Here is a 55,422-nt window from a genome sequence, read left to right as displayed (position 1 = left end):
ACCCGGTACGGCGCGTTCGACGACGCCGGTCGGCTCGTGGGCAAGGCAGTCGACCTGCACCACGACCAGTGGTGGTCGGGCCGGGCGGTGTCGGCCGCCGACGTGGCCGGGGTGGCGGTCGCCCCCGAGGCCCGTGGTCGGGGCGCGGCTCGGGCCCTGCTCACCGCCCTGCTGCGGGGCGCGCGCGAGCGTGGGGCGGCGGTCAGCGCGCTCTACCCGACCGTCGCCGCCCCGTACCGGGCCTGCGGGTGGGAGGCCGCCGGTGTGCTGCGTACCGTCGATCTGGCCACCGCCGCGTTGCCCCGGCACCGGCCCTGCCCGGATCTGGTGGTGCGGGCCGGCACGGTGGCCGACCTGCCCGCCGTCACCGACCTGTACGAGCGGGTCACCCGGCACCGCAACGGCATGCTGACCCGCCGGGGTGAGCTGTACGACTTCTTCGCCGCCGACCGCGGTCTGCCCGGCGACGGTCTCACCCTCGTCGAGCGCGACGGCGACCTGGTCGGCTACGCCACCTGGCAGCGGGGCCGGGGCTACGGCGCCGACTCCGTGCTCACCGTCGACGAGGCCCTGGCCGTCACCCCCGAGGCCGCCCGGGAGATCGTCGGGGTGCTCGGCAGTTGGGCAAGCGTCGCGCCCACAGTGCGGCTGTGCCCCCTCGACGGCGACGCCGTCAGCCCTCACCTGCCGTTGGAGTCGGCCCGCGACCACGAGCGGGACCTGTGGATGCACCGACCGGTCGACGTCGTCCGCGCGGTGAGCGCGCGGGGGTGGCCCGTCCACGCCCGGGGCGTCGTCGACTTCGGCCTCACCGACGCGCTCGCCGAGTGGAACACCGGTACCTGGCGGTTGACCGTCGCCGACGGCGCGGCCGAGCTGACCCGGGTCGACGGCGAGGCCGACCTGCGGTTGGACGTGCGCGGTTTCGCCCTGCTCTACGCCGGGGCGGCGCAGGCGCGCTCGGTCGCGCAGGCCGGCCTGTTGCATGGTGCCGGTGACGCCGACCCGGCCGCCCTGGACCTGCTGGGCGTCGGCGGCCCGGCGCAGCTACTCGACTACTTCTGACCGGCCGGACCCGGCACGTGGGCCGCTGACAGGTTGGCCGGATCCTGCACGTGGGCCACTGACAGGTTGGCCGGGTCCGGCCCGGTGCGCGGGGCAGGACCGGACCCGCGCACCGTCGCGCTCTTGCCCGTCAGGTCGGGGTCGCGGCCAGTTCGGCATTGGCGCGCTGGGTGACCAGGGACAGCGCGCGGGCGGCGGCGCTCGCCTCGTCGGCGGGGATGTCCGCGTAGAGGCGCGCGCTGATGTTCGCGACGGCGTCGGCGATGCGGGCCTGCACGGCGTGACCAGCGTCGGTGAGCCGTAGCCGTGGGGCGTCGGCGTCGTGGTCGGCCTGGGCGAGGTTCGCGTCGACGAGGGTGGTGAGCACCCGTTGCACCTCCTGCTCGTCGACCTTGAGGGTGCTGGTGATCCGGTGCGTGAGGTGAGCGCGTTCGGCCGGGCCGTTGGCGAGGACATTGAGGGCGAGCAACTGGTTGAACTCGACGCCGAGGGCAGCGGTGGCCCGTTCGAGCAGGGCCCGGGTGGCGTAGTGGGCGTGGCCGATGACCTGGCCGTTGAGGGTGGGGATGGTGGGCATGACGCCTCCTTCGACACGTTGGCAGAACCAACGTTGGTCCCACCAACGTAACATCCGATCGTGGGTCGCGCCAACGATACCTGGTAGACTGCGTCACATGGACAACGCGGCCCCGCAGTCACCCGCCGGGCTCAGCACCACCCCGAGCTGGCTGCTCAACCAGACCGCCGGTCACGCCGCCCGCCTGCTCAGCGAGGGCCTCGCCGCGCACGACCTGCGCGGCTACCACTACCGCCTGCTCGCCACCCTGGCCGAGGACGGGCCTGCGAGCCAGGCCGACCTCGGCCGGCGCTGCGGCATCGACCGCAGCGACGTGGTGGCCGCCATCAACGACCTGGCCGGCCGAGGGCTCGTGGTGCGTGCCCCCGACCCGGCCGATCGCCGCCGCAACGTCATCAGCGCCACCGACGCCGGCGCCGACGAGGCCCGCCGGATGGGCGCGACCCTCGAGCGCGTCCAAGCCGACCTGCTCGCCCCGCTGTCCGCCACCGAGCGCGAGCAGCTGACGCGACTGCTCACCCGACTGCTGCGCCACCACAGCCGGAACTGACCCGCCTCAGCGGGCCTCGCGCAGCTCCGCCAGCCGCGCCTCGATCTCGGCCAGCTCGGCGCGCAGCTTCTCGGCCTGCTGTTCCGCCTCGGCCCGCTCGGTGCCGAGGATCTGCTCCACCGCCTCCTGCACCCCCGGCACGTCGACCAGGGCCACCATCTTCAACGCCTCCGCCGGCTTCACCACGTACGGCTTCGCCAGGGCCTTGCTGCCCTGCTGCGCGGCGACGGTCCACTCACCGTCGGCGTACGCCAAGGTCACGGTGAGGCCCGCGGGGCCCTTCGGCTTGACGGCCTTGACCGCCCGCCGCGCCGGCGGCTTCTCCGTCTGCTCCACCTTCGGCTCCTCCTGTCGCTGCGCGGGCACCCGCGGCGTGTCCAAAACGAACTCCGGCGCGGCCACCGCTGGCGGCTCGGGCTCGGGCTCCGGCTTCGGCTCCACCACCCGACGGGTGACGCCCTTGGGCGCCACGGCCAGGTCGGCGGGGGAGAACGGCAACTCGTCGCGACCGAAGCGCACCACCACGAACTCGTCGGACACCTCCGGGTCGGTCAGCTCGATCACCTGACCGACCTGACCGGCGATCTGCCCCGCCGACGCGGTGAACACCACCCGTGGTTTACGCCCGGCCGCCAACGACTCCCGGATGCTCTGCACCTCGCTAGTGGACAAACCCTGGCCGGCATCCATCACAACCCTCTTCCGTACACCTGTTTGATTGCTGTCTTGATAGCAGCCGACTGCGACACCCGCCGCACCGGGCTCACACCTCGCTCAGCCGCCCAGCGCCCGCAGCGCCCGGTCCGCGTGCTCGTTCATGCTGACCTCGCTGTGGATCACCTCGATGACCCGCTGGTCAGCGCCGATGACGAACGTCATGCGCTTCATGCTCAACGGCCCCAACGGCACCCGCCGCTTGACGCCGAACTGCTGCGCCACCGCGCCGTCGGCGTCCGACAACAGCGGATAGTCGAAGCCGTGCAGCTTCGAGAACTCGGCCTGCTTCGCCACCGGGTCGCGGCTGATGCCCACCCGCGTCGCGCCCAACGCCGTGAACTCCGCCGCGAGGTCGCGGAAGTGGCAGCTCTCCGCCGTGCACCCCCGGGTCATCGCCGCCGGGTAGAAGAACAGCACCACCGGCCCGGCCGCCAACAACTCCGACAGCCGCCGCGGCGTGCCCGTCTCATCCGGCAGCTCGAAATCCTGCACCACGTCGCCGACACCCACATCCGCCACCGCACACCTCCATCGTCTGATCGACAGCGCGGTGAGCGTAAGCGATCACGCCCAGAGCCCCGCCACCTCGTCGGCCTGGGTCCGCCTGGGCCGCGTCGCGGCGCACCGGGCCGGGTCCAGCGCATTGCGGCCGATCGCCGTGCGCGCCGCCGCGTCCGGCGTCAGCACCACCACCCGCGACCCGCCCACCTGCGCCGACAGCCGTGGCATCGGCCCGAACGCCGTCGACGTCGGCGCGAGCACCAGCACCCTGCGCGCGTGCGCCGCCAGGTCCGCGTTCACAGTCGAGCACATCCGATCGTCGACGAAGCGGCGCGCGCCGATCGTCACCGGGTCCTCCCGACGACCGACCCGCGCCGGTCACGGTAGCGTCGGCACGACCATCGCGCAGCCGTCAGACTCCCCGGGAGGCAACAGTGGCACCCGTCACCGTCATCACCGGCGGCGGCCGGGGCATCGGCGCGGCCACCGCCCGCCGGCTCGCCGCCGCCGGTCACCACGTCGCCCTGTGCTACCGCCGCGACGAGGCCGCCGCCACCGCCGTCCTGGCCGACGTGCGGGCCGCCGGCGCACAGGCCGTCGCGGTACGCGCCGACACCACCGACCCCGAGCAGGTGCACGCCCTGTTCGACGCGGCCGCGCAGCTCGGCCCGCTCACCGGCCTGGTCAACAACGCCGGCGTCACCAGCCTGATCGGGCCGTTCACCGAGCTGCGCGTCGAGGATCTGCGCCGGGTCGTCGACGTCAACCTCGTCGGCTACGTCCTCTGCGCCCAACAGGCCGCCCGGCGGCTCACCGACGGCGGGGCGATCGTCAACGTCTCCTCGGCGGCCGCGACCCTCGGCAGCCCGGGGGAGTACGTGCACTACGCCGCCGTGAAGGCCGCCACCGACACCCTCACCGTCGGCCTGGCCAAGGAACTCGCCCCGAAGGGCATCCGGGTCAACGCCGTGGCCCCCGGCATCGTGCGCACCGACATCCACGCCGACTCCGGGGTGCCCGACCGTGCCGACTCCGCCGTCGGTCGCATCCCCCTGGGCCGTGCCGGCGAACCCGACGAGATCGCCGCCGCCATCGCCTGGCTGCTCGGCCCGGACGCCTCGTACGCCACCGGGACCGTGCTGCGCGTCTCCGGCGGCCTCTGACCACGCGTCCACCCGGCCGAAGACCGCCGGGCGTTCACGCGGTCGGAGACCGCCGGATCCGGCTCAGTGGGTGAACAGCTTCGCCGCGGTGACGACGGTCTGGGCGACTCCGTAGCCGAGCAGCGCCGCCACCACCAACCAGGAGATCCACAACCGGGCCTGCTGCCCGGGTCGGCTGTCCGCACTCATCGCGTACCACTCCTCTGCGCCGTCGTGTCCTCGTCCACGTCCCGATCCGCGTTCTCATCCGCGCCCTGTTGCGCGTTCTGCTCCGTCGACGGTTCGTGGTAGCGCTGCGGCACCGGCCGCACCAGCAGGTTCGCCACGAAGCCCACGGCCAGCACAGCCACCATCGTGAACAGCGCCGGCCGGTACGCCGCGGCCGTCAGTGAGCCCGGCTCGCCCTGCGCGTCGAGGAACCCGTTGACGATCAGCGGACCGGCGATCCCCGCCGCCGACCACGCGGTCAGCAGCCGACCGTGGATCGCGCCGACCTGGAAGGTGCCGAACAGGTCCCGCAGGTACGCCGGCACTGTCGCGAAGCCACCGCCGTAGAACGACAGGATCACGCAGGCCAACAGCACGAACAGGGCCGTCGAGGTCTGCCCGACGAGCGCCAGCAGCGCGTAGAGCACCATGCCGACGCCCAGGTACACCAGGTAGATCGGTTTGCGGCCGATGACGTCCGAAGTGGACGACCACACGAACCGGCCGGCCATGTTGAACAGCGACAGCAGACCCACGAACCCGCCGGCCGCCGCGACGGTCACCGCCGAGGTGCCGTTGTCGCGGAAGAAGTCCTGGATCATCGGGCTGGCCTGCTCGAGGATGCCGATGCCGGCGGTCACGTTGCAGAACAGCACCACCCACAGCAGCCAGAACGAGCGGGTCTTCACCGCGTTCGCCGCCGACACGTTCGCCGTGGTGACCAGCGGCTTCGCCGCCACGCTCGCCGGGTCGAAGCCGGCCGGCCGCCAGTCCGGCGCCGGCACCCGCACGTTCGCCACCCCGAACATCATGATCACGAAGTAGCCCAGGCCGAGGGTCACGAACAGCCACACCAGGGCGCTGCCCGACGCCGTCGACCCCGCGTTGGCCGGGTCGTAGCCGGCGTCGTAGAACGACAACAGTTGCCGCGACAGGGGAGAGGCGACCATCGCCCCACCACCGAAGCCCATGATCGCCAACCCGGTGGCCAGCCCCGGCCGGTCCGGGAACCACTTGATCAGCGTGGAGACGGGGGAGATGTAGCCGATGCCCAGCCCGATGCCGCCGAGCAGCCCGTAGCCCAGATACAGCAGCCACAGCTGCTTCGTGGCGATGCCCAGCGAGCCCACCAGGAAACCCGCCGCCCAGAAACAGGCCGAGACGAACATGGCCTTACGCGGCCCGTTCGCCTCCACCCAGGTCCCGGCGACCGCGGCGGACAACCCGAGCATCACGATCGCGATGCTGAAGATCACCCCGATCGCCGTCTGGCTGGTGTCGAAGTGGGCGATCAGGGAGTTCTTGTAGACGCTGGTCGCGTAGACCTGACCGATGCAGAGGTGGATGGCCAACGCCGCCGGGGGGATGAGCCACCGGCTGTAGCCGGGCGGCGCGACGGTGTGCCGACGATCGAGTGCGGAAAGCATGCGCTGCTTCCTCTCCGACGAGGACGAGAAACGTCGCACCCAACGTGCCCACAGCACTCGTAAGCGGCAAACCTCACCGTCGCCGGACGGTCGTCTCGCTGAGCTGAGCGGTCAGTCAGCGTCCGCGCGGCACGCTCCGTCAGGGAGCCGCCGGCCGCTCAGGCCGCGGCTACCGCAGGTCCGGAAGGTGCCAGCCGCCGGCCAGCGCCTCGGCGTCCGCCGGACCCCAGCTGCTCTTCTCGTACGACTGCACCGCCGTCGGCAGATCCAGGATCGGCTCGACGATGCGCCACTCCTGCTCGATCGTCTCGGCACGCGCGAAGCGCAGGTGCTGCCCGTCCATCGCGTCGTCGAGCAGCCGCTCGTACGCCTCCTGCCGGCGACCGAGGGCCGAGCCGAAGTCGACGGACAGATCCACCGGACGGCTCGCCACCTCGGCACCCGGGCTCTTCGCCTGGATCGACATGGTGATGCCGTCGCCACGCCCCAGGCGGAACCGCAGCAGGTTCGCGGCCCTCGCCGTGCCCCGCTCGGCGGGGATCAGCGAGCGCTGCGGCTGCTTGAACTCGACCACCACCTCCGTCGCCGTCCCCGGCAGCGACTTGCCGGTGCGCAGGTAGAACGGCACGCCCGCCCAGCGGGGGGAGTCGACGGTCAACCTGGTCGCCACGAACGTCTCCGTGTTCGAGTCCGCCGCCACGCCCGGCTCGTCGCGGTAGCCGGCGTACTGCCCCCGGACGGTGGACTCCGGCGACAGCGGTGCAATCTGCCGCAGCACCGCGGCCTCCGCCTCCCGGAACGCCGTGGTGTCATCGCTGGCCGGCGCCTCCATCGCGATGAGCGCCACGACCTGAAGGATGTGGTTCTGCAGCACGTCCCGGGTCGCGCCCACCGTGTCGTAGAACCCGGCCCGGCCCTGGGTGCCGAAACCCTCGGCGAGGGTCACCTGGATGTTGTCGATGTGCTCGTTGTTCCACAGCGGCTCGAACAGCCGGTTGGCGAACCGGAAGGCGTAGAGACCCTCGACGGCTTCCTTACCGAGGTAGTGGTCGATGCGGAACACCCGCTCCGGCGCGAAGGCCGCGCCCAGGGTGCGATCCAGCTCGCGGGAGGACTCCAGGTCACGCCCGAACGGCTTCTCCACGATCACCCGACCCCGGTCGGCCAGGCCCACGGCCGCCAGGCCCTCGACGACGGAGCCGAACACCGCCGGAGGGATCGCCAGGTAGAACACCGGCCGCTCGGCGTCGCGCAGCCGCTCAGCCAGCCGCTGGTACGTCGTCGGGTCCGCGTAGTTGCCGGAGATCATCGAGAGGTTGTCCGCCAGCCGATCGAAGGTCTCGTCGTCGATCTCGTCATCGGCCTCGGTGACCGACTTGCGGGCCATGGTGACCAACTGCTGATCATCCCAGGCGGAGCGGGCCACGCCGATCACCGGAACGTCGAGGCGGTCGCGCCGGGTCAACTCGTACAGCGCCGGAAACAGCTTCTTCGAGACGAGGTCTCCCGTGACGCCGAACAGCACTACCGCGTCTGAGCGCACGTGCATGGCACTTCCCATTCGATCATCCGAACCTGATCTTCCGAACGGACAACGGCACGACCCACTCCAGGAATTCCCCAGCGTGCGGCGTACGTGAGGTCGGCGACAACACTGTCTCGACGAACCCCTACGTTAAGGAAGGTTTACAGTACAGGTGAAACGCCGGTAGCCTGCGACTCTAATCGACGAAGGTCGATCATCACGAGGCCTGGAGGTACCGTGCGTCGCCGACACACCACCACACGGCTGCTGGCCATAGCCGCACTCGCACTACCAGTCATCCTGCCCGCAACGCCCGCCGCCGCCGCGACACCCACCGCACCAACCCGACACCTCAGCGACGTCATCCCCGCACCCGTCGAAACCCACCCCGACGCGCACAACACCTTCCGGATCACCCCCCTGACCGTCATCCGCACCACCCCAGGCTCAGCCGCCGCCCGGCGCATCGGTCACCAACTCGCCACCACACTGCGCCCCGCCACCGGCCACCCCCTGCCCGTCCTGCCCGTACGCTCCACCCCGCTACCCGAGATCGCCCTGCTCATCGGCGGCGCCGACGACCGCATCGGCCAACAGGGCTACCAACTCGACGTCACCCGCCGCAGCGTCACAATCCGCGCCAACACCCCCGCCGGGCTGTTCGCCGGCACCCAGACCCTGCGCCAACTGCTCCCCGCCGACATCGAGGCACCCGACCGGCAGCGGACCACCTGGACAGTCCCCGGCGGACGAATCATCGACTACCCACGCTTCGCCTACCGCGGCGCGATGCTCGACCTCGCACGCCACTTCCACACCGTCGACGACATCACCGCCTACGTGGACCTGCTCAGCCAGTACAAAATCAACTACCTGCACCTGCACCTCACCGACGACCAGGGCTGGCGCATCCAGATCGACTCCTGGCCACGCCTCACCACCGTCGGCGGCGGACCCGGCACCGGAGTCGACGGCGTCGGCCCCGGATACCTCACCAAGGCCGACTACAAGGCCGTCGTCGCCTACGCCGCCGCACGACACATCACGATCATCCCCGAGATCGACATGCCCGGGCACACCAACGCCGCCCAGTCGACGTACCCCGAACTCAACTGCGACGGCGTCGCACCGGCCCCGCGCACCGACATCGCGGTCGGCTACAGCTCCCTCTGCATCAACGACGAACTCACCTACCGCTTCGTCGAGGACGTCATCCGCGAACTCGCCGCCATCACCCCCGGACCATTCCTGCACATCGGCGGCGACGAAGCCCACGCCACCACCGACGAGGACTACCGCACCTTCATGAACCGCGTCCTGCCCCTGGTCGCGAAGTACGGCAAGCGCGCCTCCGGATGGAACGAGATCACCCAGGCCGACCTGTCCACCGACGTCGTCGCCCAGTTCTGGGGCACCGGCACCACCAACGCCAGCCTCGCCGCGGCCGCCGCCCGCGGCAACAAGATCATCATGTCGCCGGCGAACAAGGCATACCTGGACATGAAGTACGACGCCAACACCCGCCTCGGCCTGCGCTGGGCCGGCCTGATCGAGGTGTCCGACGCCTACGGCTGGGACCCGGCCACCCGGGTCACCGGCGTCGGCGAGAACGCCATCCTCGGCGTCGAGGCCCCACTGTGGTCCGAGACGCTGCGCACCCTGGACGACATCGAATACATGGCCTTCCCCCGCCTACCCGCGATCGCCGAACTCGGCTGGTCCACCACCGCCAGCCACGACTGGGAATCGTTCCGAACCCGACTGGGGAAGCAGGCACCCCGCTGGCGACTGCAACAGGTCGACTTCTACCCGTCCCCACAGGTGCCCTGGATCTGAGCCCTACCCCCGGCGCACGACGTTCGTGGGCACCGGCCGACCCGGCCGGTGCCCACAACGGTCAGCGACCGCAGGCGGTGTCCAACGCCTTCAGCGGCGGGTCGAGATCCGGCGCCTCGATCTCGGCGGCCTTCGGACCGGCCAGGTGCCTCTCCACCCCGGCAGCCAGGGTCTCCAACGCGGTCCGCACCTGCGGATCGGCAGCGCTCGGCGCCGCCGCCTTGAGGTCCTGCAACAGCGCCGTGTAGTGGCCGCGAACCTTCACGCCCGCCTCCTTCGCGCTGACCGGCTTGTCGATGGCGGCGATCGCGTCGTCGGCCATCGCGATGTAGTGCTTCTTGACAAAATTGAGACTGGCGTCGCAGACCTGCTTGCTGTTCGCCGCCACGTCGACGGTCGGGCTGGGCGCCACTGTCGGCGCCGGCGCGGCGGCCCCCGCGCTCTCCTTCTCGGCAGGCTGGCAGCCCACAACGAGGCCAACGGTCGCGACCAGGCCAACCACAATACGGACAGGCTTACTCGTCAAGGTGTTCCCCCGTGATGATGTGCGACCCCGCCGTTCGCGGCGAACGGCGGCGGCCAGAGCGCACCACTGTAGACAGCCCACGCCGATGTCGCACACCGCTTTCACGTCCGGCAACCCGCCCCGACCTCACCGGGCATGAGATGTTGGAGCACACAGCCATCCCCAGCGAGGACGCCTCCATGAACCTGGCGTACGACCACTCAGCGGACACCGGACCAGCCGTGGTGTGCCTACCCATGTTCAGCATGAGCCGCGCCGCCACAGCCGCCGCCCTCAGCCCCGCCCTCGCGGACGCCGGCCTACGAGAGATCTACCTGGACCTACCCGGCCACGGAGACACCCCCGCGAACTGCCCACCCACCTCCCAGTCGATGCTGGACACCGTCTGCGCCTGGCTCGACCACCACGTCGACGCACCGGTCCTGCTCACCGGCGGCTCCTACGGCGCGTACCTGGCCGCCGGCATCGCCCGCCAACGACCCGACCTCGTCGCCGGCCTGCTCCTACTCTGTCCCGGCGTCACCATCGCCCGCCCCAGCCGGGACCTGCCCGACCAACCACCACTCGACGCACCCACAGGCTGGCTCGACACCGCTCCCACCGAACTGCACGCACACCTCGACGCCGCCCTGGGCCACCGCACCCCAACCGTCGTCGCGACGGTGCTCGCGGCACTGACCTCCGGCGGCCCCGGCGACCCGACCTTCCAACAGCAGTTGCAGAGCGGCCCTGACTACGCGCTACCCGACGAAAACACCGAGGTCGTCTTCGACGGCCCGGTCAGCGTGATCACCGGCCGACAGGACCGGATCGTCGGGTACGCCGACCAGTTCCGCGCCATGCGCCGCTACCCGCGCGGCACCTACACCGTGATCGACGCGGCCGGACACTACCTACCGTACGAACAACCCACCCTGCTGCGATCGCTCACCCAGGACTGGCTACGCCGTACGCGCGGCTGACAGCCCGAACTGGGGGGAGCGGGCCTTGTCCAAGCGCATTCACAACTATTAATGTTTTCAGCGGTGCCAATCAATACGGGGTGCCGTACTGACCACCGGCATGACCCTCGTGCACGACTCCCGCGGCCCGTGGGACATTCACTGGCACGTCGAGATCGCTGACAACGGCGGTTACTCCACCAGAACTACGACGAGTACGACGGCTACTACTGGCCGGGCCACACCCAGCCCGGCCAGCACCTTCGCGATCGCGCCCACTGGCACACGGCACTGGCACCATGGTGAACGGCAGCAGGGGACAGCCCGTACCGACGAGGAGGCCGGGATGAAACGCGACCCGTCGCCCGGCCCGGACGAACGCTTCGTACAACAGACCGAACGCGTCCGCCGGGAACTACTGGACAGCGCGACACCGGTCGCTGCGCTCACCGGCCCCGACCGCCCGGCCGCCGAATGCTTCGCCGGCACCGAAACCGTCAACGGCACGATCACCGTCGTCCGGATCGTGCACGGCGACTCCACCGCCGGACCGTGGGCGAGCGTCGACACCGCCCGCTGGGCCGACCTCCCGGTCAACGCCGGCCCGTTACGCACGCACCTCGAACACGACATGCGACTCGCCGGAGACCGATTCTCCGACGTCGAATGGACCGAGAACGACACGACTGTCCTGGTCGACGAGCAGCCAGTTCCCGGCCGCACGGTACGAGCCGGCCACCGGTGGTGGACGACCCGCTGCGAACGCGACGGTGTCGAGATCACCGTGACGGCCCGCGACTGGCACCCCGCCACCGTCCACCTCCGCTCGGTCACCGACCTCACGCCACTGCTCGACGCACTGGGCACCCGACCCGCGGCGGAGACACCGCCCACGGAACCGGTCGCCCTGCCGCCCGGCCTGGCCCGGGAACCACACCGGGCGCTCATCGACGCCGCCCTGCGTACCCGTCGGGATCACAACGCCTGGATGGCCGACGGGGGAGCACCACCGCAGCTGCCCCCGTACTGGTCAACGCTCTGGCAGGCCGCCGTACGCCGACAGAGGCAACTCACCGATCAGGACAAACCCGACGCCGAGCGTGCGGTGAGCGACATCGTCGCCCACGTCACCAGCCTCGCCGACGACACCACCTGGTTCGATGATCACCCGACCCTGCGTGACCGCGCCATCAACGAGATCCTGCTGTACGCCACCGGGCTGGGCGAAGGTGTGTCCAGCCACCCGGCTCAACGCGCCTGGCGCGAACGGCAACACCTCATGCCCCGACAGGGTGCCCCCATCAGCGAGCGGGAGGTTGTCGACCGGCGCTGGCGCGACGCCTGGGCCCGGTGGGCCGACACCGCCGTCGAAGAGTTCTGACGGCTGCCCCCTTCACCCGCGACCCGAATACTGATTCGATAATGCACATTATGTAAAGTAACGGGTTCTGGGGGTCCCCTCGCCGTCGCCCGACAGGGGTCAGTCGCGCGTCAGGCCGGGCGGACACGCGTCCTCATCCGGCCCGACGAGGCGCGCGTTGACCAGCGGGTTGCGTCGCAGGGCCGCGAGTACCGCACCGCTGGCGCCGATGTCGGTCCAGGTGTCGTCCCACAGGGCGGAGACGAGCCAGGAGCGATCCGCCGGAAAGAACAGGTCGGGCAGCGCCCCGTCGCCGCGCATGTGACCGGCCCGCCAACTGAGGGCCTGTTCCGGCCCGGCCTCGACCAGCACGTACGACCAGTCCCAGTAGAGGGACACCCTCGGGACGTGCGGAAAGACCACGTCGTGGGCGCCGGTGTCGAGGAAGCCCAGCCACCAGGGCTGATCCGGCGTGCACGCCGCCAGCTCGTCGACCACCGCGCGTTCATGGGCGTTGACACCGACCCCTGCGGGCGGGTGGAAGGTGCCGTACGCCTCGAACACGGGCGGGATCGCCGTGGTGACCGACAGGCCCTGCGCGGTCCGCCCAGCGAGCCAACCGACGTCGCCGGCCGTGCCGATCCGCCAGGTCCGCCCGTCCCTGCTGACGTCGATGGGCTCCGTCCGGGTGGTGGGGCCTTGCCCGTCGCTGTCGACGGCGGCGGGCGACGCATGGGGAGCCCACCCGGCTCGGCCAGCGGCCCGCCACTGGTGCCCCTCGGAGCAGACCAGATCTGTCGGACCGTCGAGGTCCCGGTACACGATGGGCGTGCCCGGTCGACCACAGGTGGGACAGGTGGCGGCGGGCGACGTCATGCCGCGCACGATACGTGCTTCTCGATCAGCTCCGGCCGTACTCGTGGCGGTCCGGGCTGAGGCCCTCTCCCCCTTGCTCACCGCTTCCCGGATACGTGAAAATGCTGCATAATATCCCTTATGCATGACAAACAGGACGAATCGCTCGCCGTGCTGATCGAGGAGTTCCTGACCGCGCGGGCCACCCGCAAGCCCTCCCCGCACACCCTGGCCGCGTACCGCAGGGATCTGCGCACGGTCGCGGCTCTGGTCGCGGACGATGCCACCTCTCCCCTACCGCTGGACGCGCTGTCGATCACCGACCTCTCCCCCAGGGTGATGCGCGCGGCCTTCGCCCGGTTCGCCGCCCCCCGGGCGCCCGCGTCGGTGCACCGGGCCTGGTCCACCTGGAACACCTTCTTCACGTTCCTCGTCGCTGACGGGTTCGTGGCGGGCAACCCGATGCCGGCGGTCGGGCGGCCCCGGGCGCTACTCCCCCAGCCGAAGCCGCTGCGCGGCGCGGACACCCCCGAGGTGCTGCTCGCGTCCGCCGCGCGCGACGACGGTCGGCAACGCGACCCGTGGCCGGAGCGGGACGTGGCGGTGTTGGCGGTGGCGCTCTGCGCCGGGCTGCGCCTGTCGGAGCTGCTGGCGTTGCGCGTCGACTCGCTCGGCGGTCGGTCGGGTGAGCGGCGGGTCGAGGTGGCGGGCAAGGGTGGGCGGCCTCGGGTGGTGCCGATCGAGGCGGATCTGGACCGGGTGTTGCGGGACTACCTGGACAGTCGGGTGCGGCGCTTCGGTTCGCGGTCGGTACGCCCCGACTCGCCGTTTCTGGTGGACCGGCGTGGTGAGCCGTTGCGCCGTGGTGGCCTGCAGTATCTCGTCGAGTCGTGTTACCGGCGGGCCGGCATCGGTGACCGGGTGCCGCGTGGTGCGCGGCTGCACGCGCTGCGGCACACCTTCGCGACCCGGTTGGCGGAGGACGGTGCGAGCGCGGCGGAGATCATGCGGTTGTTGGGGCACGCGTCGTTGGCGTCGTCGCAGACGTACATCGAGGTGACGGCCGGGCAGCAGCGTGACGCGGTCCGCGCCAACCGGACCAACCGCGCGCTGGCGGGTCTGGTGCCGCCGGGGTGAGCGTGGTCAGTGTGCGCGGTGGCCGGTGCCGTCGGCGGTGACGGGCAGTGGGCCGAGGACGGCGTTGATGATGTGGATGCGGGCGTTGGTGGCCTGGTAGTCGGCGCAGACGGTGTCGGCGCGGTCACCGAGGCGGGCGGTGGGCCCGGTGCGGGTGACGGTGACGGTGACGCCGTCGATGGTGGTGGCGGTGCCGGCGGTGGTGAGGTCGGCGATCGGGTGGCTTCCGGTGATGAGGTGGGCTTTCAGCAGGGTGCGGAGCTGGTCGGTGTGGTGGGTCATGAGGTCGTCCCAGTTGTCCTCGGAGAACGTGGCGGCGAAGGCGTCGTCGGAGGGTGCCAGGACGGTGACGCCGTCGCCGGAGGGCAGGTCGGTGAGGACGCCGCTGGTGCGCAGGGCCGCCTCTAACGTGGTGAGGGTGGGGATCCAGCGCAGCGCCTGGTCGACGGGTTGCCCGGCGAGGAAGCTCGGGTTGCCGGGGTCGGTGCCGGTGGGCAGGGCGGCGCAGAGTGGCCCGGTGGGCTGGGGTGCGGTGCTCGCGGGCGCGGCGTTCGTGCGGGGAGCTGCGGGGTTGCCGGTGCAGGCGGCGAGCAGCAGGGTCGGCAGGAGCAGGCCGAGTGCCCGTCGGACGCGCCGAGCGCCGTGCCGTCCGCGGGATCGTCGGGGTTGTCGCTGTGGGGTGGCGGGGTGCGACACGGCGGCCTCCACGGGTGCGGGGGTTGCTGGTGAGGTGCCGGCGGCGCGGGGTTGGGCCCGCGCCGCCGGCGTGGTGGCTCGCTAGGTGTCGGTCACAGTGCCGCGCACTGGGTGGTGCGGGGGCCGTGGACGGTGTTGGCGATGCCGAGGTTGGTCGGGGTGGGATTGTTGCCGGTGCAGTTGAGTGGGCCGCGGATGGTGCTGCCGGCCAGCACTGGTGCGTCGGTGCCGGTGGTGTTGCCGGAGAGGTCGACGGGGCCGGCGATGGTGGCGTCGATGATGGAGATGGTGTCGGTGGTGGCGATGCGGACCGGGCCGTTGATGGTGCTGTCGGCGAGGAGGATGCCGGCGGCGCCGGTGGCGGTGAGTGGGCCGCTGATGGTCGTTGCGGTGGTGACGAGTGCCGCGCCGGCCCGGACGGTGACCGGGCCGTTGATGGTGGCGTCGTCGGCGCAGGTGAAGCCGGTGACGGTCAGGGGTCCGTTGCGGCGTCCGGTGACTGTGGGGTGGACGCGTTCGCCGTCGGTCAGTTTCTCCACGCCCTTGCCGTCGAGGAGCAGGGGGATGAGGCCGCGTTCGGGTTGGTTGAGGGGGACGTAGTGGTCGTCGCCGATGGTGATGACTTTCCAGCCGTGGGCGGCGATGCGCTGGGCGACTGTGGTGCCGATGCCGCCGGGTCCGTCGGTGCGGGCGCCGTTGTACTGCGCGTCGGTGAGTTTGTAGGCGCAGGGCGGGTTGTCGAGGATCAGGTCGGCGGGGGGCGCGTCGAGTGGTGGTGGGCTGTCGCCGGGGTGCGGTGCCGGGTGGGCGGGGATGGGGCGGGAGCCGCGGAAGACCAGCCGGCCGGTGTTGGCGGCTTGGGTTTCGATGGCTTCGCTGCGGGCCTTCAGGATGTCGGCGCGGTCGGCGCGGTGGTAGTCGAGGAACTGGTGGAAGGTCCACAGGGCGGAGTAGGTCTTGCGGCGTCGGTTGTTGGCGGTGTTGCCTTCGTCGGGGCGGGTCTGGCCGCCGGAGCTGCGTAGTTCCAGCAGGGAGTTGGTGACGTTCTTGAGTCCGAGGGTGTTGCGCAGGATGGTTTCCTCGCTGAGGCCGACGTTGCCGCCGCCGTCGCAGCCGTAGGGGCAGGCCCACCAGCCGGCTTCGGCGCCTTTGGCGTACATGTGGCCTTCGATCATGTCCTGGGACTGGTCGAAGATGGGTTGGGCGACGTTCTGGTGCCGTGGGGGCAGCATCGGCAGGTCGCCGGCGCGGGAGTTGCCGAACTCGTGGCCGTCGTAGCCGGCGACGGGTCGGTAGTCGCGGACCATTTTGATGTACGCGGTGGTCTCGGGTTGGCGGATCAGGGAGTAGTCGCGGTTGAGGTCCTGGCCGGTGGAGTTGCCGCGGGTGTTGTTGGCGCGGCCGTCTCCGTTGATGGTGGGGACGATCAGGACGGTGGTGTGGCTGAGCAGGTCGGTGATGCGGGGGTCGGTGCTGAAGGCGAGTTGGCGGGCCATGATGAGGCAGGCTTCGCGGTCGCCGGGTTCGTTGCCGTGCACGTTGCAGTTGATGGCCACGGGTGCGGTGGCGGCGACGGCTTGCGGGGTGGCCGCTGGGGTGGGGTGGCCGATGACGAGCATGTTGATGGGTCGGTTCTGGACGGTGCGGCCGAGTTCGACGACGCGTACGCGGTCGCTGAGGGCGTCGATGGCGGTGGTGTAGGCGTACTCGTCGGTGTCGTTTGTGTATTGCGCGGCGTGGGTGGTCTCCCAGCCGGTGCGCAGTTGGTCGCCGGGGGTGGTGGGGTTGCCCCAGGGTGCGGTGGTGGTGGCGGTGACCGGGTCGGAGTAGGGCTGTTCGGTGGTGCCGGTGCGGGCGCGTACGCGCCATTGGAAGGTGTCGCCGGGGTTGTAGCCGGCGTCGGCGAAGGTGGGCGCCTGTTGGTTGATCTGGCGGTTGGGTCGCCAGATGCCGACGATGGTGGGTGCGGCGGTGGGGGTGCCGTTGGCGTCGACGGGGGTGCGTTCGATCTGGTAGTCGGTGGCGCCGTCGACGGGGTGCCAGGCGAGGGTGGTGTATCCGTCGGCCTGGTGGGCGGTGAGGGCGGTGACCTGGTCGGGTGGTGCGGCGGTGGCGGGGGTGGGTGCTGCGGTGGTGAGGGTGATGGCGATGAGGGTGGACACGGCGATGAGGGTGGGTCGCTGGCGTCTCATGTGGCCTCCGACGAGTTGATCGTGGCGCGTGTCGACCAGCATGGTTGTCGAAGTTCGTCGATGCAATGATCTTGAGGGAATCTTGCGACTTGGCGGTCTGCTCCCCCGCCGTTGTCAGGCGTCGATGGTGGCGGGTTCGCCCGGTGGGAGCCAGTGGACGCTGTCGCGCACCGGAGGCGGTGCGGCGGTGAACACCCGCTCGATGGCCTCGCGGGGTTCCTGGAAGTGCTGCCAGCCCTCGTAGTGCACCGGGATCACGGTGTGGGGCCGAAGCTCGGCGCACAGTTTCGCGGCTCGCCGGGCCGTCATCGAGTAGCGCAACGGCCCGGTGATGGGGAATCGCACCCCACCTAGGTGCAGCAGCACCGTGCCGACCCCGATGCGGGTGGCGACTCGGCGTACCCGGCGGGTCAGAACGGTGTCGCCGGTGACCCAGAGCGCGCCGTGTTGTTGCCCGGCCCAGCGCAGGGCGAAGCCGATGACGGTGCCGACGATCGGGCCGCTCAGCGGCGGGCCGTGCCGGCACGGCGTGGCGGTCACCTCGATCGTGGGTCGTCGGGGGTGCGTGAGGCGGGTGCTCTGCCCGGCGCGCAGGCCCCGGGTGTGGGGGCCGAGCCGGCGTGCCCCGGGCACGGTGGTGAGGACTGCGCCCGCACCGCTGAGGAGTGCTCGACCGTTGTCGTCGAGGTTGTCGCCGTGGTGGTCGTGGCTGAGCAGGACCGCGTGGACCGGCCCGAGGTCGGCGGCGGGGATCGCCGGGCCGGTGAGCTTGCGCGAGGAGGTGCCCCAGCCGAAGGTGTAGCGCCGCCCGGGTGGGTCGAACGTGGGGTCGGTGAGCAGCCGCCACCCGCCGACCTCGATCAGCGTGGTGGGGCCGCCGATATGGGTGATCCGCACCTGGTGTGCGGTGCTCACCGGGCGTGCCGCAGGGCCCAGTCGAGGGCGGCGTCGGCGATGCGCTGCCAGCCCTGCTGCGCGGGCAGCAGGTGCGCGTACCCCTCGAAGAGCTCGACCTCGGTGATGGTGTCGCCCTGGTAGAGCGCGGCGTTCGCGCGCTGCACGCTGGGCGGCATGATGTGGTCTTCCGAGCCGGAGATGAACAGCAGCGGCGCGCGCTGGTCGTTGTGGTAGTCGACGGCGATGTCCTGGGGGCCGGGCAGCAGATTGGCCAGGACGCTGTCCCAGAGAATGCCGCCGGCGGCGGGGATGGCGTAGCGCTCGTACAGGGCGCGGGCGGTCTGCTCGTCGAAGGTGTTGGTGAACGCGTAGTTCCACTGCTCGAAGGTGAACCCGACGGCGCGGTGCCGGTTGGCGGGGTTGCGCAGCACCGGGAAGGTGGAGCGCAGTTGCGAGAAGGGGATGTTGCGGACCCCTTCGGTGGGTGCCGAGTTGAGCACGACGGCGCTGGCGCCGTACCCCCGGTCGAGCAGCACCTGGGTGAACGCCCCGCCGGCGGAGTGGCCCATCAGGATCGGCGGCGTGGGCAGCGCGGCGACCACCTCGGACAGGTGCGCGATGACCTGCGGCGCGGTCAGTGTCTCCAGCGGGCTGGGGTCGGCGTTGATCGCCTCGACCTCGCCTTCCAGACCGGGGTAGGTGGGGGTGAGCACCCGCAAGCCCTTGTCCTGGTAGTGGGTGACCCAGTTTTCCCAGCTGCGGGGGGTCACCCAGAATCCGTGGATGAGCACGATCGTGTCCGGCGTGTCGCTCATGGTCAGCTCCGTGATCGTCGGGGGTGGCGATGGCGCAACGGCGGTGGTGTCGGTGAGCCCACCCTAGACATTGGTGAGCCGCGATGTGGCCGGTTGGGCGATGATGCTCAGCCGAGGTCGACCAGCAGCGGGCGGTGGTCGGAGATGGTGGACGCCGGCGCGGTGACGGCGCGTACCGGCGGGAGGTCGGCGAGGGCGTGCCGGTCGGCGAGGATGTGGTCGAGTTGGACGCGGGGCTGCCCGGACGGGTAGGTGGGGCGTCGGCCCAGGGGGTGCCAACCGGAGATGAGCCGGGCCGCGCCGGCGGGCAGGTTGAGGTCGCCGAGCAGGACGCGGGGCCCCGGTAGCGCGCGCAGGGCGCGGACGGTCTGGCGTAGTTGGCGGGCGTTCCAGCCGGGCACGAAGGACAGGTGGGTCGCGGCGACGGTGAGGGGGCCGTGCGGGGTGTCCAGGACGGCGGCGAGGACCACGCGGGGTTCGTCGTGCAGCAGGATGAGGCCGCCGCGGGGGCCGGGCACGTAGACCGGTGAGCGCACCGGCGCCGGTTTGAGTCGGGTGACCTGCCAGCTGCGTACGGGGTGTCGGCTGATCAGCCCGATGCCGTAGCAGGGCTCGCCGTGGCCGTCGTCGTCGTGGCGCAGTGGCCGGAACTGTTCGCCGGGGGTGCCGACGACGGCGGCGGTGAAGCGGTGATGCGGTGCGCCGAGGGCGCGGGCGGCGATGGCGGTGAGGTCGAGGTTGCCGCTGCGGCGTTGGTCGCGGTCGACCTCCTGCAGGGCGAGCACGTCGGCGTCGAGGGCGCCGATGGCGGCGGCGAGTCGGTCGGAGTCGACGAGCCCGTCGGTGAGGGACCGCCCGTGCAGCAGGTTGAAGGTGGCCAGGCGCACTCCTGCACCTTACGTGCCCGTGGCATGGTTGCCGGGTGGTGAAGGTGTTGCTGTGTTCGGTGCTGGTGTTCGTGGCGGTCGGAGCGTTGGGGGTGTGGTTGCGGCGTACGCGGGGTCGGTGACCGGGTGAGGCTGGCCACTCGGGTGCCGCCGCGGCGCGTCGGGTGGGCAAGAATTGCCGCCCGTGGACGCCGTGACGCTGAGTACCCTGCTGGCCGCCGCCGCGATGGCCGGGTGGGTCGATGCCGTGGTCGGTGGTGGCGGGTTGTTGCTGCTGCCGGCGTTGTTGGTGGCTGCCCCGGGGTTGCCGGTGGCCACCGCGTTGGGCACGAACAAGTTGGCCGCGATCTTCGGTACGGCCACGGCGGCGGCGACGTACGCCCGCAGGACGAAAGTCGACTGGCGGGTGGCGGGCCCGGCGGCGGGGTTCGCGGTGCTCAGCGCGGGTGTGGGCGCGGCGTTGGCCGGGTCGGTGCCGGCGTCGGCGTACCGGCCGGTCGTGCTGGTGGTGCTGGTGTCGGTGGCGGTGTTCGTGCTGCTGCGTCCCCGGATGGGGGTGGTGGCGGTGCCGGCGAAGCGCACTCCGCTGCGGGTGGCGGTGGTGATCGCGGTGGCCGGGGTGGGGATCGCCCTGTACGACGGGTTGATCGGCCCGGGCACCGGCACGTTCCTGGTGTTGGCGTTCACCGCCCTGGTGGGCGCGGACTTCGTGCACGGCTCGGCGATGGCGAAGGTCGTCAACGCGGGGACGAACCTGGGCGCGCTGGTGGTGTTCGGGGTGACCGGGCACGTGTGGTGGCTGCTGGGCGCGGGCATGGCGGTGTGCAACATCGCCGGCGCGGTGCTGGGGGCGCGGATGGCGTTGCGCCGCGGCTCCGGGTTCGTGCGGGTGGTGTTGCTGGTGGTGGTGGTGGCGTTGGTCGCGAAACTGGGCCACGACCAGTGGGTGAGCTAGCCGCGGCGGCTGGGTGAGTCGAAGCGCCCGGCTCGGATTTCGCGCAGGGCCCGGCGGCGGGTGTCGCCGCGCAGGGTGTCGACGTAGAGCCGCCCGCCCAGGTGGTCGGTCTCGTGTTGCAGGGCGCGGGCCAGGAACCCGCTGCCGGCGATGGTCAGCGGCTCGCCGTGCTGGTCGACGCCGTGGGCGGTGGCGTGCAGGGCCCGCACGGTCGGAAAGTACAGCCCGGGGATGGACAGGCAGCCCTCCTCGTCGTCCTGGAGTTCGTCGGACAGCTCCAGGGTGGGGTTGATGAGGTGGCCACGGTGCCCGTCGGCGTCGTAGACGAACACCTGCGCGCTGACGCCGATCTGCGGTGCGGCGACACCGGCGCGGCCGGGGGCACCGAGCAGGGTGTCCATCAGGTCGGTGACGAGGGCGCGCAACTCGGCGTCGAAGGTGGTGACCGGTTCGCATCCGGTGCGCAGGACAGGGTCGCCGATGATCCGGATGGGCCGCATGGTCATGGGGTTCAGCGTATCGCCGTGCGGTGCCGCGGTCAGCGCCCGGCCAGGGTGGCGCGGATCGGGGTGGTCTTCGCGGCGGCCTCGGCGACCTCGGCGCGTGCGTCGCTGTCCCAGGTGATGCCGCCGCCGGCCCAGGTGTGCAGCCGCTGGCCGTCGGCGGCGGCGCTGCGGATGGTCAGGCCCAGGTCGACGTGGCCCGGGGCGACCCAGCCCAACGCGCCCATGCTGGCGCCCCGCCCGACCGGTTCAAGGGCGCTGATCTGGGTCAGGGCGGCGAGTTTCGGGGCGCCGGTGACCGAGGCGCCCGGGCAGGTGGCGCGCAGCAGGTCGGCGAGGCCGAGGCCGTCGGCGGCGGCTGCGCGCACTGTCGACTCGGCCTGCCACAGGTCGCACCAGCGGCGCACGGCGAACAGTTCGTCGACGGTGACGGTGCCGGTGCGGGCGATGCGGGCGAGGTCGTTGCGGGCCAGGTCGACGATCATGATGTGTTCGGCGCGTTCCTTCGCGCTGGCGAGCAGTTCGGCGCGGCCGGTGGCGGTGGCCGGGCGGGTTCCCTTGATCGGTCGGGTGATCACCTGCCCGTCGGTGACCTCGACGAGGGTTTCCGGGGAGGCGCAGCCGATGGCCCAGCCGTCGCCGGTGAGGACGCCGCCGTAGCGGGCGCCGGGGAGCGCGCCGAGGCGGCTCAGGGCGGGCAACGGGTCGCCGGTGTAGGGGGCGGCGGCGTGGCCGACGAGGTTGCTCTGGTAGACGTCGCCGCGGCCGATGGCGGCGCGGACCGCGTCGACGGCGGCGGCGTGCTGGCCGGGGGTCCAGCTCTCGGCCCACTCGCCGAGCCGCCACGACGACGGTGGGCCGGGCCGGGTGACCCGGGTGGGGCCGTGCTGGTAGACGACGACGGCGAGGTCGGGCAGGGCCGGCGCGGGTTCGGGTGCCCCGGTGGGGGCGCCGGCCAGCAGCGCCCCGGCGGCGGCGGACAGGTACAGCGCCGCGCCGCAGACCCCGGTGCCGTGCTGGCCGGTGGCCGGTCGGGTCAGGTCGTGCAGGGGTAGGCCGTGCGCGGCGAGGAACTCCTCGGCGAGGGCCGCGGGGTCACCGCCGTCGCCGCGAGACCAGTGCAGGCGGGCGCGTTCGGTCAGCGCATCCCGGCACGCGGCCGGCGCGGCGGGTACATCGATCGACGCGGCGCTGCGGTAGGCAGCCGACACAGCCGGGCCGCTGTCCGCGGCTGACGCAGCCGGGCCGCTGTCCGCGGCGTCCACGTATGGGAGCGTTTCCACGCCGTACGGTCCAACCTTCCTCATCCGTTCAGTGGATTTCCCGTGCACCAGGCGGGCACCTGCTCGATGCTGGACACTTTCGCTTGGTACTGTGCGTCACTGGTCATGTGAACCATGACACAGTGCCCCCACAGTCCGGAGAACCCGATGTGCCAGCACCAACCGACCTGCCCCTCCGCTGAAGCCACCGACCGGGAAGCCGCGCGGGTCCTCGCCTGCTTCCGTGAGCAGGGCTGGAGCCTGCTCTGCAACGGTGTCATCGTCTTCGAGGACACCGGCGAACTGCTTCCCGACGGCAGCAGCATCGCACCGCACCGCGGCCCCGCCCGCCACGCCCTCGTGGCCTGACCGACCACTCAGCGTCACCTTTAGCCGCCGTCGACCCAGGCTAGTCCCCCGGTAAGGGACGTCCCCGCCCAGGTCGCAGCGGCTGCCGGGGCAGGCCGTACCGCCCGCCCCGGCGCGCCGTCGTCAGTGCTCGACCGGCTGCGGCGTTGTCAGTCTTCGAACGCCTCCGGCGACGGGCACGAGCAGACCAGGTTCCGGTCGCCGTACGCGCCGTCGATGCGCCGCACCGGCGGCCAGTACTTGCCGGCCCGGTCCACCCCGGCCGGGTACGCGCCCACCGACCGCGGGTACGCGTGCGACCACTCGTCACCGCTGACCATCGCCGCGGTGTGCGGCGCGTTGGCCAGGGGGTTGTCCCCTACCGGCCACGCCCCGGAACCCACCTGCTCGATCTCCGCGCGGATCGCGATCATCGCGTCGCAGAACCGGTCCAGCTCGGCCAGGTCCTCGCTCTCGGTCGGCTCCACCATCAGCGTCCCCGCCACCGGGAACGACATCGTGGGCGCGTGGAAGCCGTAGTCGATCAGCCGCTTCGCCACGTCGTCGACGCTCACCCCGGTCGCCTTCGTCAACGGCCGCAGGTCGAGGATGCACTCGTGGGCCACCAGGCCCTTGTTGCCGGCGTACAGCACCGGGAAGTGCCCCCGCAGCCGCGCCGCCACGTAGTTCGCCGCGAGCACCGCCACACCGGTGGCCCGGGTCAGCCCCTCGGCGCCCATCATCCGCAGGTACGCCCACGGGATCGGCAGGATCCCCGCCGACCCGTACTTCGCCGCCGAGATCGCCGGCGTGGCGTCCACGTGCGCGCCCAGCGGGTCACCGGGCAGGAACGGCGTCAGGTGCGCGCGGACCGCCACCGGACCCACCCCGGGGCCACCGCCGCCGTGCGGGATGCAGAACGTCTTGTGCAGGTTCAGGTGCGACACGTCCGCGCCGAACTTGCCGGGCTTGGCGAACCCGACCAGGGCGTTGAGGTTCGCCCCGTCGACGTACACCTGCCCGCCGGCGTCGTGGACCTTCGCGCACAGCGACGCGATGCCCGTCTCGTACACACCGTGCGTGGACGGGTACGTCACCATGATCGCGGCGAGCGCGTCGCGGTGCTTGTCGATCTTCGCGTCCAGGTCGACGAGGTCGACGTTGCCGTCGTCGTCGCAGGCCACCACCACGACCCGCATGCCGGCCATCACCGCCGACGCCGCGTTCGTGCCGTGCGCCGACGACGGGATCAGGCACACGTCGCGGTGCGTCTCACCCCGCGACGCGTGGTACGAGCGGATCGCCAGCAACCCGGCCAGCTCACCCTGCGAACCGGCGTTGGGCTGCACGCTCACCGCGTCGTAGCCGGTCACCTCGGCCAGCCACGACTCCAGCTGACCGATCATCTCCCGGTACCCGACGGTCTGCGCGTCGGGCGCGAACGGGTGGATGTTCGCGAACTCCGCCCAGCTGACCGGCTCCATCTCGGTGGTCGCGTTCAGCTTCATCGTGCACGACCCGAGCGGGATCATGCCCCGGTCCAGGGCGTAGTCGAAGTCCGACAGCCGCCGCAGGTAGCGCAACATCGCCGTCTCGGAGTGGTGGCTGCGGAACACCGGGTGGGTGAGGAAGTCGCTGCCGCGCGTCAGGTCGACCGGCAGGGCGGCGTCCACGTCGGCGTCGAAGGCGGGCACCCCGAACGCCTCCCACACCTGCGCCAGGTGCGCGTCGGTAGTGGTCTCGTCGCAGGACACCCCCACCCGGTCGGCGTCGACCAGCCGCAGGTTGACACCACGGTCGGCGGCGGCGGCCACCACCTCGGCGGCCCGCCCCGGCACGGTCGCGGTGACGGTGTCGAAGAACGCGACGTCGGCGACGTCCACCCCACCGGCGCGCAACCCGGCCGCGAGCCGCGCCGCCATCGCATGGGTACGCGTCGCGATGTCGCGCAGCCCGTCCGGGCCGTGGTAGACGGCGTACATGCCGGCCATCACCGCGAGCAGAACCTGCGCGGTGCAGATGTTGCTGGTCGCCTTCTCCCGCCGGATGTGCTGCTCACGGGTCTGCAACGCCAACCGGTAGGCCGGGTTGCCGTCCGCGTCGCGCGACACCCCGACCAGGCGCCCGGGCAGCATCCGCTCCAGGCCCGAGCGCACCGCCAGGTAACCGGCGTGCGGCCCACCGAAGCCCATCGGTACGCCGAAACGCTGGGTGGTGCCGGCGGCGATGTCCGCGCCGATCTGCCCCGGTGCGCGCAGCAGCGTCAACGCCAGCAGGTCCGCCGCGACGGTCACCAGGGCGCCGACGGCGTGCGCCGCCGCCACGAGGCTGGCGTGGTCGCGCACCGCCCCGGACGCCCCCGGGTACTGCAGGTGCAGGCCGAAGAACTCCGCCGGCAACTCGTCGCGCTGCACGTCGAGGACCCGCACGTCGATGCCGAGCGGCTCGGCCCGGCTGGTGATCACCGCGATGGTCTGCGGCAACGCGTCGGCGTCAACGACGTACACGCCGCTCTTGCTCTTGGAGGCCCGCCGCGCCAGGGTCATCGCCTCCGCAGCCGCGGTGCCCTCGTCGAGCATGGAGGCGTTCGCGGTGGTCAGGCCGGTCAGGTCGGTGACCATGGTCTGGAAGTTCAGCAGCGCCTCCAGGCGGCCCTGGCTGATCTCCGGCTGGTACGGCGTGTACGCCGTGTACCAGGCCGGGTCCTCCAGCACGTTGCGGCGGATCACCGCCGGGGTGTGCGTGCCGTGGTACCCCAACCCGATCATGGAGACGGCGACGGTGTTACGCGCCGCAAGGGCCCGCAGCTCGGCGATCGTCTCGGCCTCGGTGGCCGGGTCGGGCAGGTCGAGGGTGCCGTGCCAGCGGATCACCTCGGGGATCGCGGCGTCCATCAGCTCGTCGATCGAGTCGTGCCCGACGACCTCCAGCATCCGACGCTCATCGTCGGGGCCGGGACCGATGTGACGGGTGGCGAACTGCTCTACGGTCATAGGGGGCACTCCCGGGGCGAGGTCGACGTGTCGGCCTCCCCCTCTGTCGCACCCACAGGGGCACTCCACAGTGCCTGCCCACGAGGTCCTTTTGCCTGAGAGGTTCCGGGGAGGATTTGCCCCTTCGGCGCCGCCCTGCGTGCTGTCGGGCGGTCTCTCCCACGTGGGTGTTACCGGCGTGGTCAACGCTACCAGCGTTGGTGTTTCCGGCGGATGTCCTACCCCCGGGCCTCGTGCTCACCCGCGCGGGTAGGTCCGTCACACCCCCAGCGGTGCCCCGGCGCCGACCCGCGCGGCCAGCTGCGGCAGCACCACGCCCAGCGGCGCGTCGACGCACACTGTGGCGTGGCCGTCACCCCGGGTCGGCCCCTGGTTGACGATCGCGACCGGGATGCCCCGTTTCGCGGCCCGAATCACGAACCGGCGCCCCGACATCACCGTCAACGACGACCCGAGCACCAGCAACGCGCGGGCCTGCTCCACGGCCGCGAAACACCGCGCCACCCGCTGCGGCGGCACCGTCTCACCGAAGAACACCACGTCCGGTTTCAGCATCCCGGTGCCGCAGATCCCGCAGTCCACCGGCCGAAACGCCGCCACCTGCTCATCAGGGAGATCAACATCACCGTCCGGGTTGACCGCGGCGACGCGGGCCACGAACTCCGGGTTGGCCTCGCGCAGCCGCCGGTGCAGCTCCTCCCGGGAGGTCAGGTTGCCGCAGTCCAGGCAGGTCACCTCGTCGAGGCGGCCGTGCAGCTCGATCACCGACGGGCTGCCGGCCGCACCGTGCAGACCGTCGACGTTCTGGGTGATCACCGTGTCGACCAGCCCGGCGTGTTGCAGCCCGGCCACCGCCCGGTGCCCGGCGTTGGGCGCCGCGCCCGCGATCAGCCGCCAGCCCAGGTGGCTGCGCGCCCAGTAGCGCCGCCGGGCCAGGGGATCGCGGGTGAACGCCTGGAAGGTCATCGGCGTGTGCCGCCGCGCCACCCCGCTGGGCCCCCGGTAGTCCGGAATTCCCGACTCGGTGGACAGGCCGGCGCCGCTGAGCACCACCACCCCACCACCGGCCACCAGCGAGGTCAACGCGTCGAAGCTCTCCATCACCTCTCCATGCTGCCTCAACCGGTTCACCAACGCCGAGCCCCGCGCCGGGCAGGCGGTCCCACCCGGCGCGGGTGACCTCGGCTATACCGCGACGACGTCGGCGACGACGCAGGCGACGTTGTCCGGCGCACCCTCGGCCCGCGCCAGACCGATCAGCGCCCGCACCGTGTCCCCGGGATCGTCCGTCGCTGCCAACGCCGACCCCAACTCGGCCCGGTCGACGACCGCGGACAGCCCGTCGGAGCACAACAGGTACCGGTCACCCGGCAACGCGGTACGCACCGCCAGATCCGCCTCGACCTGCCGGCCGCCACCGAGGGCACGCACCAGCACCGCGCGCTGCGGATGCGTCGCGGCCTGATCCCGGTCGAGCCGGCCCTGCTCAACCTGAGCCTGCACCCAGGTGTGATCCTGAGTGAGCAGCGACAGCTCACCGCCGCGCAGCAGGTAGGCCCGGGTGTCACCGACGTGCACCAGCGCCAGCCGGGAACCGCTGAGCAGCAGCGCGGTCAGCGTGGTGACCGGCTGGTCGGTGTCGGTGGCCAACGCGTGCACGGCGCGGTCGGCGTCGCTCACCGCGCCGGCCAGCATCGTCAGCAGGTCGGCCGCCGGCACGTCGGTGAGCGCCAACGGCCTCAGGGCGTCGACGGCGGCGGCGCTGGCGGCCGCGCCGCCGGGCCCCCGCATACCGTCGGCCACGGCGAGCAACCGCTCGCCGGCGTACGCGGTGTCCTCGTTGCTGTCGCGCACCAGCCCGGTGTCACAACCGGCGGCGCAGCGGACGGCAACTGTGGGATTCGGGTCAGACATGGTGGCGCCCCCTTCAGACAGGTGGTCCACGAGGAGGGTGGCGAGCCGGGCGCGGGCCGCGGTGTCGGCGCTGACCTGCCGCCAGTACGCGGTGACCGCCTCAGCCGCCGCCGCGGGCTCCAGGCCGCACACCACCCGGATCGTCGCCAGCGGCATACCGAGGCGACGCAACTGGGCGACCAGCCGAGCCACCGGCAGCTGAGCCGGGTCGTAGAGCCGGTAACCGGACTCCGGATCGACAGCGGCCGGCACCAGCAGCCCCACCTGGTCGTACAGGCGCAACGCCTTCCGTGTCAGCCTCGCCGCCCGGGCGAACGCCCCGATGGTCATCAGCCCCACGTCGACATCCTCCTCGCAGCCGGTCACGGCGACCGGCACCCACCAGGCTCAGGGTTCCCCGAAGGTCAAGGTCAAGCCGGTGACGCCGCCGGCACCCGCGGCGCCGGTAGGTTGGGCCCATGCGCGTCGTCATCGCCGGAGGCCACGGCAAGATCGCCCTCCTGTTGCAACGCCACCTCGTCGGGCGCGGCGACACCGCCGTCGGCCTCATCCGCAACCCCGAGCAGACCGCGACGCTGCGCGCCGCCGGCGCCACCCCCGTCGTCTGCGACCTGGAACACACCGAGGTCGCGCAGGTGGCCGAGCACCTGCACGGCGCCGACGCGGTGATCTTCGCCGCCGGCGCCGGCCCCGGCAGCGGCGCCGCCCGCAAGGACAGCGTCGACCGGGCCGCCGCCGCGCTGCTCGCCGACGCCGCCGCCCGCGCCGGCGTCCACCGCTACCTACTCGTCTCCTCCATGGGGGTGGACACACCACCCGCCCCCGGCACCGACGACGTGTGGACGGCGTACCTGCGCGCCAAACGCGCCGCCGAGGAAGACCTGCGCCGCCGCGACCTGGCCTGGACGGTGCTGCGACCCGGCCGGCTCACCGACGACCCACCCACCGGGCGGGTCACCCTCACCCCACACGCCGGACGTGGCGCGATCAGCCGCACCGACGTCGCCCACGTCCTCGCCGCACTGCTCGACGAACCACGCACCACCGGCGCGACACTGGAACTCGTCGACGGGCCCACCCCGATCGTCGAGGCCATCCGCGCCGCCGCCAGCTGACCGACCCGTCGCGCCCAGGAGAACCCATGGACCCGCAACCACTCGACTACCGCTTCACCGCGCCCATCGAGAAAGACGGCGCGTTCGCCACCTACGTGACAGTTCCCGACTCCGCGGACCTGCTCGGCACCCGACGCGCCGTCAAGGTCACCGGCACCATCGACGGGCACCCGTTCAACGCCACCCTGATGCCCTCCGGCGCCGGCCCCCACTGGCTGCCCATCCGCGCCGCCCTGTGCAAGACCATCGGCAAGAGCGCCGCCGGCACCGAGGTCACCTTCCACCTCGAACAACGGCTCAGCTGACCACCCGCAGCACCGACTGTCGCCCTCAGCCGCCCGGGCGGTGCGCGGCGACCAACACCGGCCCGCCCGGGACGGTCGGAAAACGCCGAACCTCACCCAACCCGGCCCCCGCCAGCACCTCCGCCATCCGGTCGGCGTCGAAGGCGTTGCCGCCGTTACGCACGGCGTTCCACCGGTCGACGGCCGCCCGCAACGGGTCCCCGGCCGGCGCATTGGTGCCCGCCACCAGCCAGCCACCGGGTCGCAGCGCCCGCACCAGCCGGGGCAGCGCGAGCGCCAACGTCTGCTGGGGAAGAAACGGCGCCGGCACCCAGACCAGGTCGTACCCGCCGGGCTCGGCCACCTCCGCGACGTCCTGCCGGCGCAAACTGATCCGATCCGCGACATCGCGCGCCTCGGCCAACTCCCCGCCGGCCAGGTCCAACGCCCGTTGCAGCACGTCGATACCCACCACCGACACCCGGGGCAACGCGCGGGCCAGGGCGACGGCCAACGCCGCCACACCGGTGCCCACATCCAACACCCGGGCGTCCGCCGAGTCCAAGCGCTGCGCCAGCCCCGGCAACTCGGGCACCACCCGGGTCGCCAACGCCCGGCCGGTCGCCGCCGACGCCCGACCCTGATGCAGCAACACCTCGTCGTCCACCTGCGCCCAGCCGGCCCCACCCCCGCCGGAAGGCTCCTGCGCCGCCGCGGCGACCGCCTGCCGCAGCGAACTCAACCGCGCCTGCACCGCGCTGCGCCCGGTCGGCCCGTCGGCAGGCACCAGCGACGGGTGCGCGACCGGCGTCCCGCCGTCTGAGGGCAGCAGACCCGCGGCCTCCAGCACCGCGCTGCGGTGCGGCGACGCCGCGAGGACCTCCGCGAGCGGGGCCGACAGGGCGTCACTCATGGTGCCGACCGCGGCCGCCAGCGCCCACGCCGACGCCTCCAACGGGGCCAGCGGGTCCGCTGACCCGCCGGACGGGGACGGTGATACCGACACGACGGCGCCTCTCCCAGGGGCGGGCCACCCGTCAGCCCCGCCTGACCCCTCCGACTATGCCACCGCCGCCAACGCGCCGGGCGGGGTCCACGTCAGCGCACCCCACCCGGCGACTCAGCGCTGCTGGTGCCGCGGCAACGCCGACTGGCCCACCACGCCACCCACGAACGGCGCCCCCGGCGTCTCCGCCGCGATCCGATCCATCGTGCGCGCCAACTGCTCACTGCCGTCGTCGAGATGCCGCGCCGCCGCCTGCATGTGCGACACCATCATCTCACCGAAGATCCGCAACGCCTCCCGGGTCGCCACCGTGTCGTCGAAGCTCGACCCCGCCGCGCTGCGGTACTCCGCCACCGCCCGCTCCGCCTCCTGCTTCGCCTCCGCCTCCGCCGCGTGCAGGTAACTCTCGTACTGCACCCGGGCGTACTCGGCGACCCGACGCGCGTAGTCATGCGCCTGCGCGATGATCTGCTCGGCCTCCCGCTGCGCCGCCGACAGCAGATTCACCTCCCGCGCCGCCGGGACCTTCGCCGCCGCCCCCGTACTCGGAATCACCCCGTGCCGGTGCAACTCCACCCGGTCGGTCAGCCGCTCGTTCTCCGCCCGCAACGTCGCGATCTGCGTCGCCAACAGGTCCAACTCGTCAGCGACCTGCACCCGGAACCGGTCCACGTCAGCGTTGTCGTAACCACGCCGAGCGAACGACGCCGCACCGAACTCCCACCGCCGAACCCGGTCGGCGGTGATCCGCACCTGCACACCGCCGGAAACCTGCACCCCGTCATACCGACTGATCGGCGTCGCACTCACCTGTGCAGACCTCCGTTCGCGACCGCCGGGCTCGCAAGCTCACTGATCGCGCTCACCTGTGCCCACCTCCCGAAGTGTCACCCGCAGCCGACTGCTGCACCGCCGTCCGCCACGCCGGGCCGTACCACTGCGCGCCCAGGCCCTCGTGGTGCACCTGACCCGCGTGGAAACCCGCCTGCACCAACGTTCGCACCGCGTGCGACACCATCTCGTCCGACCCACACACGAACACGTGCCGGGACCGCCAGTCACCGTCGGCCAACGCCCGGTCCACCGCCTGCACGAACTCCCCCGGCCGGTGCACGTCGGCACCGACCACGTACGTCACCGTCAACCACGGATACGACGACGCCAACTTGTCGATCGCGTCGCTGTCGTAGAACTCGCTACGGGACCGGGCCCCCACGTACAGGTCCACCCGCCGACGGGAACCCTCCGCGGCCACCTGCTCCACCAACGCCTTCACCGGCGCCCAGCCGGTACCCGAGACCAACAGCAACAGGTCACTGGAGCCCGCCGACCACAATCCCAACCGGTCCCCCACCGGCGCCGCCAGGTGGATCCGATCCCCCACCGCCGACCCGTACACCAGCCGCGACGACACCGCGCCCCCCGGCGCGGCCCGCACATGCAACTCCAACGTGCCGTCCGCCCGCGGCGCGTTCGCCGGCGAGTAGTACCGCCACGACCGCACCGACGGGTGCGACACCCCGACCGACTGACCCGGCGTGAACGGCAACAGATACTGCGGACGCACCGTCAACACCGCCACGTCGAACGCCCGCCGCTCATGCGCCACGATCTCCGCCACCCACCACGGCGGATTGACCGCCTCAGCGGCCTGCGCGGCCTCCATCATCACCTGGGCGACCAACCCGTACGCGGCCGTCCAGTCCGCAGCCAACTCGTCGGTCCACTGCTCGGCGAGGAAATGCTGCAACGTCGCCACCAACGCCTCACCGACCGCCGGATAGTGCTCCGCGCGGACCGCGAACTTGCGGTGATCCGCGCCGAGATCCTGCAGGAAACCCACCAGCCGATCCACCTGGTCCACGTTGGACACGATGTGACCCAACGCGGTCACGAGGCGGTCCCGCTGACCGGCCATGTTCGTGGGGAACATCTGCCGCGTCTCGGGATGAGCGAGGAACAACGTCGAGTAGAAGTAGAGCGGCACCTGGTCGCCGTGACCGGCGACCACCGACCAGCTCTGCTTGAGGCGAGCGGCGTCCACGCTCAGACGCCCGACCTGTTCCCGGCAGCCACCACCTGGCCCTGCACCTGCCCCAGCACTGTCTGCACGTGGGCGAGGACGTCCGCCGGCACCCCCAGCTCGGTCAGCGTCACCGTCAGGTGCTCGCCCACCTTCGCGTAGTGCCCCACCGTGATGTTCAACGGCTGGTGCGCCTCGGCCAACCCGCGACCCGTGTACTCGTTCGGGCCACCCAGCACCACAGTCAACATCAACGCCAGATGCCGCCGCTGACCCGCCATGTCCACGCCAACGAAATAGCCCGCCAACTCCGGGTCCGCGAGCACCTTGTCGTAGAACAGCTCAACCGCCGCCTTGACCGAACTGGCGCCGCCAATGCGGTCGTAGTGCGAGGCGGGAGCAGTCTCTTCCGTAACCGTCACGGTCGTTCCTTCCGGGGGTGAAGGGTCCAGAACCGTGAGGGACCATAGCGTGTCAACCGCCCCCGGTCAGCGCCCCCTTATCGGATTCCCGACAACACGCCGACACGGTGCGTCACCACTACCGATCGGTATCTCCACAATGGGCCACCAGCACAACACCCACGGTATCCACAGTGGACTGGCACGGCCGATAGATGCCTGCCACCGTCACCGACTGTCGCGAGAAAACAACCGAAAAAAATCGAAAGACCGAACGGTCAGCCGGCGCGCCGCCGCGCCCGCCGCGCCGCCAACTCGTCACCCACCGGATCCGGCCCCGACGCCACCGCCGGCTCCACCGGGCCGCTCGTCGCCGGCTCCGCCGGCAGATGCGACAACGACCCCTGGATCTCCTTGAAAGCCCCACCGATCGCGATGCCGAAGACCCCCTGGCCACCCTGCAACAGATCGACCACCTCCTCCGGAGACCGGCACTCGTACACCGTCGTCCCATCAGAGATAAGCGTGATCCCCGCCAGATCCTCCACACCACGCGACCGCAACGCCTCGATCGCCTTACGGATGTTCTGCAGGGACACCCCCGCATCCAACAACCGCTTCACGACCTTCAACACCACCAGGTCCCGGAACGAATACAACCGCTGCGTCCCCGAACCCGAGGCGTCACGAACGCTCGGCACCACAAGCGTCGTCCGCGCCCAGTAATCCAACTGCCGGTAACTGATGCCCACCGCATGGCAGGCCGTCACACCCCGGTAGCCAACCGAACCGTCACCCTCAGCCGCCACACCTGGCGACGAGGCACCCGACTCGTCGAACCCTGCACCCGGATCGGAATCCCGCGGCTCGTGCATCCGGACAACCTCCCCGTCAGTGTGGCGACGCATCGTTTCCTCCGACGCGCACCCCTCGACATGGAAACCCTATCGCCACCGTCAGGGGTTACCACGGAGGAACCGACGCGACACGCCGCGCAGCCACCGAGAAAGATCACCAACCGAGCCCAGGCACACCTCAGCCCGCGAAATCCTCCGGACGCACCTGCTCCAGGAACTCGCGGAACTTCTCCACCTCGTCCTCCTGCTCATCAGGGATAACGATCCCCGCCTCGCTGAGGACCTGCTCCGCACAACGAATCGGCGCACCAACCCGCAACGCCAACGCGATCGAATCGCTCGGCCGCGCCGACACCCGCACCCCATCGCCGATCAACAGATCCGCGTAGAAGACGTTCTCCTTCAGCTCGGTGATCTCCACCGCCTGCAAGGGCGCCTTCAACGCCGCCAACACATCCCGCAGAAGATCATGCGTCAACGGCCGGGCCGGCTTGACCCCCTGCTGCTCATAAGCGATAGCCGTCGCCTCGACCGCGCCGATCCAGATCGGCAGATAGCGGTCCCCCTCGACCTCCCTGAGCAGGACGATCGGCTGGTTGCTGGGCAGCTCCACCCGAACTCCGACCACGCTCAGCTCGCGCACCGCCGCCTCCGTGTCGTTGTCACCTACGCCGCACCGCGCCCTTCCCTGCACGGTACACGGACCGCAACACGGCCGTCCCATGCGCTACAGCACCACGCCCGCGCCGAAAAGGGGTTACCCCGGCAAGCCTACGGCACGCTTCCCGGAAGAGATCTTTCCGCTCAGCCGCCACCCACCGGGCACCCTCACCGACCCAACGTCGACCGCAGCCCCACCCGCACCAACGCCGCGTGCAACTGCTCCGACAACGCCACCAACTCCCGCGCCGTCTCCGCAGCCCGCGCCCGCGCCGCCGGATCACTCTGCCGCGCCAACGGCGCCACCAACTGCGCGAACAAACCGACCTCCCGGTCCGCCGCCGTCCGATAACCCCGCAGGTGCCGCGGCTCCAACCCGTACGCCGCCAACCCCGCCACCGCCGACGCGATGATCAGAGCATCCGCGTCATACCACCCCGGCGGATCCGACACCAGCACACCGAGCCGCTCCAACTCCACCAACGTCGACTCGTCGATCCCACTACGCGCCACCAGATCCACCCGGCCGAGCCGCACCTGCGACGACTCGGCCGGCTCCGCCAACTCACGACCCGGCACCGCACCATCGGGACCAACCGCCACCAACGCCGGCCGCGACCGCCCCGGCTGCTCACCGGACGAATCCCACTGGGCCAACTGCTCCCGGATCACCCGCAACGGCAGGTACTTGTCCCGCTGCGCGGTCAACACGAACCGCAACCGCGCCACATCGTCCCAGCTGTACTTCCGGTAACCCGCCGCCGTCCGCTGCGGCTCGACCAAACCCTCGGCCTCAAGAAACCGCAGCTTCGAAATCGTGGTATCCGGAAAATCCACCCGCAACTGCCCAAGCACCTCACCGATGCTCATCAGCGGCTCAGACCGAGCCGCCCCGGGTGACATGGAGGCCGCAGGCTCGTTCACCCCCGGCCGGCCTCCTCCTCCGGGCGCGGACCGGCGATGAACACCACCCGGAACTTACCGATCTGGACCTCGTCACCATTGCTCAACGTGGCCGCCTCAACCCGCTCACGATTGACGTACGTGCCATTCAGGCTGCCCACGTCCCGCACCGTGAACGTCCCACCATCACGGTGGAACTCCGCATGCCGACGCGACACCGTCACGTCGTCCAGGAAGATGTCACTGTCCGGGTGCCGGCCACTGGTCGTCACATCGTGGTCCAACAAGAACCGGGCACCCGCATTCGGACCTCGACGAACCACCAGCAGCGCCATACCCGGCGGCAACGAACCGGACATCCGGCTCGGCACCACATCGGTATCCGGCCCCTCCAGCACTTCGTCGAGCGAACCGAGATTGAGCGTCGAAGTGACGTCGAGTGGGGGGAACTCGTCGTCTGGCCGCGTCATGGGACCACCTCACGGATCTGTTCGGTCGGCGTCGGGTAATGGCGGGTCTGGCCGCCGGGCACTTGAACACCCGGCGGCTGGCTCCCCGTGCCCGGGAAGGCAATTCCGCAACGCTCAACTATTGGGTTCTCGGTCGACTGGGCGAGCCTAGCCAGCGCCGAAATGCAGGGCAACCGGACGCGCGCAGACATCCCACGCACCGGATCAAGCACACTCAGCCTTCGGTGATCTTCTGATACGCGGCCGCCGTCAGCAACCCATCCGTCGCAGTCGGATCATTCGGCGTGATCTCCACCAACCAACCCTCACCGTACGGATCAGTGTTGATCAGCTCAGGCGTGTCAGCCAACGCGTCGTTGCGCGCCGCCACCGTACCGGCCACCGGCGCGTAGATCTCCGACACACTCTTGGTCGACTCGATCTCACCCAACGAGTCACCGGCCGCGACCACCGCACCCGCCTCGGGCAACTGCACGTACACGATGTCACCGAGCGCGTCCTGCGCGAAGTGGGTGATGCCGACCCGGACCGAAGCCGTGCCGTCACCCGCCACCCACTCATGCTCGGCGGTGTATCGCAGATCCTCGGGAATCACCAGACGCGTCCTTCATCCATCGGTGCCCCGGACCACCCGGGTCCGGCGCGGCCGCGCCGGTCAGGAGACCGGACGGGCGTGTTCCAACTTGATCGGCACGTGCAGCGCCGAAACCTCGGCAACCTCACGCTCCCCAAACGTCACGTTACCGCCGTCACCCCGGACCGACGCCACCACCCCACCAGGAATGTTCAACGCCGTACGCATCGTCGCCGGATCACCGATCACCGTGATCGTGTACGGCCCCGACAACCGACGCCCCTCCACCATCAACGACCCGTTGTCCCTATCGTCGAGGAAGTACGTCGACGCGATGATCCGCACCGTCGCCCGATCCCCACCGGAGATCTGCATCGCCTCGGCACCCGCACCGCGCAGCTCCTGCACCGCGTCCAACACCCGGTTCGCCGAGATCGGCTTCACCCCGGCGTCGAACTGCACAGTCAACCCCGGGCCTACCGCCGGCAACGTCCCCGCCAGGATGCCCAACTCGTCCGCCCGCCGCGTCGCCTCATCCAACGCCGCCTGACGACCCTGCTCACCCGAGCGCAACTGCCGCTGACTGTCCTCCAGAGCCCGGATGTCCTGCTGCAGGCGGTTCTCCCGCGCATCCAGATCCGACAGGATCCGGACCAGGTCCTCCTGCCGGGTGGCACCCAGCGTCGGGTCCGTCGACGTCGTCTTCAACTGCACGACCAACGTGAACCCCAGCAACGCCAACAACGCGGCGATCATCACCCCGGCCGTACTCACCCGGGACCGACCAGCCACCACCGGCGCCACCGACTCCCCCACCGGCTCCGCCAACCCGTCGGAATCCGCGACCGGCTCCCCCGACCGCGACACCGCGCTCAGGTCCACCGTCGCACCATCATCAACCGGCTCCACGCCCGGCTCCGCCGCAGGCTCGTCATCCGACGGCTGCGCCGGCCCCTGCGGCGCCAACGGGCTCAACTCATCCGGATCCGGCGCATCCGGCCGCGGATCCGGCTCACCCGCCGGCCCAGCCGGCCGCACCGGACCCGCCGGCTGCGGCCACCCGGTCCCCGTGTCGGTCTGCTCGTCACTCATCGCAACCCAACCTACGCCCGGAACAGGTGCCGACGGATCGCCGCCACGTTGCCGAAGATACGCACACCCAACACAACCACCACACCGGTGGACAACTGCCCACCCACCCCCAACTGGTCACCCAGATACACGATCAGACCAGCCACCAGCACGTTCGAAATGAACGACACCACGAACTGCTTGTCGTCGAAGATGCGGTCCAACCGGGCCCGCACCCCACCGAACACCGCGTCCAACGCGGCCACCACCGCGATCGGCAGGTACGGCTGCAACGCCGCCGGCACCGTGGGATCAAGCCACACGCCCAACACCACACCGGCGAGCAACGCCAACACCGCGATCATCGGCCACCTCCGGAGGGGCTAACTGTCGTCGCCGGACCGGACGACCCGGGACTGCCGGAACGGACACCCGACGCGGAAGGGCTCGGACTGACCGACGGCTTGGCGTAGCGTAGCTGCGGCTCCGGCGCCGCCGGCAGGGTGAGGTCATCCGCCTCCCGCACACCGAACGACAACCCCGTCCCCTGCGCGACCTTCCGCATCAGCGCCGCGTTCCGGCTGTCCTCGAACTTGCGCCGCATCGAACCCGGCCCGATCGCCGACACCTCGAACGGCCCGGTCACCGGCCGGAAATCCACCAGCATCGCCTCACCCGCCGACCGGATCGTCGACGTCGACGTCAACCGCTGCCCGTTGATGGCGATCGCCTCCGCGCCAGCACTCCACAACGCGTTCGCCACACCCTGAAGGTCGCTGTAGAGCACCCGCGGCGGCCCAGCGCCGGCACCGGTGACCGCGTCCGCCTTGTCCGGCGCGTCCGCCAACCGCACCACCACACCATCACCGCGCACCCGACCCAGCCCGGTGCTCGCCTCCAGGTTGCGCAACCGGGCGGCAGCCGACCCGCTCAACGCCGCGTCCCGCTGCCGACTGACCTCCTCGCGCAGCTGGTCCGCCTGCGTGGACAACCGATCGGTCTGGCTCTCCCGCTCCTTGATCTGCGCCACCAGACCCGAACGGGCCTGGCTGCGCCCCGGCTCGTCCGCCATCGTCTGCCGGTACGCGACCGCGAACAGGAAACCGAGCATCACCACCACGACCAGGCTCACCGACCGCGCCGGCAGGGCCCGCCACCCCCGCGCCGGAGCCGACTCCGCCGAGCGCCGACGCGCCGCAGCCGCGTCCGCGTACCCCGGATCCAGCGGGTTGCGGAACAGCTCGGTGAGGAAATCCGGCGCGTACACCCGGTCCTGGCCGGGTTTGCCCAGCCGAGGCGCGCTCACGCCGCCGCTCCCGGACCGCGCGCCGCGCGCACCAGCCGGGCCGCCTGCACCACGTACATCCCGCCGGCCACCCAGTACAGCACCAGCCCCCACCAGGCCAACGCCCAACCGATGGCGCTCGTCGCCGTCGCCACGTCGGTCGCCGCGCTGGCCAACAGCAGCACCGGGAACGCCGCGAGCAGCAGGAACGTGGCGGTCTTGCCCACGTAGTGCACCGGCGGCGGCCCGTACCCGTAGCGACGCAGCACCGCCAGCGAGGCCAGCAGGAGCACCTCACGGGCCAGCAGCGCCGCGGTGAACTGCCACGGCACCACCTCCCGCACGGTGAAGGCGACCAGGGTGGCGAGGATGTAGAGCCGGTCGGCGAGCGGGTCGAGCAGCTCGCCCAGGCGGCTGACCTGGTGCAGGCGGCGGGCGATCCAGCCGTCGACCCAGTCGGTGGTGCCGCCGATGGCCAGCACCACGACCGCGGCCACGTCGGCCCGCACCACCAGGAACAGATAGAGGAAGAGCGGCACGCCCAGCAGCCGCCCGAAGCTGATCAGGTTGGGCAGGGTGAGGACCTGGTTGCCGGGAGTCTCGTCACCGGTGTCCCGCGGTTGCTCCGCCCGAGCCGGCCGACGCGACACCGATCCTCCTCCACGGCACGCGGGCCCCCGGCCGGCGCCGGGCGCGGCTGAGGGTCGTACGCGCTGTCGGGCCGACCAGCGCCGGCTCTCCCCTGCGGCCCCGGGCGGGGCCCCTTCCCCTGATGCGGCCCGCGATCTCGATGATCGCGGGCCGGGTAGGTGCGCTGCCACTATATCGGGCTTCCTCTCGCTGGCAGGGCGCCGCCGCGGGCTGTCGGTGCGGCTGTGCCGCACTGTGGCGTGGATCACCACGCCTAAAGCGTCCTAGGATACTAGTGGAAGGGGGGGACGGCGCTCAGGCCGTCTGGACGGCGGGCTCGGTCTGCTGCTCGGGAACCGAGGTCGCCGCCCGAGCGAACCCGGCGAGCGCCAGCAACAGCTCGTGCTGCATCCGCACCGGCATCCGGTCCAACACCGCCTGCACCGCGCGCTGCCGCCGCTCGGCCAACTCCCCCAACAGGGTCAGCGCCGCAGCGGTCGGCACCAACCGCACCTCACGCCGGTCACGGGGATCGGCCACCCGACGCAACAGCCCGGTCGCCTCCAGCCGGTCGCACAGGCGGCTCGCCGAGGAGGGCACCACGTCCAGCAACTCCGCCAAACCGTTGACGTTGGTCTCCGGCCGACCGCTGATCAGCGTGAGCACTCTCAGCTGGGTGGGCGGCACCTGATGCCGCGACGCGGCAGACTCCAGCACGGCGATCAGCGTCCCGGCGGCCGCGTCGATCGCCGCGGCGAGATCCGCAGGTCGCTCCACCTGATGTCCCCTGCCGTCGTCGCGCTGGTGCCCGCCCGGCAACGCGGCGGCGAATCTCACCCCGTGCCCCGTTCGCGCGGACCGTGCCAGTCCAGACAGACCACGACGGCGTCGTCGCGCAGATCGGAATCCGCGTGATAGGCGTGCAGTTCGCGCATCACCGTACCAACCGCCTCGGCCGGCGGCTGCAGCCGCGTGGCGCGCAGGGACCGAGCCATCACCCGCTGCCCGTACGGCTCCTGACCCGGCGGCTCGGCGGCCCACACCCCGTCACTGACCACGAAGAGCCGGTCACCCGGGGCGAGTTGCACCTCCTGAAGCTCGTAGCGGGTCTCGGCGAACATGCCCAGTGGCAGTTGCTGATCGAGCTTCATCGGCTCGACAGTGGACCCCCGCATCCGCAACAGATGGGGGGAGCCCGCGTCGACGGCACGCACCCGGCCGAGGCGAGTGTCCAGCTCCAACAGCAGGGTGGCCACGTACCGGGCGCCCCGGTGTTGGTAGAAGACCGTGTCCGAGGCCAGCTCGGCCTGTTCCACCAGGCCGCCACCGGAGCGCCGCGCGTTGCGCATCGCGTTGACAGTGACGGCGGTCAACAGGGACGCCGCCAGCCCACTGCCCTCGCCGTTGAGCACCGTCACGGTGAGACGGTCGCCGTCCAACGACCAGTCGAAGTGGTCGCCGCCGACTGTGTACGCCGGTTCCAGCTGGCCGGCCAGATCGAACGCGTGGTGCGACACACCACGACCGGGCAGCAGGTCCCACTGCATCTCGGCGGCCATCGTCAGTCGCTCCCGACGGCGGGCCCGCCGGTAACGGTCGGTCTCCCGGTCCGCCGCGCGCATCGCCACCGCCAGAGCGCCGGCGATGTCCGTCGCCCGACCGGTGACCGTCGCGTTGGGTACGGTCGGAAGCTCGATCAGCAGCACACCAAGCCGCTCCCCCCACACCGTCAAGGGCAGGTAGAGCCGGCAGGGGCCATCACCGTCGCGTACCGGCTGCTGGCTGCTGAAGCAGCGCTGCGCCATGGTGTGGCAGGCCAGGAAGCCGCCCGCCGGCAGGTCCGGGTCCAGCACCGGCCACAGGCCGCTGATCCGGTAGTCGGCGACGAAGACGTCGGTGCGCAGCGCGCCCATCGTGGACCGGATCGCCCGGTCCGCCGCCTCCGCCAGCTGGTCGGGCGGCGCCTCGCGCAACGCGCGCGACACCACGTCCGGCGCGTCTACCATCGTCGCCCTCCCCAGAAGCTTGCCATAGGGCAAGCATCATACGGACGCCCCCGGACAGACGAGCGGCGCGGTCAGTCCTCCGCGCGGGTCGCGAGCACACCGTGAAACGCGTCGGGCACCCGCGCCGGCGGGCCGTCCGGCCGCCACTCGGCGACCGGGACGATCCCGTCCGCCGTCGGCGCCCACCGACCCAGCAGGGGCGCGAACGCCGCCGGTGGACGCATCCGGAACTGCGGCCCCATCATGGCCAGCGCCTGCGGATGACCGGCCAACTCTTCGGTGTCGAAGTCCACAGCGAGCAGGCTGCCCGGCGCCGCGGCAGCGTACAACTCGTCGAGGGTGCGGGTCAGCGTGGCGTCGTCGAGGAACGCGGCCAGGCCGAGGAAGACCACCCCGACCGGCCGCCGACCCCAGCCCGGCACGAAACGGTGCAGTTGGGCCGGGTCGATGGTGCCGATGTCGGTCGCGTCGCCGAAGCCGTAGCCGGCCCGGTCGCTGCCGGCGAGGATGCTCTGCCCCAGTCGGATGGTGACCGGGTCGACGTCGGTGTAGAGCACTGTCGCCTCGGTGGCGACCTCGTGCACGTTGCCCATCGTCGGCACCCCGGCGCCGAACACCAGGAACCCGTCAACGCCCTGCTCGGCCATCTCCCGCACCGCCCGGCCCAGGAACGCCCGCAGCTCGCCGAACACCGGAGCGCACGGGCCGTACGCCTGCTCGAACGCGTTCGCGGCGGCCACGTCCACGGGAAAGTGATGCTGCCCGCCGAGCCAAAAGTCGATCATGCGAGCGGTGCTCGGCTGGTCTGGTTCACCCATCGGCGGCGCTCCCTCCCCGGTCGTCGCCAGCGTACCGACCGGGACGTGCTCAGCGGTATCGCGGCGCGAGGGCGTCCGGGCCCGCGATACTGGCCGCGAGCGGGAGGTGGGCGGTGAACTCGGCGAACAACGCGGCGGTGGTGGTCGGCGTCGACGGCTCGGAGTCGGCGCTGCGCGCCGTGCGTCTCGCCGCGACCGAGGCGGCGCGCCGGCACCGACCGCTGCGGGTCGTGCACGGCTTCATCTGGCCGCTGCTGCACGTACCGGTCTCCCCCGCCCCGGACGCGCCGCCCGGCGGTGGGCTGCGCCACCAGGCCGAGGAACTCGTCGAGGCCGCCGTGCGCGAGGCCGAGGCGACAGTGCCCGGGATGTCGATCTCCGGCGAGATCATCGACGGTGAGGCCGCAGCGGTGCTGGTGGGCGAATCCCCCACCGCCGCGCTCATAGTGCTCGGCGACCGCGGGCTGGGTGGGTTCTCCGCCCTGCTGGTCGGCTCGGTCGCGGTGCAGGTCGCCGCGTACGCCGACTGCCCGGTGCTGGTCGCGCGCGGCACGCAACGACCCGACGAGCCGGTCCTGGTCGCGGTGGACGGCTCGGACGCCTCCCGGCGGGCGGCGGACTTCGCCGCCGAGACCGCCGTGTCGCTCGGCGTGCCGCTGGTGGCCGTGCACGCCTACCGACACCCCGGCAGCAGCGGCCCGGGCGACATGCAACCCCTGGTGTACGACGAGGCGAAGCTGCGCGGCGAGCAGGAGCGGATGCTCGCCGGGTGGCTGACCGGGCTCACCGAGGACCACAGGGGTCTGCGGTTGACCTGCCAGGTGGTGCACGGCCGACCCGGCACCGTGCTCGCCGAGGCGTCCCGCTCCGCCCAACTCGCCGTCGTCGGTGGGCGCGGGCGCGGCGAGGTGACCGGGTTGCTGCTGGGGTCGGTGAGCCAGTCGATGCTGCACCACGCGCAGTGCCCGGTGGTAGTGGTCCGCGCGCCCCAGTAGCGGCGCCGGGGTTGGTCCGCCGCCAGACGGGTAGACGGCCGCGGTACGCCCAGCGGACGGTGGGCAGCACCAGGTGCCCAGACCGACGAAGGAGGCACAGATGCCAGGACCACGGCCGGGCAGTAACGCGTACGACAAGCAGCGCGCGCGGTTGCGCAACGCGATCGACGACTCCGGGCGTCGAGTACCCGACGGCAAGGCCAACCAGGTCGCGAACCGGATCCTCCAGGAGGATCGCGGTCAACGGGGCGTGGTGCGCGGTGAGCGGACGTACGGCCCGAAGAGCGAGCGCGAACCGGGCGACCCGAAGTGAGGACTGTCGACGTTGCCGACGGCGCGATCGCGGGCGCCGTCGGCAGCACCGCGCTGAACGTGGTCAGCTACCTCGACATGGCGCTACGGGGACGGCCGGAGAGCGACGTCCCCCAGGAGACCGTCGACCGGCTGGCCGGGATCGCGCACGTGGACCTGGGGAACGGGGCCCGGGCGGCCAACCGCCGCTCGGGCCTCGGGCCGCTGATCGGTTACGGGCTCGGCGTCGCCGCGGGCGTCGGGTTCGCGCTCTACGCCGGTGGTCGACGTCAGCCGTTGCCGGTGGCCACCGGTCTGCTCGGCGCGGGCGTGATGACCATGACCGACGGGTCGATCACCGTGCTCGGGATCAGCGACCCGCGTACGTGGCGGCGCTCCGACTGGATCTCCGACATCATCCCGCACCTCGCGTACGGACTGGCGGCCGCCGCCACCTGGAACAGGTTGCGGCGGCCGCCAGCCCGCGGTCGCTAGCCCATCGGTCAGCGGGTGTCGCTGTCGTCCTCGGCCACCGGCTCGCCGGCCGGGCCGTACGGCGACACCTGCCCCTTGGGCACCGGTCGACCGGCGTCCCCGCGCGACGTCCCACTGTTGAGCGGGTGCCCGGTCGGCTTGGGCCCCTTGCTGTCCTGGCTGGTGGCGCCCTTGGCGTTGCGCCGGAACTCTTCCTGCTGCGGATTGACCACGGGTGTCTCCCTTCCGGGTACGGCAGGCGGCATCGACCGCCTCCACGCCTCGGCATACCCGCCCGCCCCGGTGGCATTCCGGCCACTGTCAGCGGTGCGACGGCTACCGAGTCCCCAAGTGGGTAACCCGACGGGGTGGGCAATGATCGAACTGTGGTGCGGGTGCTGCTCGACCGGCGTGGCCGCACGTACGCGGAGGAGGCCGGCATCCGGCTCTCCGACCGGCCGGGGCCGCTGTATCAGCTGCTGGTGCTGACCACGTTGCTGAGCACCCGGATCCGCGCGTGCGTGGCGGTGGACGCCGCGCGGGAGCTGTTCGCCGCCGGCTACCGCACTCCACAGGCCATGGAGGCGGCCAGTTGGCAGGAGCGCGTCGACGCGCTGGGCCGGGGCCACTACCGCCGCTACGACGAGCGGACCGCCACCATGCTCGGCACCGGCGCCCGGCTGTGCCTGGACCGTTGGCACGGTGACCTGCGACGCCTGCACCGGGAGGCCCAGGGCGACCCGACCGGGTTGCGGCGGCGGCTCACCGAGTTCCCCGGCATCGGCCCCACCGGCGCGGACATCTACCTGCGCGAGGCGCAGACGGTCTGGTCGGACGTGCGCCCGTACGCCGACCGTCGGGCCCTGGCCGGGGCGAAGCGGCTGGGTCTGCCGGGGTCCCCGGACCGGCTCGCCGGTCTCGTCGACGAACCGGACTTCGGCCGGCTCGCGTCAGCGCTGGTGCGGGTGGCGCTGGGTGAGGAGTCCGCCGGTGAGGTCACCCGCGTCGCCGCCCGCTGAGGCGCTCACTTGACCGTCTTGTCCCCCGGGCGGGTCAGGTGCCACACCAGCAGCGCGGCGAGCAACGCCAGGACCACCACCCCGCCGGAGATGCCACGGCCCTCCTCGGGGCTGCGGCCGGCGCTGCCGAAGTAGATCACCGCGAGGCCGGCCAGCACCGTGACGAACGTACGCAACCCTCGGTCCTTCACGTCTGGCACCGTAGGCGTACCGCGTTCCCGCTTTGTCGATTTGGGCATTGTGTCAGTCTTCTGGGTGACGGCTCAGCGCTCGGTGACGAACCCGCAGAGCCGCACCCTGCGCACCGCCCGGTCGGCGACCTCCACCACCTGCAGGGTCAGCCCGGGCAGCCGCACCGTCTCACCCGGGGAGTCCGGCAGGTGCCGCAGTCGGGCCAGCACCAGACCAGCCACCGTCGTGTAGTCCCGGGACAACGGAAAGCTCAGCCGCACCCCCAGGTCGGGCAGGTCGTGCAGCGGAAAGTCACCGGGCACCAGCAGCGACCCGTCCGGTTCCCGGACGACCCCGCGCACGTCCCGGTCGGTCTCGTCGTACAACTCGCCAACCACCTCGGCCAGCAGATCCTCCATGGTGACCATGCCGTCGATGCCCCCGTGCTCGTCGACCACCAGGGCCAGTTGCTGATGCTCCTGGCGCAGCTGACGCATCGCGTCGGCGACCGGCAGGGTCACCGGCAACAGCAGCGGCGCCCGGACCCGCTCACCCACCGGGGCGGTGCCGGCCCGCACCAGGTCGCGGATGTGCACCACCCCGAGCACCTCGTCCAGGCCGCCGGGGCCGGTGACGGGAGCGCGGGACCGCCCGGCGGCGGCCAACTGTCGGACCCCCTCGTCGGCGGCCAGACCGGCCGGCAGCGTGGTCACCTCCCGCCGGGCCACCAGGATCTCCCGCAGCGTCCGGCCGGCGATGTCGAACGCGCCGGTCAGGATCTCCCGCTGCTGGGCCGACAGGCCGCGCTGGCTGGCCAGCATCTCCCGCAGCTCCTCCTCGGTCGTCTCCTCCCGGTTCGCCCGCGGGTCCCCACCGGCGAGCCGCACGACCGCGTCGGTGGCCCGGCTGAGCAGCCACACCGCCGGCCGGGACAGCCGAGCCAGCAGATCCAACGGGCCGGCGCTCAGCAGCGCCCAACGCTCGGCCCGCTGCATGGCCAGCCGCTTCGGGGCCAACTCCCCGAGCACCAGCGTGACGAACGTCAGCAGCACCGTCACCAGCAGCACCGCGGCGGGACGCGCCGCCCCGCCGAGGAAACCCAACGGCCCGACCAACGGAGAGGCCAACGACACCGCTGCCGCCGCCGAGGCCAGGAACCCGGCCAGGGTGATGCCGAGCTGAATCGTGGCCAGGTAACGGTTCGGGTCGCGAGACAGCTGCACCAACCGGTCGCCGGCACGGCTGCGCCGACCCAGCCGCCGCAACTGCCCCTCCCGCAGGGTCACCAGCGCCATCTCGCTGCCGGAGAGCGCGGCGTTGACCAGCACCAGCACGGCCACCAACGCCAACTGCCCGAGCTGACCGCCCATCGCGTACCCCCGTCCGCCGTCTGAGGTCACTCAACCGCAGCGGGGCGCGGCGCGGGCCCGGTTCGCGACCGCGCCCCCGCTCAGTCGACCTCCAGGTCGTCCAGAGAGATGGCGTGGGTCATCAGCCACCGGGCCAGCGCCGACATCCCGAACAGCCACAGCGGCACCGACTCGGTGGGGCCGTTGGTGGCGTAGATGGCGAAGCGCAGGTCCGGCGCGCGGTACGCCTCGATCCGCCACCGGTGCTGCCGGTCCCGCCAGACCGCCGAAGGGTCCATGGCGTCACCGTAGGTGACCATCGCCGCCTCGGGGGCCGGTTAGCCGGGCACCGCCGTGCTGCCGAGCAGCCAACGGGCCACCGACACAAGCAGGCCGATCCCGATTCCGGCGAGGATCAACCAACCGAAGCCACGCCAGCCCGAGCCCCGGTCGGGGACCGGTGCTGGCGGGGGCCGCCAGAGCTCCCGGTACGTCCAGGCGAGCACACCCGTGCCGAAAGGCAGCAGCCCGATCCAGAACCAGAACCATCGGGTACCGGCCAGCGGTGGCGCGCCGCCGATCAACCGGCCCAGCCAGAGCAGAGTCAACACACCGGCGAGCAGGCCCGCGGTGTTCGCGATCCGGTGCGCGGTGTCGTCGCCGGCGTGCCACGGGTCGGCTACGGCGGCGAGCCGCGCATCCAGGCCGATGTGCGCCGACCGGCCCGGCTCAGCGGGGTACGACTGCGGTTCGGGCGGTTGGACGGGGGCGTACCGGGTCTGACCGCTCGGCAGCGTCCACGCGATCATCCAACCCTGCTCGGCGGGCCGTAGCTCAGGTCGACTTCCCCAGTAGGCGTCGTCGCCGGCCCAGCCATTCGCCCGTTGATAGGTCACCACCCGGCCAGCCGCGAGATCCCGATCGAGCTGGGCTCTGGTCGACTCGTGGGGCTCCACCCACCACGCCAGACCGGCCCACAGCACCCACAACACCGGCAGCCCCCAACGCAGCGCCGCCGGGACGACGACACGCCACTGGCCGCGCGAGGGTTGCGACCGAGACGGGGACACCTCGACCATCAGCCCAGCGTCGCATCGCGGCGCAAGCGTGTCAGCACCGGATCGGTCGCGGCGGTCAGCGGTCAGGTTGATCCTGGTCCGTCGGCACCGTGGCTCGTCGGACGCAATCGCGAAGCAGAGCACGACGCCGGGAATGCACGTCGTCGGGTTCCTGGCTGCTGGCCGCATAGACGTTGCTCACCGGCGACCAGGCCATGGACATCGCGATGACCAGGGCCATGACGTCGAACGGGTCACCGCCGCGGATCCGCCCGGCGGCCTGGGCCTCGGCGATGGCCGTGAGCTTGCGATCGTCGTAGTGCTGGTGGGTCTCGACGAGGTGTCCGGCGGGCCGGCGTTCCAGCCGCGTCCAGGTCGCGAGGCGGATGAGGTCGGGGCGGCGCAGGTATTCGTCGTAGAGGCGAACGGCCCAGTCGGCGAGATCGTCGGCGTCGATGGGCACGACGTTGGTGATGCGCTCCAGCGAGCTGAGGAAGATCGCGTCGAAGAGTCGTTCCTTGTCCCCGAAGTAGGCGTAGAGCTGCGCCTTGTTGGTGCGGGCCGCCGTCACGATGCGTTCGACGCGTGCCCCGGCGATGCCGTGTTGGGCGAACTCCTCGGTGGCGGCGTCCAGGATGCGCTGGTAGGTCGCGGCGCCTCGCGAGGTCAGGGGCTGCTCCGGCATGCTCCCACCCTAGCAAACAGAACGGTTGGTTTGCTTCGGCTCGCCGTCCGACCTAGGCTAAGACAGACCGAACAGTCTGTTTAAAGGAGTCGATCATGCGAGGGACCATTGGATGGCGAGCTACCGGCCCGACGGCGCTGCGGCGTACCCCGATCGAGCGCCGTGACCTACGCCCAGACGACATCGCGGTGCGGATCGACTACTGCGGCGTCTGCCACAGCGACCTGCACGCCCTGCACGACTACGACCAGCACACCAACGCACCCCTGGTGCCGGGTCACGAATTCACCGGCGTGGTGACCGGCACCGGCCCCGAGGTGACCAACTTCTCGATCGGCGAGAGCGTCGCGGTGGGCAACATCGTCGACTCCTGCGGCACCTGCGCCATGTGCGTAGCCGGACAGGAGAACTTCTGCCACTCCTTCCCGACTCTGACCTACGGCGGCAGAGACCGACGGGACGGGTCGACGACCCTGGGTGGCTTCTCCCGCGAATACGTCGTGCGGAACACCTTCGCCTACCCGCTCCCCGCCGGCCTCGACCCGGCCGCAACCGCCCCGCTGCTGTGCGCCGGCGTCACCGTCTGGGAGCCCTTGCGCTCCCATCGCGTCGGCCCAGGCACTCGGGTCGCCGTGGCCGGACTCGGCGGCCTGGGCCACCTCGCGGTCAAGATGGCCGTGGCACTCGGCGCTACCACGACCGTGATCAGCCGTACCCAGGACAAGCGGGACGACGCCCACCGGCTCGGCGCAGACAACTTCGTCGACTCCACCGATCCCCGGGGGATGGCTGCGGCCCGCGACACCTTCGACCTCCTCATCGACACCATCTCCGCACCGCACGACCTCGCCCCGTATCTGAAGCTGGTGGCGATGGACGGCACCCTCAGCCTGCTCGGATTCCTGGGTCCGGTGACCGTCGACACCACCGACCTGCTTGTCGGCCGCAAGAAGCTCAGCTCCGCCGGAAGCGGCGGCCGCCGCTCGACAGCTGAGATGCTCCAGTTCTGCGCCGACAACGGCGTCACCGCCGACATCGAGGTACTCACCTCGGCGCAGGTGGGCACGGCACTCGACCGCCTCCGGCGAAACGACGTCCGCTACCGCTTCGTGCTGGACATGTCCGACCTGGACTGAACGTGGTTGGCCAGGTCGCGGCGCTCAGCTGACGACGATCCGGGCGTCGTCGGGCAGTCGGCGGGTAGCGCCCCGCCGGTCCAGCAGCTCCAGCAGGGGCACCGCCACCCGGCGGGTGGTGTCCAACGCCTGCCGGGCCGCCGAGAGGGTGAACGGCTGCGGCAACCCGGCCAACACGCGGACCGCGTCGTCGAGCGCGTCGGGCAGCAGCACCACGTTGTCGGCCAGCCGCAGCAGGGCGCCGGCCCGCACCGCGGCGCCGATCTCCCGGGGGCCCAGGCCCAGGTCGACGAGGCGGTCCGCCTCAGGGGCGCGGAACGGCCGGTCGCCGTACTCGGCGCGGACCCGTTGCACGGCCAGGGCCACCGGTTCGGGCAGCGCGTCGGCGCCCGCCGCCCCGACCCGACCGGCGTGGATCCGCAGCGGCGGCCGGACCAGCGCCTCGACCAGCACCCGCTCGGGCAGGGCGAGGCGCTGACGCAGCGCGTCCACCGGCATCCCGGGCTCCAACGGGTGTTCCCGCGCGTGCCGGGCGACCTCCTCGGTCAGCTGCTCACCGAGCCGCCGCCAGTGTGCGGGGTCGGCCAGCCAGTCACCGGCCACCGCCTCGGCGTACGCCGGCCCGTCTTGCACCGCCTCGGCGTGCACCGGCACACCCATCCGGATCAACGCGCCGGCCCGGATCAGCCGGCGACGGCGCAGCTCCCCCGCCAGGTCGGGTCGACCGTCCAGCTCGGCCAGGACCTGGGCGCGGGCGGCGGCAGCACCCCGTCGGCCCAGCGGTGGAGGTGCCACATCCAGCACCCGCACCCCGCCGCTGACGTGGTGGCGGCCGGGGTCGCGCAACAGCGCCCGGTCACCCACCAGCAACGGCAGCGGGCGGGCCAACCGCAGCCGGACGGTGTCCGGACCGAGCGGACGCACCCGTACCGGCACCGCCGCCGAGCCGACGTGCAGGGTGAGGGTGGCCGGCAGGTCGGCTGCCGGGTCGCCGGCGAGCCGGACGTCGACCAGGTCGGTGTGGTGAAACCGGCCCGGGGTGAGCAACGCGTCGCCCCGGCCGAGCCGGTCGCGGGGCGTACCGCGCAGGTTGACCGCCACCCGGGCGACCGCCGCCGCCTCCGGTTGGGCCTCGCCGAGAGAGTGCAGGCCACGGACCCGGACCGGTTCGTCGGCGCCGGCCAACTCCAGTTCGTCGCCCACCCGCAGCCGCCCGGCGCCGAGGGTGCCGGTGACGACGGTGCCGCTGCCCCGCACTGTGAAGCTGCGGTCCACCCACAGCCGGACCGGGTCGTCCACCACCGGCGCGGGCAGTTGGGCGGCGAGCCGGCCCAGGGCGGCCCGCAGCTGCGGCAGGCCGGCACCGGTCAGGCCGCTGACCGCCACCGCCGGCACCGCGCCGAGGCTGGTCTCGGCGATCTCGGCGCGGGCGCGGGCCGTCGCCGGCCCCGGATCGGCGAGATCCGCGCGGGTCACCGCCAGCAGGCCGTACGCGACGCCGAGCGCGTCGAGCGCGGCCAGGTGCTCGGCGGACTGCGGCATCCAGCCCTCGTCGGCGGCCACCACGATCAGCGCCGCCGGGACCGGGCCGACCCCGGCGAGCATGTTCGGCACGAACCGCTCGTGCCCGGGTACGTCGACGAAGGCGACGGTGCCGCCGGACGGCAGCGTCGTCCAGGCGAAACCCAGGTCGATCGTCATCCCCCGGCGGCGTTCCTCGGCCCACCGGTCGGGCTCCATCCCGGTCAACGCCCGGACCAGTGTCGACTTGCCGTGGTCGACGTGCCCGGCGGTCGCGACGACGAACACGCTCAGTCCTCGCCGGGTACGCGCAGCACTGCCTCGCGGACGGACTCGTCCGCGTCGGCGGGCACACAGCGCAGGTCGAGCAGGAGCCGGCCGCGCACCACCCGGCCGAGGACCGGCGGGTCACCGGTGCGCAGCGGCGCCGCGTACCGCTCGGGCAGGCTCAACGCCCACGAGTCCAACTCCACCCCGGGGGCGCCGCCCCCACCGACCACCGCGACGGCCGGCACCACCTCCGCCTTGCGGCCGTCCGCGCCGAGCCGGTCCCGCAGCCGCTCCACCCGTTCCCGCAGGGCACCCGGGTCGGTGTGCAGCGCCACCCGGGTCGGAGTGTCCGGTTGGTTCAGGGTGGCGGCCAGCGCGGCCAGGGTGAGTTTGTCCACCCGCAGCGCCCGCGCCAGTGGATGCCGACGCAACCGCTCGATCACCTCGACGTCACCCAGCAACAGCCCCGCCTGCGGCCCACCGAGCAGCTTGTCGCCGCTGGCGGTGACCAGCGCGGCGCCCGCGCGCAGGGTGCTGGCCGCGTCCGGTTCGTCGGGCAGCAGCGCGTCCGCGCCGAGCAGCCCGGAGCCGATGTCCGCGACCACCGGCATCCCGAGCGTGGCCAGTTGCCGTACCCCGACGGCGGAGGTGAAGCCGGTGACCCGGAAGTTCGACGGGTGCACCTTGAGCACGAAGCCGGTCTGCGGGCCGAGCGCGGCGGCGTAGTCCGCGAGGGTGGTGCGGTTGGTGGTGCCCACCTCGCGCAGCCGCGCGCCGGTGCTCTCCAGCAGGTCGGGCAGGCGGAAACCGTCGCCGATCTCGACCAGCTCGCCCCGGCTGACCACGATCTCCCGGCCGGCGGCCAACGCGGTGGCGGCCAGCACCAGCGCGGCGGCACCGTTGTTGACCACGTGCACGGCGCCCGCGTCGGGCACCGCGGCGGCCAGCGCGTCGAGCGCGCCCCGGCCGCGGCGGGCCCGCCGGCCGGTGGCCAGGTCCAACTCGACGTCGGTGTGCCCGGCGGCGGCCACCACCGCGGCGACCGCGGCGGACGACAACGGCGCCCGGCCCAGGTTGGTGTGCAGCACGACACCGGTGGCGTTGAGCACCACCCGGGGGCCGGGCGTGGGCAACGCGGCGACCGCCGCGTCGCGTACCTCGTCGGGTTTGAGCTCACCGCGGCGGGCGCGGCCCTGCGCGTGGGAGACGATCGCCTTGACCCGCTCCCGGCCGAGGGTCACGGTGGCGGCGGCCAGCACCGGGTCGGCGAGCAGCGTGTCCGTACGGGGCACCCGACGTCGCGGGTCCACCGGGCCGTCGCCCATCACGTCATCTCCTGCAAGCGGTGTGGCGGAGACGGACGGGAATCGAACCCGCCTGGCCCGGGTCCCGGACCACTCCGGTTTTGAAGACCGGGAGGGGCACCAGCCGCCTGAACGCCTCCACCGGACATTCGATCACACCGCGGGCGGGACCGCCCGATCAGCTGGAAGATCCATGCCGGCTCGCCGCGCCTCGACCCGTTCGCGCTGCGGCACCACCGTGTAGCGGGGGTCGCGGGCCGAGGCGACGCCACCGTAGAAGATGCCGAACCGGGTCAGCACCGACGCGGCCAGCAGCGCGGTCCCCGAGAGCGCACCGACCACCCGGCTGCGCCGGCCCAGCAGAGCACCCGCCACCCCGCCGGCGGTCAGCAGCCGCCCGGCACGCAGCAACCGGCCCGGCCGACCCAACCGGTAGGGCTCGCTGAGCAGGCCGAGGCGGGTCTCCACCCGATGCGCGCCGTACAGCTCCAGGGCCGCGCCGGCCACCGCCATCCGGCGGGCCGGCCCGGCCTGGGCCGGCGGCGCGGCGAGCAGACCCACGCCGGCGCCGCTGGCCAACGCGCTGCCCGCGAAGATCACCGGCAACTCGGGGTACGCCTCATGCCAGGACGGCACCGCCGTGTCGGCCAGCAACACCCCGGTGTACGTGGCCAGCGCCGGCGCGGTACCGGCGGCGAGCAGCCCGGCGGCGTGCCCGATCGGCGGCAACGCCCGGCCGGCCAGCCCGAGCAGACCGTGCCGAGGCAGCACACCGGCCGCCTCGGCGATCGCGGCAACGCCCGCCGCCGGCCCGTACACGGTGAGAATCCAGGTACCCATCGACATCGGCGAGGTCGGCTTGGCCACCCGCAGCATGTGGTGGAACCGCGCCGGCCGGCCCAGGTCCCTGATCAGGAAGACGGCGCTGGCGCTGACGGCGGCCAGGGCTGTCACCCGACCGGCGCGACGCAGCGCGGGCCGGCCGGTGAGCTGCCCGCCCGCGGCCAGCAGCGACGAGCCGGCTGCCAACCCGCCGGTGAACAGGTACGCGGCGATGTCCCACTTCCAGACCGGTCCCTTCAGAACGGGCCGACCGTAGTAGGACGTGAACTCGGCCTCCGGCACCCGCAGTTCCTCACCGCCGCCACGCCGCCCGCCCCGCCGGCCCGTCCGGCCCCCGGCTTCGGTGCTGCCGCTGGCGGTACTGGGGCGGTCGTCGCTCACCGGTGGTCGGTCGCCGCCCTCGGCGGCGAGGCGCTCCCGGAAGCGACGGAACCGGTCGCCCACAGGGCCCGGTGGGGTCATGAGGAACCTCCGACGAACGCGGCGACAGTCGCCGCCGCCATGGCGAGAGCGGCGAGGCCGGCGCGCTTCCACATCTTCGGCAGGTCACGGGTGGTCACGACCGGGTCGGGCGGCAGCCCGTACACCTCGGGTTCGTCCAGGAGCAGGAAGAACGCCCCGTCACCGCCCACGCCGTCGTTCGGGTCGTGCCCGTACAGGCGGGCCTCGGGGACCCCCCGCTCGTGCAGCGTCGCCACCCGGGCGGCGGCACGTTCACGCAGCTCGTCCAGGGGCCCGTACTGGATCGACTCGGTCGGGCACGCCTGCGCACACGCCGGAGTCATCCCCGCGCCCAACCGGTCGTAGCACAGCGTGCACTTCCACGCCCGACCGTCGTCCTTACGCTGATCGATCACCCCGTACGGGCACGCCGAGATGCAGTACCCACACCCGTTGCAGATGTCCTCCTGCACCACCACGGTGCCGAACTCCGTGCGGAACAACGAACCCGTCGGACACACGTCCAGACACGCCGCATGCGTGCAGTGCTTGCAGACGTCCGACATCATCAACCACCGGAAATCCGTGCGTTCCTCGACGCCCGTGCCCCGGCCCGGTGGCTGGGCCCCCGGCATCCCCAGGAACTGCGGCCCCCCGTCGACCGGCCGGGCCGCGTCGGCGTCGACCGGCGCGCCGAGGACATCCGCCGGTGCGGCGCCGTGCCCGGCCGGGCGGGGCTGCTCGATGAACGCGACGTGCCGCCACGAGTTCGCGGTCAACGCGCCGGTGTTGTCGTACGACATGCCGAGCAGGTCCAGGCCGCTCTCCGGGACGCCGTTCCACTCCTTGCAGGCGACCTCACAGGCCTTGCAGCCGATGCAGACGCTGGTGTCGGTGAAGAACCCCATCCGGGGCGGCGCGTTCTCATAGCCCGCATCGGGTGCCGGGTCCAGCGGACCGTACAGGCTGTTCGGGTCAGGAAGCACCGTGCTCCTTCCCCTCATCGTCGGTGGTCACGGCCGGCGCGTGCTGGCCGGGGACGATCCCGGCGCGCCGCTGGGAGTCGGCCACCAGCTCGAGCAACGCCGGGCCGATGGGACGACGGCCCGGCCGCACGTCACAGGTGCCGACCTTGCTCTCCTGGATCAGCACGTTCGGGTCCAGGCTGATACCGAACAGGTCGTTGGCCGAGTCACCGGTGACCAGACCCTCGAAACCGAAGTGGTACGGCAACCACACCTGGTGGATGATCCGACCCTCCACCCGCAGCGGGGTGAGCCGGTCGGTCACCAGCACCTTCGCCTCGATCACCGCACGGCCGCTGACCAGGTGCGCCCAGCCCAGATGCGTCAACCCGACCTCGCCGGCCAGGGCCGGGGACACCTCGACGAACATCTCCGGTTGCAGCTCGGCCAACGGTGACACGGTCCGGCTCATCGCACCGGCGGTGTGGTGCTCGGTGAGCCGGCTGACAGTGAACACGTACGGGAACACCTGAGCGTGCTCCTGCGGCGGGCTCGGGTTCACCGAGTTCACCGGATGCGCGTACATCTTGCGGGTCGGATTGGCCTGCTGACCGTAGAGCGGGTTACGCACCGGCGACTCCACCGGCTCGTAGTGCGTCGGCAGCGGCCCGTCCAGGACACCGCTGGGCGCGTACAGCCAGCCCTTGCCGTCGCCCTGCATGACGAACGGGTCGTCGCCCGCGATGCCCTCCGGCCCGGACGCGCCGGCCGGCGGCCGGTACGACGGTGGCTTGGTCTTCTCGAAGTCCGGCACGTCGTAGCCGGTCCACTCGGACTTTTCCGCGTCCCACCACACGTACCGCTTGCGCTCAGACCACGGGTTGCCGTCCGGGTCGGCGGAGGCACGGTTGTAGAGGATGCGCCGGTTCGCCGGCCACGCCCAACCCC

The 55,422-nt window shown here is 71.8% G+C and carries 62 protein-coding genes, 1 tRNA gene and 1 riboswitch (2 of these 64 only partly in view); of the genes, 16 read left to right on the top strand and 47 right to left on the bottom strand.

Translation table 11 applies throughout. From position 1 onward, the window contains the following. Positions 1-1,065 carry the 3' portion of a GNAT family N-acetyltransferase gene (locus PSH03_RS10180; protein WP_238688947.1) on the top strand. Its footprint begins 129 nt before the window's first position, so the window shows 1,065 of its 1,194 coding nt (coding positions 130-1,194); its start codon lies off the left edge, out of view; it ends in the stop codon at positions 1,063-1,065. A gap of 130 nt (positions 1,066-1,195) precedes the next feature. Here PSH03_RS10180 and PSH03_RS10175 read toward each other — a convergent pair whose 3' ends face one another. Beyond that, the gene (locus PSH03_RS10175; protein WP_238688946.1) at positions 1,196-1,642 is read right to left on the bottom strand and encodes a winged helix DNA-binding protein; all 447 of its coding nucleotides are present in this window, start codon (positions 1,640-1,642) and stop codon (positions 1,196-1,198) included. 97 nt (positions 1,643-1,739) lie between these two features. Here PSH03_RS10175 and PSH03_RS10170 point away from each other — a divergent pair, with 97 nt between their 5' ends. Next, positions 1,740-2,192, top strand: a complete 453-nt coding sequence (locus tag PSH03_RS10170) for a MarR family winged helix-turn-helix transcriptional regulator (protein ID WP_210783859.1) — start codon at positions 1,740-1,742, stop codon at positions 2,190-2,192. A gap of 6 nt (positions 2,193-2,198) precedes the next feature. On the opposite strand, the gene PSH03_RS10165 is transcribed toward PSH03_RS10170, so the two are convergent. From PSH03_RS10165 to PSH03_RS10155, 3 genes are all read right to left on the bottom strand, one after another. Beyond that, on the bottom strand, positions 2,199-2,882 hold the full coding sequence (locus PSH03_RS10165) for a hypothetical protein (protein WP_210783858.1): 684 nt from the start codon (positions 2,880-2,882) through the stop codon (positions 2,199-2,201). A gap of 84 nt (positions 2,883-2,966) precedes the next feature. Beyond that, a complete protein-coding gene (locus tag PSH03_RS10160) occupies positions 2,967-3,428 on the bottom strand; it encodes a peroxiredoxin (protein ID WP_308194369.1) in 462 nt (153 codons plus the stop codon). Between the two features lie 45 nt (positions 3,429-3,473). Then, positions 3,474-3,758, bottom strand: a complete 285-nt coding sequence (locus PSH03_RS10155) for a hypothetical protein (RefSeq protein WP_238688945.1) — start codon at positions 3,756-3,758, stop codon at positions 3,474-3,476. An 86-nt stretch (positions 3,759-3,844) separates the two neighbouring features. On the opposite strand from PSH03_RS10155, the gene PSH03_RS10150 reads away from it, so the two are divergent. Next, positions 3,845-4,573: an SDR family oxidoreductase gene (locus PSH03_RS10150; protein WP_210783857.1), complete on the top strand. Its 729-nt coding sequence runs from the start codon at positions 3,845-3,847 to the stop codon at positions 4,571-4,573. A gap of 63 nt (positions 4,574-4,636) precedes the next feature. Here PSH03_RS10150 and PSH03_RS32435 read toward each other — a convergent pair whose 3' ends face one another. The 3 genes from PSH03_RS32435 to zwf all read right to left on the bottom strand — a co-directional run bounded on the left by PSH03_RS32435 (position 4,637) and on the right by zwf (position 7,756). Then, entirely contained in the window at positions 4,637-4,762 is a 126-nt protein-coding gene (locus tag PSH03_RS32435) for an MFS transporter small subunit (RefSeq protein ID WP_255750329.1), read from the bottom strand. Continuing rightward, positions 4,759-6,207 (bottom strand): OFA family MFS transporter, encoded by a 1,449-nt coding sequence (locus tag PSH03_RS10145; protein WP_238688944.1) that lies wholly within the window; start codon positions 6,205-6,207, stop codon positions 4,759-4,761. Before PSH03_RS10145 ends, PSH03_RS32435 begins: the two co-directional genes overlap by 4 nt. 169 nt (positions 6,208-6,376) lie before the next feature. Beyond that, the gene (zwf, locus tag PSH03_RS10140; protein ID WP_210783855.1) at positions 6,377-7,756 is read right to left on the bottom strand and encodes a glucose-6-phosphate dehydrogenase; all 1,380 of its coding nucleotides are present in this window, start codon (positions 7,754-7,756) and stop codon (positions 6,377-6,379) included. Positions 7,757-7,969: 213 nt separating this feature from the next. Here zwf and PSH03_RS10135 point away from each other — a divergent pair, with 213 nt between their 5' ends. Continuing rightward, complete coding sequence (locus PSH03_RS10135; RefSeq protein WP_238688943.1) at positions 7,970-9,568, top strand: beta-N-acetylhexosaminidase; 1,599 nt, start codon at positions 7,970-7,972, stop codon at positions 9,566-9,568. Positions 9,569-9,629: 61 nt separating this feature from the next. On the opposite strand, the gene PSH03_RS10130 is transcribed toward PSH03_RS10135, so the two are convergent. Then, positions 9,630-10,070, bottom strand: a complete 441-nt coding sequence (locus PSH03_RS10130) for a hypothetical protein (RefSeq protein ID WP_238688942.1) — start codon at positions 10,068-10,070, stop codon at positions 9,630-9,632. Positions 10,071-10,234: 164 nt separating this feature from the next. Between PSH03_RS10130 and PSH03_RS10125 the strand changes: the two genes are divergently transcribed. Next, positions 10,235-11,056: an alpha/beta fold hydrolase gene (locus tag PSH03_RS10125; protein WP_238688941.1), complete on the top strand. Its 822-nt coding sequence runs from the start codon at positions 10,235-10,237 to the stop codon at positions 11,054-11,056. A gap of 325 nt (positions 11,057-11,381) precedes the next feature. Then, a complete protein-coding gene (locus tag PSH03_RS10120; RefSeq protein ID WP_238688940.1) occupies positions 11,382-12,416 on the top strand; it encodes a flagellar biosynthesis protein FlhF in 1,035 nt (344 codons plus the stop codon). 99 nt (positions 12,417-12,515) lie between these two features. Here PSH03_RS10120 and PSH03_RS10115 read toward each other — a convergent pair whose 3' ends face one another. After that, positions 12,516-13,271 carry a hypothetical protein gene (locus tag PSH03_RS10115; protein ID WP_238688939.1) on the bottom strand — a complete coding sequence of 252 codons (756 nt, stop codon included), beginning with the start codon at positions 13,269-13,271 and terminating at the stop codon, positions 12,516-12,518. A gap of 120 nt (positions 13,272-13,391) precedes the next feature. Here PSH03_RS10115 and PSH03_RS10110 point away from each other — a divergent pair, with 120 nt between their 5' ends. Beyond that, positions 13,392-14,387 (top strand): tyrosine-type recombinase/integrase, encoded by a 996-nt coding sequence (locus PSH03_RS10110; protein WP_238688938.1) that lies wholly within the window; start codon positions 13,392-13,394, stop codon positions 14,385-14,387. 6 nt (positions 14,388-14,393) lie between these two features. Here the strand turns inward: PSH03_RS10110 and PSH03_RS32820 are convergent, their stop codons facing one another. The 5 genes from PSH03_RS32820 to PSH03_RS10080 form a co-directional block, all read right to left on the bottom strand. Continuing rightward, positions 14,394-15,083 carry a fasciclin domain-containing protein gene (locus PSH03_RS32820; RefSeq protein ID WP_210783849.1) on the bottom strand — a complete coding sequence of 230 codons (690 nt, stop codon included), beginning with the start codon at positions 15,081-15,083 and terminating at the stop codon, positions 14,394-14,396. A 92-nt stretch (positions 15,084-15,175) separates the two neighbouring features. Continuing rightward, complete coding sequence (locus tag PSH03_RS10100) at positions 15,176-17,275, bottom strand: M14 family zinc carboxypeptidase (RefSeq protein ID WP_255750328.1); 2,100 nt, start codon at positions 17,273-17,275, stop codon at positions 15,176-15,178. A 114-nt stretch (positions 17,276-17,389) separates the two neighbouring features. After that, positions 17,390-18,172, bottom strand: coding sequence for an MBL fold metallo-hydrolase (locus tag PSH03_RS10090; protein WP_238688937.1), 783 nt, complete (start codon positions 18,170-18,172; stop codon positions 17,390-17,392). 14 nt (positions 18,173-18,186) lie between these two features. Beyond that, on the bottom strand, positions 18,187-18,987 hold the full coding sequence (locus PSH03_RS10085; protein WP_238688936.1) for an alpha/beta hydrolase: 801 nt from the start codon (positions 18,985-18,987) through the stop codon (positions 18,187-18,189). A gap of 107 nt (positions 18,988-19,094) precedes the next feature. Beyond that, the gene (locus tag PSH03_RS10080; RefSeq protein WP_238688935.1) at positions 19,095-19,874 is read right to left on the bottom strand and encodes an endonuclease/exonuclease/phosphatase family protein; all 780 of its coding nucleotides are present in this window, start codon (positions 19,872-19,874) and stop codon (positions 19,095-19,097) included. A 184-nt stretch (positions 19,875-20,058) separates the two neighbouring features. Here PSH03_RS10080 and PSH03_RS10075 point away from each other — a divergent pair, with 184 nt between their 5' ends. After that, positions 20,059-20,829, top strand: a complete 771-nt coding sequence (locus PSH03_RS10075; RefSeq protein WP_308194368.1) for a sulfite exporter TauE/SafE family protein — start codon at positions 20,059-20,061, stop codon at positions 20,827-20,829. On the opposite strand, the gene def is transcribed toward PSH03_RS10075, so the two are convergent. Next, positions 20,826-21,335, bottom strand: a complete 510-nt coding sequence (gene def, locus PSH03_RS10070) for a peptide deformylase (protein WP_210783845.1) — start codon at positions 21,333-21,335, stop codon at positions 20,826-20,828. The genes PSH03_RS10075 and def overlap by 4 nt on opposite strands. A 32-nt stretch (positions 21,336-21,367) precedes the next feature. Further along, positions 21,368-22,513, bottom strand: a complete 1,146-nt coding sequence (locus PSH03_RS10065; RefSeq protein ID WP_372494732.1) for a chorismate-binding protein — start codon at positions 22,511-22,513, stop codon at positions 21,368-21,370. 249 nt (positions 22,514-22,762) lie between these two features. Between PSH03_RS10065 and PSH03_RS10060 the strand changes: the two genes are divergently transcribed. Further along, a complete protein-coding gene (locus PSH03_RS10060) occupies positions 22,763-22,963 on the top strand; it encodes a DUF5999 family protein (protein ID WP_007460326.1) in 201 nt (66 codons plus the stop codon). Between the two features lie 149 nt (positions 22,964-23,112). On the opposite strand, the gene gcvP is transcribed toward PSH03_RS10060, so the two are convergent. From gcvP to PSH03_RS10045, 3 genes are all read right to left on the bottom strand, one after another. Continuing rightward, positions 23,113-25,935, bottom strand: a complete 2,823-nt coding sequence (gene gcvP, locus PSH03_RS10055; RefSeq protein ID WP_210783843.1) for an aminomethyl-transferring glycine dehydrogenase — start codon at positions 25,933-25,935, stop codon at positions 23,113-23,115. A gap of 73 nt (positions 25,936-26,008) precedes the next feature. After that, positions 26,009-26,107: riboswitch (glycine riboswitch) on the bottom strand. A gap of 86 nt (positions 26,108-26,193) precedes the next feature. Continuing rightward, positions 26,194-27,036, bottom strand: a complete 843-nt coding sequence (locus PSH03_RS10050) for an NAD-dependent protein deacetylase (RefSeq protein WP_210783842.1) — start codon at positions 27,034-27,036, stop codon at positions 26,194-26,196. Between the two features lie 84 nt (positions 27,037-27,120). After that, positions 27,121-28,188, bottom strand: coding sequence for a MerR family transcriptional regulator (locus PSH03_RS10045; protein ID WP_238688991.1), 1,068 nt, complete (start codon positions 28,186-28,188; stop codon positions 27,121-27,123). 119 nt (positions 28,189-28,307) lie between these two features. Here PSH03_RS10045 and PSH03_RS10040 point away from each other — a divergent pair, with 119 nt between their 5' ends. Beyond that, positions 28,308-28,964, top strand: a complete 657-nt coding sequence (locus PSH03_RS10040; protein WP_238688933.1) for an SDR family oxidoreductase — start codon at positions 28,308-28,310, stop codon at positions 28,962-28,964. Between the two features lie 26 nt (positions 28,965-28,990). Then, positions 28,991-29,269: a DUF1905 domain-containing protein gene (locus PSH03_RS10035; protein ID WP_112587027.1), complete on the top strand. Its 279-nt coding sequence runs from the start codon at positions 28,991-28,993 to the stop codon at positions 29,267-29,269. Between the two features lie 25 nt (positions 29,270-29,294). On the opposite strand, the gene PSH03_RS10030 is transcribed toward PSH03_RS10035, so the two are convergent. The 16 genes from PSH03_RS10030 to PSH03_RS09945 form a co-directional block, all read right to left on the bottom strand. Beyond that, positions 29,295-30,254 (bottom strand): SAM-dependent methyltransferase, encoded by a 960-nt coding sequence (locus tag PSH03_RS10030; protein WP_238688932.1) that lies wholly within the window; start codon positions 30,252-30,254, stop codon positions 29,295-29,297. 114 nt (positions 30,255-30,368) lie between these two features. Further along, entirely contained in the window at positions 30,369-31,064 is a 696-nt protein-coding gene (locus PSH03_RS32655; RefSeq protein ID WP_210783836.1) for a DivIVA domain-containing protein, read from the bottom strand. Between the two features lie 52 nt (positions 31,065-31,116). After that, positions 31,117-32,298, bottom strand: coding sequence for a globin domain-containing protein (locus PSH03_RS32420; protein ID WP_210783834.1), 1,182 nt, complete (start codon positions 32,296-32,298; stop codon positions 31,117-31,119). Between the two features lie 2 nt (positions 32,299-32,300). Then, on the bottom strand, positions 32,301-32,699 hold the full coding sequence (locus tag PSH03_RS10005) for a group I truncated hemoglobin (RefSeq protein WP_210783832.1): 399 nt from the start codon (positions 32,697-32,699) through the stop codon (positions 32,301-32,303). A 257-nt stretch (positions 32,700-32,956) separates the two neighbouring features. Beyond that, positions 32,957-33,553, bottom strand: a complete 597-nt coding sequence (locus PSH03_RS10000) for a MerR family transcriptional regulator (protein WP_210783830.1) — start codon at positions 33,551-33,553, stop codon at positions 32,957-32,959. Positions 33,554-33,713: 160 nt separating this feature from the next. Next, positions 33,714-34,178, bottom strand: a complete 465-nt coding sequence (locus PSH03_RS09995) for a bifunctional nuclease family protein (RefSeq protein WP_030327706.1) — start codon at positions 34,176-34,178, stop codon at positions 33,714-33,716. Between the two features lie 185 nt (positions 34,179-34,363). Further along, complete coding sequence (gene ftsR / locus PSH03_RS09990; RefSeq protein ID WP_210783828.1) at positions 34,364-35,065, bottom strand: transcriptional regulator FtsR; 702 nt, start codon at positions 35,063-35,065, stop codon at positions 34,364-34,366. A gap of 50 nt (positions 35,066-35,115) precedes the next feature. After that, a complete protein-coding gene (odhI, locus tag PSH03_RS09985) occupies positions 35,116-35,568 on the bottom strand; it encodes an oxoglutarate dehydrogenase inhibitor Odhl (RefSeq protein ID WP_007071101.1) in 453 nt (150 codons plus the stop codon). A gap of 214 nt (positions 35,569-35,782) precedes the next feature. Beyond that, positions 35,783-36,163 (bottom strand): glycine cleavage system protein GcvH, encoded by a 381-nt coding sequence (gene gcvH / locus PSH03_RS09980; RefSeq protein WP_091397961.1) that lies wholly within the window; start codon positions 36,161-36,163, stop codon positions 35,783-35,785. A 60-nt stretch (positions 36,164-36,223) separates the two neighbouring features. Beyond that, entirely contained in the window at positions 36,224-37,234 is a 1,011-nt protein-coding gene (locus tag PSH03_RS09975; protein WP_210783826.1) for a DUF881 domain-containing protein, read from the bottom strand. An 11-nt stretch (positions 37,235-37,245) separates the two neighbouring features. After that, on the bottom strand, positions 37,246-37,578 hold the full coding sequence (locus PSH03_RS09970; RefSeq protein WP_030327710.1) for a small basic family protein: 333 nt from the start codon (positions 37,576-37,578) through the stop codon (positions 37,246-37,248). After that, entirely contained in the window at positions 37,575-38,519 is a 945-nt protein-coding gene (locus PSH03_RS09965; protein WP_210783824.1) for a DUF881 domain-containing protein, read from the bottom strand. Before PSH03_RS09965 ends, PSH03_RS09970 begins: the two co-directional genes overlap by 4 nt. Beyond that, complete coding sequence (clsA, locus tag PSH03_RS09960) at positions 38,516-39,148, bottom strand: cardiolipin synthase ClsA (protein WP_238688931.1); 633 nt, start codon at positions 39,146-39,148, stop codon at positions 38,516-38,518. Before clsA ends, PSH03_RS09965 begins: the two co-directional genes overlap by 4 nt. 295 nt (positions 39,149-39,443) lie before the next feature. Next, a complete protein-coding gene (locus PSH03_RS09955) occupies positions 39,444-39,905 on the bottom strand; it encodes a MarR family winged helix-turn-helix transcriptional regulator (RefSeq protein ID WP_210783872.1) in 462 nt (153 codons plus the stop codon). A gap of 56 nt (positions 39,906-39,961) precedes the next feature. After that, complete coding sequence (locus tag PSH03_RS09950) at positions 39,962-41,134, bottom strand: PP2C family protein-serine/threonine phosphatase (protein WP_210783820.1); 1,173 nt, start codon at positions 41,132-41,134, stop codon at positions 39,962-39,964. Positions 41,135-41,205: 71 nt separating this feature from the next. Beyond that, positions 41,206-41,952 carry an SAM-dependent methyltransferase gene (locus PSH03_RS09945; protein ID WP_238688930.1) on the bottom strand — a complete coding sequence of 249 codons (747 nt, stop codon included), beginning with the start codon at positions 41,950-41,952 and terminating at the stop codon, positions 41,206-41,208. A gap of 113 nt (positions 41,953-42,065) precedes the next feature. Here PSH03_RS09945 and PSH03_RS09940 point away from each other — a divergent pair, with 113 nt between their 5' ends. From PSH03_RS09940 to PSH03_RS09930, 3 genes are all read left to right on the top strand, one after another. Then, positions 42,066-42,947: a universal stress protein gene (locus PSH03_RS09940; protein ID WP_210783816.1), complete on the top strand. Its 882-nt coding sequence runs from the start codon at positions 42,066-42,068 to the stop codon at positions 42,945-42,947. A 100-nt stretch (positions 42,948-43,047) separates the two neighbouring features. Next, complete coding sequence (locus PSH03_RS09935) at positions 43,048-43,260, top strand: phosphatidylethanolamine-binding protein (RefSeq protein WP_088948250.1); 213 nt, start codon at positions 43,048-43,050, stop codon at positions 43,258-43,260. Next, entirely contained in the window at positions 43,257-43,733 is a 477-nt protein-coding gene (locus PSH03_RS09930) for a hypothetical protein (RefSeq protein WP_210783814.1), read from the top strand. The genes PSH03_RS09935 and PSH03_RS09930 overlap by 4 nt, the downstream gene beginning before the upstream one ends. An 8-nt stretch (positions 43,734-43,741) precedes the next feature. On the opposite strand, the gene PSH03_RS09925 is transcribed toward PSH03_RS09930, so the two are convergent. Next, the gene (locus PSH03_RS09925; protein WP_210783812.1) at positions 43,742-43,945 is read right to left on the bottom strand and encodes a hypothetical protein; all 204 of its coding nucleotides are present in this window, start codon (positions 43,943-43,945) and stop codon (positions 43,742-43,744) included. 135 nt (positions 43,946-44,080) lie between these two features. Here PSH03_RS09925 and PSH03_RS09920 point away from each other — a divergent pair, with 135 nt between their 5' ends. Beyond that, a complete protein-coding gene (locus PSH03_RS09920; RefSeq protein ID WP_210783810.1) occupies positions 44,081-44,731 on the top strand; it encodes a hypothetical protein in 651 nt (216 codons plus the stop codon). A gap of 5 nt (positions 44,732-44,736) precedes the next feature. Here the strand turns inward: PSH03_RS09920 and PSH03_RS09915 are convergent, their stop codons facing one another. The 5 genes from PSH03_RS09915 to PSH03_RS09895 all read right to left on the bottom strand — a co-directional run bounded on the left by PSH03_RS09915 (position 44,737) and on the right by PSH03_RS09895 (position 47,994). Continuing rightward, positions 44,737-44,922 carry a hypothetical protein gene (locus PSH03_RS09915; protein ID WP_036410487.1) on the bottom strand — a complete coding sequence of 62 codons (186 nt, stop codon included), beginning with the start codon at positions 44,920-44,922 and terminating at the stop codon, positions 44,737-44,739. 72 nt (positions 44,923-44,994) lie between these two features. Beyond that, positions 44,995-46,272, bottom strand: a complete 1,278-nt coding sequence (locus PSH03_RS09910; RefSeq protein WP_210783871.1) for a hemolysin family protein — start codon at positions 46,270-46,272, stop codon at positions 44,995-44,997. 80 nt (positions 46,273-46,352) lie between these two features. Beyond that, positions 46,353-46,550 (bottom strand): hypothetical protein, encoded by a 198-nt coding sequence (locus tag PSH03_RS09905; protein ID WP_030327722.1) that lies wholly within the window; start codon positions 46,548-46,550, stop codon positions 46,353-46,355. A gap of 39 nt (positions 46,551-46,589) precedes the next feature. Further along, positions 46,590-47,330, bottom strand: coding sequence for a hypothetical protein (locus tag PSH03_RS09900; RefSeq protein ID WP_238688929.1), 741 nt, complete (start codon positions 47,328-47,330; stop codon positions 46,590-46,592). A gap of 55 nt (positions 47,331-47,385) precedes the next feature. Next, complete coding sequence (locus PSH03_RS09895; RefSeq protein ID WP_238688928.1) at positions 47,386-47,994, bottom strand: TetR/AcrR family transcriptional regulator; 609 nt, start codon at positions 47,992-47,994, stop codon at positions 47,386-47,388. Positions 47,995-48,089: 95 nt separating this feature from the next. Here PSH03_RS09895 and PSH03_RS09890 point away from each other — a divergent pair, with 95 nt between their 5' ends. After that, entirely contained in the window at positions 48,090-49,130 is a 1,041-nt protein-coding gene (locus PSH03_RS09890; RefSeq protein WP_238688927.1) for an NAD(P)-dependent alcohol dehydrogenase, read from the top strand. A gap of 24 nt (positions 49,131-49,154) precedes the next feature. On the opposite strand, the gene selB is transcribed toward PSH03_RS09890, so the two are convergent. From selB to fdh, 6 genes are all read right to left on the bottom strand, one after another. After that, positions 49,155-50,939, bottom strand: a complete 1,785-nt coding sequence (gene selB, locus PSH03_RS09885; protein ID WP_238688926.1) for a selenocysteine-specific translation elongation factor — start codon at positions 50,937-50,939, stop codon at positions 49,155-49,157. Between the two features lie 2 nt (positions 50,940-50,941). Continuing rightward, on the bottom strand, positions 50,942-52,246 hold the full coding sequence (gene selA / locus PSH03_RS09880; protein WP_238688925.1) for an L-seryl-tRNA(Sec) selenium transferase: 1,305 nt from the start codon (positions 52,244-52,246) through the stop codon (positions 50,942-50,944). A 23-nt stretch (positions 52,247-52,269) separates the two neighbouring features. Beyond that, positions 52,270-52,365, bottom strand: a tRNA-Sec gene (locus PSH03_RS09875). A 13-nt stretch (positions 52,366-52,378) separates the two neighbouring features. After that, complete coding sequence (gene nrfD, locus PSH03_RS09870) at positions 52,379-53,530, bottom strand: NrfD/PsrC family molybdoenzyme membrane anchor subunit (RefSeq protein WP_238688924.1); 1,152 nt, start codon at positions 53,528-53,530, stop codon at positions 52,379-52,381. Continuing rightward, positions 53,527-54,495: a 4Fe-4S dicluster domain-containing protein gene (locus tag PSH03_RS09865; protein WP_372494728.1), complete on the bottom strand. Its 969-nt coding sequence runs from the start codon at positions 54,493-54,495 to the stop codon at positions 53,527-53,529. The genes nrfD and PSH03_RS09865 overlap by 4 nt, the downstream gene beginning before the upstream one ends. After that, positions 54,485-55,422: the 3' end of a formate dehydrogenase gene (gene fdh, locus PSH03_RS09860; protein WP_255750326.1), read on the bottom strand. 2,335 nt of this gene lie beyond the right edge of the window; only the last 938 of its 3,273 coding nucleotides appear in the window; the start codon falls outside the window, past its right edge; the stop codon is at positions 54,485-54,487. Before fdh ends, PSH03_RS09865 begins: the two co-directional genes overlap by 11 nt.

Source organism: Micromonospora salmantinae (assembly GCF_022230905.1).
Classification (GTDB): domain Bacteria; phylum Actinomycetota; class Actinomycetes; order Mycobacteriales; family Micromonosporaceae; genus Micromonospora; species Micromonospora salmantinae.
Note: the sequence above shows the minus strand (reverse complement) of the source record. Positions and strands in the feature narration are given on the sequence as shown.

Excerpts from the sequence above, each read along its gene's own strand:
- PSH03_RS10175 (WP_238688946.1), bottom strand. The coding sequence starts at position 1,642 with ATGCCCACCATCCCCACCCTCAACGGCCAGGTCATCGGCCACGCCCAC.
- PSH03_RS09935 (WP_088948250.1), top strand. The coding sequence starts at position 43,048 with ATGCCAGGACCACGGCCGGGCAGTAACGCGTACGACAAGCAGCGCGCG.
- PSH03_RS09900 (WP_238688929.1), bottom strand. The coding sequence starts at position 47,330 with ATGGTCGAGGTGTCCCCGTCTCGGTCGCAACCCTCGCGCGGCCAGTGG.
- zwf (WP_210783855.1), bottom strand. The coding sequence starts at position 7,756 with ATGCACGTGCGCTCAGACGCGGTAGTGCTGTTCGGCGTCACGGGAGAC.
- PSH03_RS09975 (WP_210783826.1), bottom strand. The coding sequence starts at position 37,234 with ATGAGTGACGAGCAGACCGACACGGGGACCGGGTGGCCGCAGCCGGCG.
- nrfD (WP_238688924.1), bottom strand. The coding sequence starts at position 53,530 with ATGACCCCACCGGGCCCTGTGGGCGACCGGTTCCGTCGCTTCCGGGAG.
- def (WP_210783845.1), bottom strand. The coding sequence starts at position 21,335 with ATGACCATGCGGCCCATCCGGATCATCGGCGACCCTGTCCTGCGCACC.
- PSH03_RS10035 (WP_112587027.1), top strand. The coding sequence starts at position 28,991 with ATGGACCCGCAACCACTCGACTACCGCTTCACCGCGCCCATCGAGAAA.
- PSH03_RS09970 (WP_030327710.1), bottom strand. The coding sequence starts at position 37,578 with ATGATCGCGGTGTTGGCGTTGCTCGCCGGTGTGGTGTTGGGCGTGTGG.
- odhI (WP_007071101.1), bottom strand. The coding sequence starts at position 35,568 with ATGACGCGGCCAGACGACGAGTTCCCCCCACTCGACGTCACTTCGACG.
- PSH03_RS09950 (WP_210783820.1), bottom strand. The coding sequence starts at position 41,134 with ATGGTAGACGCGCCGGACGTGGTGTCGCGCGCGTTGCGCGAGGCGCCG.
- PSH03_RS09945 (WP_238688930.1), bottom strand. The coding sequence starts at position 41,952 with ATGGGTGAACCAGACCAGCCGAGCACCGCTCGCATGATCGACTTTTGG.
- PSH03_RS10040 (WP_238688933.1), top strand. The coding sequence starts at position 28,308 with ATGCGCGTCGTCATCGCCGGAGGCCACGGCAAGATCGCCCTCCTGTTG.
- PSH03_RS10170 (WP_210783859.1), top strand. The coding sequence starts at position 1,740 with ATGGACAACGCGGCCCCGCAGTCACCCGCCGGGCTCAGCACCACCCCG.
- PSH03_RS09905 (WP_030327722.1), bottom strand. The coding sequence starts at position 46,550 with ATGGACCCTTCGGCGGTCTGGCGGGACCGGCAGCACCGGTGGCGGATC.
- gcvP (WP_210783843.1), bottom strand. The coding sequence starts at position 25,935 with ATGACCGTAGAGCAGTTCGCCACCCGTCACATCGGTCCCGGCCCCGAC.
- PSH03_RS10165 (WP_210783858.1), bottom strand. The coding sequence starts at position 2,882 with ATGGATGCCGGCCAGGGTTTGTCCACTAGCGAGGTGCAGAGCATCCGG.
- PSH03_RS10115 (WP_238688939.1), bottom strand. The coding sequence starts at position 13,271 with ATGACGTCGCCCGCCGCCACCTGTCCCACCTGTGGTCGACCGGGCACG.
- PSH03_RS10060 (WP_007460326.1), top strand. The coding sequence starts at position 22,763 with ATGTGCCAGCACCAACCGACCTGCCCCTCCGCTGAAGCCACCGACCGG.
- PSH03_RS09910 (WP_210783871.1), bottom strand. The coding sequence starts at position 46,272 with ATGGGCGGTCAGCTCGGGCAGTTGGCGTTGGTGGCCGTGCTGGTGCTG.
- PSH03_RS09890 (WP_238688927.1), top strand. The coding sequence starts at position 48,090 with ATGCGAGGGACCATTGGATGGCGAGCTACCGGCCCGACGGCGCTGCGG.
- PSH03_RS10125 (WP_238688941.1), top strand. The coding sequence starts at position 10,235 with ATGTTGGAGCACACAGCCATCCCCAGCGAGGACGCCTCCATGAACCTG.
- PSH03_RS10110 (WP_238688938.1), top strand. The coding sequence starts at position 13,392 with ATGCATGACAAACAGGACGAATCGCTCGCCGTGCTGATCGAGGAGTTC.
- PSH03_RS10100 (WP_255750328.1), bottom strand. The coding sequence starts at position 17,275 with ATGAGACGCCAGCGACCCACCCTCATCGCCGTGTCCACCCTCATCGCC.
- PSH03_RS10050 (WP_210783842.1), bottom strand. The coding sequence starts at position 27,036 with ATGGAGAGCTTCGACGCGTTGACCTCGCTGGTGGCCGGTGGTGGGGTG.
- PSH03_RS10120 (WP_238688940.1), top strand. The coding sequence starts at position 11,382 with ATGAAACGCGACCCGTCGCCCGGCCCGGACGAACGCTTCGTACAACAG.
- PSH03_RS32435 (WP_255750329.1), bottom strand. The coding sequence starts at position 4,762 with ATGAGTGCGGACAGCCGACCCGGGCAGCAGGCCCGGTTGTGGATCTCC.
- PSH03_RS10000 (WP_210783830.1), bottom strand. The coding sequence starts at position 33,553 with ATGCACGAGCCGCGGGATTCCGATCCGGGTGCAGGGTTCGACGAGTCG.
- ftsR (WP_210783828.1), bottom strand. The coding sequence starts at position 35,065 with ATGAGCATCGGTGAGGTGCTTGGGCAGTTGCGGGTGGATTTTCCGGAT.
- PSH03_RS10085 (WP_238688936.1), bottom strand. The coding sequence starts at position 18,987 with ATGAGCGACACGCCGGACACGATCGTGCTCATCCACGGATTCTGGGTG.
- PSH03_RS10145 (WP_238688944.1), bottom strand. The coding sequence starts at position 6,207 with ATGCTTTCCGCACTCGATCGTCGGCACACCGTCGCGCCGCCCGGCTAC.
- selA (WP_238688925.1), bottom strand. The coding sequence starts at position 52,246 with ATGGGCGACGGCCCGGTGGACCCGCGACGTCGGGTGCCCCGTACGGAC.
- PSH03_RS09895 (WP_238688928.1), bottom strand. The coding sequence starts at position 47,994 with ATGCCGGAGCAGCCCCTGACCTCGCGAGGCGCCGCGACCTACCAGCGC.